Below are 56641 nucleotides of genomic sequence, written 5' to 3'. Positions count from 1 at the left end.
GGCGGTGCTGAACTTCGGCGACGACATCGAAATCGTGGCCATCAACGATCTGCTGGAGCCGGACTATCTGGCGTACATGCTCAAGTACGACTCCGTGCACGGCCGTTTCAAGGCCGACGTGGCGGTGCAGGGCAACGACCTGCTGGTCAATGGCAAGAAGATCCGCCTGACCCAGGAACGCGACCCTGCCAACCTGAAGTGGGACGAAGTCGGCGCCGACGTGGTGCTGGAAGCCACCGGCCTGTTCCTGACCAAGGAAACCGCGCAGAAGCACATCGATGCCGGCGCCAAGAAGGTCATCATGTCGGCCCCGTCGAAGGACGACACGCCGATGTTCGTGTACGGCGTGAACGACAAGACCTACGCCGGCCAGGCGATCATCTCCAACGCCTCGTGCACCACCAACTGCCTGGCCCCGCTGGCCAAGGTCATCAATGACAAGTGGGGCATCAAGCGCGGCCTGATGACCACCGTGCATGCGGCCACCGCCACCCAGAAGACCGTCGATGGCCCGTCCAACAAGGACTGGCGCGGCGGCCGTGGCATCCTGGAGAACATCATTCCGTCGTCCACCGGTGCGGCCAAGGCCGTCGGCGTGGTCATCCCGGAACTGAACAAGAAGCTGACCGGCATGAGCTTCCGCGTCCCGACCTCGGACGTGTCGGTGGTCGACCTGACCGTCGAGCTGGAAAAGGAAGCCACCTACGCCGAGATCTGCGCTGAAGTGAAGGCGCAGAGCGAAGGTCCGCTGAAGGGCATCCTGGGCTATACCGAAGACAAGGTCGTGGCCACCGATTTCCGCGGCGAGACCTGCACCTCGGTGTTCGACGCCGATGCCGGCATCGCCCTGGACGGCACCTTCGTCAAGCTGGTCACCTGGTACGACAACGAGTGGGGCTACTCGAACAAGTGCCTGGAAATGGCCAAGGTCATCGCCGCCAAGTAAGGCGGGCGCAGATCGCACACGGACCCCGGCCTGGCCGGGGTTCGTCGTTTATGGGGCCGGCCCTGTCGTAGCATGGGCCGGTCGACCGCTGCCGCTGGGGCGCGGGAACGCAATGGAAGCACGCAATGGAAGCACTGATAGCCCTGGTGGTACTGGTCCTGCTGGCCATCCCGCTGCTGCTGGTGGTGGCGCTGGTGATGATCGCCGGCCTGCGCCGCCGCGTCGCCGCGCTGGAAAGTGCGATGGCGGCAACGCCGCTTGCGCGGCCGGCCGCGACGGCGCCTGCACCGCCCGTGGCGGCGCCTGTCGCCAGCGCTGATCCGCCGTTCCTGCGCCCGGTCGTTGCAACTGCAGCGGCGCCGCAACCGCCGCCGCCGCGCGAGGAAGCCCCGGCCGAGCCGGCGGCACCGCGGCCGGTCGCGCCGCCGCCGGTCCCGCCGGCACCGCTGCAGCCACCGTTGCCCGCCGAACCGGCGCTGCCCGGTTTCATCGAACGCGGTATCGGCGCGGTCAAGCGCTGGTTCACCGAGGGCAACGTCCCGGTCAAGATCGGCATGCTGGTGCTGCTGGCCGGTGTTGCCGCATTGCTGAAGTACGTCAGCGACCAGGGCTGGCTGGTGCTGCCGATCGAACTGCGGCTGGCCGGCGTCACCGTGGCCGCACTGGGCCTGCTGGCGTTCGGCTGGTTCCAGCGCGAGCGTCGGCGGTTGTTCGCGCTGGCGTTGCAGGGGGGCGCCATCGGTGTGCTGCTGCTGACCATCTTTGCCGCATTCAAGCGCTTCGACCTGATCCCACCGGGCTTCGCCTTCGTCAGTTCGATCGTGCTGGTGGCCGGGCTGTGCGTGCTGGCGGTGGTACAGAATTCGCGCACCCTGGCCGTGCTGGGCATCCTTGCCGGGTTCATGGCACCGCTGTGGCTGTCCACCGGCAGCGGCAACCACGTGGGCTTGTTCAGCTACTACGCGGTGCTCAACGCCGGCATCTTCGCCATCGCCTGGTTCCGTCCATGGCGCGCGCTGAACCTGCTGGGCTTCGCTTTCACCTTCGGCATCGGCACCTTCTGGGGCGTGCTGCAGTACGCGCCGGACAAGTTCAGCAGCACCGAGCCGTTCCTGCTGCTGTTCTTCGCCTTCTACCTGCTGATCCCGCTGCTGTACGCCCGCCGCCAGCCGGCGGGGCGCCGTGACCTGGTCGACGGCAGCCTGGTGTTCGGCACGCCCCTGGTCGCGTTCTCGCTGCAGGCAGGCATGCTGCACGAACAGCCGATGACACTGGCGCTGTGCGCGCTGGGCCTGGCCGCGATCTACGCGGTGCTGGCGCGGGCGCTGATTGCGCGCGCGTCGTACACCGTGCTGGCGCAGTCGCATGCGGTGCTGGCGGTGGGCTTCGCCACGCTGGCGGTGCCGTTGGCGCTGTCGGCGCGGGCCACCGGTGCGGTGTTCGCGCTGGAAGGCGCCGGCCTGGCCTGGCTGGGGCTGCGCCAGAAGCGCTGGTTGCCGCAGGTGTCGGGTGCACTGCTGCAGATCGGCGCCGCGTTCGCCTTCGTGGCCGGTGGCGATCACTGGCATGAGGACTTGCGCTTCCTGCTCAATCCCACCGCCATCGGTGCGCTGCTGCTGGCCCTGGCAGGGTTCGCGTCGGCCTGGAGCTACCAGCGCCGGCCGCGCCAAGAAGTCGCCCTGGTCTACTACCTGTGGGGCCTGCTGTGGTGGCTGGGCGGCCTGGTGCATGAGATCACCCGTTTCTTCCCCTATCGCACCGAAGGGGATGCACTGCTGGTACTGGCGGCGGTCACCGCGTGGCTGGCGGCCGAGGTGCAGCGCCGGCAGCCGGCACGCGCGCTGGGGGTGACCGCGCTGGCGATGCTGGCGCTGGGCTTCCCGCTGGCCCTGCTGCAGAGCGACGCGCACCAGCAACCGTTCGCCGGCTACGGCGCACTGGCCTGGGCGGTGTTCGCGGTGCTGGGGGTGCGCACGCTGCTGTGCCTGCGCCAGGGGGGCGATGGCGTGGCGCGCATCGCGCAGTTCCTGTGGTGGCTGCTGTGGCCGTCGCTGCTTTCGCTGCTGGCCCTGTGGGGCGGCAATGAAGCCGATCTGGCACAGGGCTGGACCACCCTGCTGGTGACCCTGCCGTGGCTGCTGATGGCGGCGTTGTCGCTGTGGCGATGGAATGCGCTGCGCTGGCCGCTGGGGGCGGCGTTCGACCGCATGCGCCTGCCGCTGCAGTGCGTGCTGTTCGGCCTGTTGTCGATCGGCTGGCTGGCTGGCCAGTTGTTGCCGGGCGACGCGGCTCCGCTGCTGTGGCTGCCGGTACTGAATCCGGCCGAGATCGGCCAGTGGTTGAGCCTGCTGCTGCTTGCGCGCTGGCTGTATGCCGCGCAGGCGCCGCAGGCACTGCTGAGGATCCGCCTGCCGTTGCTGTCGTTGGCCGCCTTCATCGCGTTGACCAGCCTGGTGTTGCATGGCGTGCACCAATGGGGAGGCCTGTCGTGGAACGCGTCGATGGTGCGCTTCAGCCTGGCGCAGACCAGCCTGACCGTGCTGTGGAGCGTGCTCGGCGTGATCGCCTGGGTGTGGGGGTCGCGCCGCGGCCAGCGCGTGTTGTGGATGGTCGGCGCCGTGCTGATGGGCGTGGTGCTGGCCAAGCTGGTCCTTGTCGATCGTCAGCACCTGGGCAATCTGCTGGGTATCGCATCGTTCATCGCCTACGGCCTGCTGTGCACGGTCGTGGGTTATCTGGCACCGGCGCCGCCGAGCGTGGCACCGACCGTGGAGGAAAACCAATGAGGAAGTGGAGCAGGGCGCTGCTGCCGGCGATGTTCGGCATGCTGGCCGCCGTCGTGGCACAGGCCGCCGATTACCGGACGCAGTACGCCGAGCAGTGGCCGCTGACGCTGTCCAGTGCGCAATCCGGCGCTTACCGCGTGGTGCTGGAACCGGCGATCTACCGCCGTTCCGGCGCCGCCGACCTGGGCGATCTGCAGGTCTTCAATGCGGCCGGCCAGTCGCTTCCCTCGGCATTGCTGGCGCCGGACCAGCCGCTGGCGCAGCCACCGGTGCAGCGTGAACTGCCGTGGTTCGCACTACCGCCGTTGGCCGAAGCACAGCGCAATGACCTGCAGCTGCTGACCGAGCGCGATACCGATGGCCGCGTGCGCCGGGTCGAGGCACGCGTGAGTGGCGCGGCCGCGGCGAGCGGGCAGGGCGGCTGGCTGATCGATGCCAGCGTGCTCGGCCAGCAGCCGCTGGCAGCACTGGTGCTGGACTGGGCCGACAGCGGCCAGCCGTTGCAGGCACAGGTGCAGCTGGATGCCAGTGACGATCTGCAGCATTGGCGTCCGGTCGGGCGCGACATCCCGCTGGTGGACCTGCAGCGCGCCGGCAAGCGCCTGCTGCAGCGCCGGTTGCAGGTGGACGGCGAGGCGCGCTATCTGCGCGTGCTGGCACAGGGCGATGCACGCCTGCCAACGCTGCGCAGCGTGCTGGCCGAGCTGCCGCCGGCACCGGCGACACTGCCGTGGGAATGGTTGTCACTGGAGCCGGTGTCGAAGGGCAAGGGCGAGTACACCTTCGAGCTGGACGGCCGTTTCCCGGTGGCGCGGGCCGATGTGGCGAGCACCGACAACAGCCTGGTGCAGTGGACGCTGTACAGCCGCGATGACGAGGGCGCGGAGTGGCAACGCCGCAGTGCGCCGTGGATCGCCTATCAGCTGCAGCAGGGGGCCCAGGGCCAGCGCCAGCAGTCGGCGGCGCAGGTGTTGGGAAGCGTGCATCGTGACCGCTACTGGAAGCTGGTCGCCAACCCGGCCGAAACCGCCACCGCGCCGACCCTGCGCCTCGGCTACCAGCCGGAAGTGCTGGTGTTCCTGAGCCAGGGCGCCGCACCGTATGCACTGGCGGTGGGCAGTTCGACCGCACGCCGGATGGAAGCGCCGATCGGCGTGCTGATCGAGGAGCTGCGCCAGCGCAACGATCCCTCGTGGCAGCCGACCCTGGCACGCCTGGAAGGCCGCCCCGAGCCCCTGGCCGGCGACGCGGCCTTGAAGCCACAGCATGATTGGAAGGCCTGGCTGCTGTGGGCGCTGCTGGGCCTGGGCGTGCTGGTGGTGGGTGGTCTGGCGCTCAGCCTGCTTCGGCAGAAGCCTGCGCCTTCGGAATAGGTTCCGGCGAACGGCTGGCCGCCGTGGCGGCCGCTTGCTGTAGAGCCGAGCCCACGCTCGGCTGCTGTTGGCGATGATCCAGCCGAGCATGGGCTCGGCTCTACATTGTTCTCCGACACTGCCGGCCGCAGGCATCGGCCCTCCCACCAGCCGCACCCGATACAATGGCGGCCTGCCGTCCACCGGCATCCCGTCCCTGAGCCAAAGAGTTGCCCATGTCCATCGTCCGCATGACCGACCTCGACCTCTCCGGCAAGCGCGTGCTGATCCGCCAGGATCTGAACGTGCCGATCGAGAATGGCCGCATCACCTCCGAACAGCGCATCACCGCTTCGCTGCCGACGCTCAAGCGCGCGCTGGAGCAGGGCGCAGCGGTGATGGTCACCTCGCACCTGGGGCGCCCGAAGGAAGGCGTGTGGAGCGAGGCCGACTCGCTGGCGCCGGTGGCCCAGCGCCTGTCCGAACTGCTCGGCCGCGAGGTTCCGCTGGTGCGCGACTGGGTCGACGGCGTCGACGTGCAGCCGGGCCAGCTGGTACTGCTGGAAAACTGCCGCATGAACGTCGGCGAGGGCAAGGACGATGAAGCCCTGTCGAAGAAGTACGCGGCGCTGTGCGACGTGTTCGTGATGGATGCCTTCGGTACCGCGCATCGCGCCCAAACTTCGACCCATGGTGTCATCCGCTTCGCTCCGGTGGCTGCCGGTGGCCCGCTGCTGATGGCCGAACTGGACGCGCTGGCGCAGGCGCTGGATGCACCGGCCAAGCCGCTGCTGGCCATCGTCGCCGGCAGCAAGGTCAGCACCAAGCTGGAACTGCTGGCCAACCTGGTCGGCAAGGTCGATCAGCTGATCGTGGGCGGTGGCATCGCCAACACCTTCATTGCCGCCGCCGGCTACAACGTCGGCAAGTCGCTGTACGAGCCCGACCTGCTGGATACCGCGAAGAAGATCGTCGCCGATGCCAAGGCGCGGGGGGCCGATATTCCGCTGCCGGTCGACGTGGTCACTGCCAAGCAGTTCATGCCGGATGCTGTTGCGGAAGTGAAGGCGGTCGATGCCGTTGCCGAAGACGACCTGATCCTGGACATCGGTCCGCAGACAGCCGCGCAGTACGCGCAGCTGATCGGCAAGGCCGGCACCGTGGTCTGGAACGGTCCGGTCGGTGTGTTCGAATTCGAAGCCTTCAGCAAGGGCACCGAAGCGCTGGCGCGTGCCATCGCCAGCTCCGCGGCGTTCTCCATCGCCGGCGGCGGTGACACCCTGGCCGCGGTCGACAAGTTCGATATCGCCCGCCAGGTCAGCTACATCTCCACCGGGGGGGGTGCGTTCCTGGAGTTCCTGGAAGGCAAGACCCTGCCGGCGGTCGCCGCACTCGACGCGCGCGGCGCATGAGCGCTGACCGCAGCAGGGATGTCCTGTTCTTCGACCTCGACGGCACGCTGATCGATTCGCAGGTGGGCATCACCGCCTGCATCGCCTACGCGCTGCAGAAGATGGACCATCCGGTGCCGCCGCAGGACGTCCTGCTGGGCTGGATCGGCCCGTCGCTGCGCACCACCTTCGCGCCGCTGTTCGGTGAACCGGCGCGGGTCGAGCAGGCGGTCGGCTATTACCGCGAACGCTTCGACGCCGAAGGCTGGCGCGAGCACACGGTCTACCCGCAGGTGGAAGACACCCTGCGCACGTTGCATGGTCGTGGCCACCGCCTTGCGGTGGTCACCGCCAAGAACGAGCCGCACGCGCGCCGCATCCTCGCCCATCTGCCGTTCGGTGGCCTGTTCGAGGAGATCGTCGGTTCGACCCTGGACGGTTCGCGCAGCCACAAGCCGGAGCTGGTCGGCGAGGCGTTGCGTCGGCTGCAGGTGCAGCCCGCGCAGTGCTGGATGATCGGCGACCGCCGCATGGACATCGAAGGTGCGCGTCATCACGGCCTGCGCAGCGTGGGTGTGCTGTGGGGCTTCGGTGGCGAAGAGGAGCTGGCTGCCGCCGGTGCCGGGCAGCTCGCACATGAGCCCGCGCAGCTGGCCGTGCTGCTGGCCTAGCCGCTGCAGAGCCGGGCCCAGGCCCGGCTGATGCCTGCCTGCGATCCAGCCGGGCACGGGCCCGGTTCCACGGAACCGCCTACCTGCGCCAGCGTATGTCCGGCCGATGTCCGTTCCATGACCCGTGGAGTCAGGCGGCACAAGGCTGTAACCGTATACATGCGGCGTGAAGGATGTGCTAATTTCCGTTCTTTATCGGGAGAGGCCCCTTCACCATGTTCGAGCGTCAGCGTCGCACCAAGATCCTTGCCACCCTCGGTCCGGCCACCGATCCGCCGGGCGTGCTGGAGGATCTGTTCCGCGCCGGCGTCAACGTGGTACGCCTGAACTTCAGCCACGGCGATCCCTCCGGCCAGGCCAAGCGCGCGGCCGAAGTGCGTGCTGCTGCGGCCCGCGTCGGCGTGGAAGTGGGCATCCTGGCTGACCTGCCGGGCCCGAAGATCCGTATCGAGCGCTTTGCCGAGGGCAAGGTGCAACTGAAGGCGGGTGACCGTTTCGACCTGATCGCCAGCGAGAACGCCGGCCCGGGCAATGCCAGCCAGGTGGGCGTCAGCTACCTCGGCCTGCCGCAGGACGTCGGTCCGGGCGATGTGCTGCTGCTCGACGACGGCCTGATGCAGCTGCAGGTGGTGGAAGTGCAGGGCGACCGCATCGTCAACACCGTGCTCAACGACGGTGTGCTGTCCGACCGCAAGGGCCTGAACAAGCAGGGCGGCGGCCTGTCGCTCGGCGCGCTGACCGAGCGCGACAAGGAGCTGATCGGCATCGTCGCCAAGATCGGCGTTGATTTCATCGCCGTGTCGTTCTGCCGCAACGCGCAGGACATGAACGATGCGCGCGACATCGCCCGCTCGCACGGCTGCGATGCCGCGCTGGTGTCGAAGATCGAGCGCACCGAAGCGATCGAGAACCTGGAAGAGATCGTCGAGGCCAGCGACGTGGTGATGGTGGCCCGTGGTGACCTCGGCGTCGAAATCGGCGATGCCGAGCTGCCTGGCCTGCAGAAGAAGATCATCAAGGCCTCGCTGGCGCAGAACAAGGTGGTGATCACTGCCACGCAGATGCTGCAGTCGATGGTGGAAAGCCCGATTCCGACCCGCGCCGAGGTGCTGGACGTGGCCAACTCGGTCATCGATGGCACCGACGCGGTGATGCTGTCGGCCGAAACCGCCGCTGGCGCCTACCCGGTCAAGGCCGTGGAAGCGATGGCGCGCATCTGCCTGGGGGCCGAGCGCCAGTTCCAGACCGAGACCGACTTCAATGCATCGCCGCGCAATCTCGAGCGCGCCGACCAGGCGATCGCCATGGCCACCATGTTCCTGTCGCAGCACGTGGGCGTGCGCGCGATCGTGGCGATGACCGAATCCGGTGGCACCGCGCGCTACCTGTCGCGTTTCCGTGCCAAGGCGCCGGTGTTCGCAGTGACCCGCCATGACGGTGCACGCCGGCAGATGGCGTTGATGCGCGATGTCTACCCGATCAACTTCGACAGCCGTGGCCTGACTCCGCGCGAAGCCGCACGTGGCAGCATCCGCCTGCTGGTTGAATCGGAGCTGCTGCAGGCCGGCGACCGCGTCGTGTTCACCAGCGGCGAGCACATGGAAACCCTGGGCGCGACCAACACGCTGCGCCTGCTGGAAGTCGGCGACGACGGCCGCGCGATCGGCCTGGGCGACCTGTAAGCAGTGTTGGCCTGGGGTCGGAGCCGCGTTGCGGATCCGACCCCGGGTCAGATCCCCGCCAGGGCTCTGACCCGGCGCAACAGGACATCCGCTGTCCTGTGCGGACATTGGAATCGTTTCCAGCCTGCCCTCCACGTCGGGGCAACAGGCGGCGGGGCTATACTTACGTTTTTCCCGCACCCGCCACAGGAAGTACATGAGCATCGAACAGCTGGCTGAAACCGCCCAGGCCATGGTTGCCCCGGGCAAGGGCATCATCGCGATCGACGAATCCACCGCTACCATCGCCAAGCGTTTCGCTGGCGTCGGCATCGAGAACACCGAGGAGAACCGTCGCGCCTACCGCGAGCTGCTGCTGACCACGCCGAAGCTCAACGAGCATATTTCCGGCGCCATCCTGTACGACGAAACCATCCGCCAGTCGACCAAGGACGGCGTGCCGTTCGCCAAGTACATGGCCGACCACGGCATGATTCCGGGCATCAAGGTGGACAAGGGTGCGCACCCGCTGGCCGGTTGCCCGGGCGAGCTGGTGACCGAAGGCCTGGACGGCCTGCGCGAGCGCCTGCAGGAGTACTACAAGCTGGGTGCGCGCTTCGCCAAGTGGCGTGCGGTGATCAACATCGGCGAGAGCATCCCGTCGGGTACCTGCATCGAGTCCAACGCCCACGCGCTGGCCCGCTATGCGGCGCTGTGCCAGGAATGCGGCCTGGTGCCGATGGTCGAGCCGGAAGTGATCATGGACGGTGACCACGACATCGAGACCTGCTACGAAGTGACCGAAGCGACCCTACGTTCGCTGTTCGACGCCCTGTACCAGCAGAACGTGCTGCTGGAAGGCACCATCCTGAAGGCTTCGATGGTCATCTCCGGCAAGGGCTGCGATGAGCAGGCCGACGTCGAGGAAGTGGCCGAATCGACCGTGATGTGCCTGAAGAGCACCGTACCGGCGATCCTGCCGGGCGTGGTGTTCCTGTCCGGTGGCCAGACCGACGAGCAGTCGACCGAACACCTGAACGCGATGAACCAGCTGGGCAACCTGCCGTGGCCGCTGAGCTTCTCCTACGGTCGCGCCATGCAGCAGGCCGCGCTGAAGCTGTGGGCCAAGGACATGAAGGGCAACTACGCCGCTGCCCAGAAGACCGTGTACGAGCGTGCCAAAGACAACGGCCTGGCTGCGCTGGGCAAGTGGAACGGCTGATCCGTTCCCTCGCAGGATGAACAAGGCAGCGCCGGCATCATGCCGGCGTTTGCTTTTGCGGGTATCTTTTCCGCCCCTGCGTACCCGGCCGGTTCGCGGGAACCACATGGAAGGCCAAGGAGAAACAACATGCGTTTGGCAGCACTCACACTGGCCGTTGCCACGGCCCTGGTCGCCGGCGGTTGCAACCGCATCGGCGGCGGCGCGGATGCAGGCAAGGCCGCATCGCTCGAATTCGACAAGCCGGTGTCCGGCGAGATCACCACGCGCAGTGGCATCAACTTCAACGACGGCAGCCACCACCAGCTGTACCAGATCAAGCTGGAAGACAAGGAGCTGGTTGGCCTGAAGCTGACCGGCACGCTCAGCGGCTCGATCACCGTGTTCAACAATGGCAGCCTGGTGTCCACCAGCACCACCGGTTACGAGCGCGAGGGCGATGTCTCATTGGCATTCCGCGCCAATGGCGGCGGCACCTACCAGGTGGCGGTCAATGCCGATGGCCCGTCCGACTTCGGTCCCTACCGACTGCGCGCCGAGAAGCTGAAGCCGTACGACGGCAAGCCGCTGCTGGGCAATGGCGAGATCGTCGACATGCTGGACGGCGACTCGCAGGACTACACCCTGCAGGTGGAGAAGGAAGGGCTGTACGAGATCCGCCTGGTGTCGGATGTGTTTGATCCGGTGCTCAAGCTGTCCGGGCAGGGCGTGGAGGCGGAGAACGACGATGGTGGCGACAGCACCAACTCGCGGCTGAGCCTGACCCTGAAGCCGGGCAAGTACACGCTGACCGCACGCGGCCTCGGTGCCGGCATCAGCGGCATGTTCACCCTGTCGGCCAGCCGCATCGAACTGCCGGGCAACCTGGTCGAGCGCGACGGCACCGCGCTGCCGAAGTCGGGCAGCGTGTACACCATGCTCGACACCGAGGGCCGCCGCCGCTTCCTGCTGACCCTGGATCGTCCGGCCGATGTGCGCCTGGATGCGATCTCCAGCCAGGTGGATACCGTGCTGCGGGTGGTCGGCGCCGATGTCGAACTGTCCGACGACGACGGCGGCAACGGCACCAATGCGCGCCTGCAGGAGACGCTGCCGGCCGGCCACTACACCGTGGACGTGTCCAGCCTGAACAATGGCGAGGGCCTGGTGGAGCTGCGCGTGCAGGTGGATGGCGCCAGCGCCGAAGGTGCCGCCGCCTCGGCTGCGCGTGCTGCTGCCGACGCCGCAGCCGTGGCCGACGACGCTGCGGCGGTGGAAGCCGCCAGCCGCTGAGGCCGACGCAAAGGTACAACGGAAAAGGCCGGGCATTGCCCGGCCTTTTCTTTTCCCTGCGGCGCTGCGGCTCAATGCGCGGCAGCCAAGCCCGTATCGCCCAGCGGCGGCAGCAACGGGCTGCGCGGTTCGCTGTCCATGCTCTGGCCGGCGGCCGCCAGCGCCTGCTGGTAGGCCTTGGCCGTTGCCGTATTGAACGCGACCAGCACGATGCGCATCGGCTGTGCATGGCTGCGTTGCCAGGCCAGCGTTTCGGTCACCGCAACCTGCGCGGCCTGATACAGCGGATAGCCGTACACGCCACAGCTGATGGCCGGGAACGCGATCGACTGCACGCCGAGCGATTCGGCCAGCTGCAGCGACTTCCAGTAGCAGTTGGCCAGCAGCGCCGGCTCGTCGCGTTGGCCGTCATGCCAGACCGGTCCCACGGTATGCAGTACATGCCGCGCCGGCAATGCATACGCGGCGGTGGCGCGGACTTCGCCGGTCGGGCAACGCACGCCCGGGCGCAGTTCCGGCAACTGCTCGCATTCGGCCAGCAGCGCCGGACCCGCCGCGCGGTGGATCGCGCCGTCCACACCGCCACCACCGAGCAGTGTTTCATTGGCCGCGTTGACGATCGCATCCACCGCCAGGGTCGTGATGTCGCCCTGCCAAACTTCGATCTTCATGCGTCCGTCTCCTGCCTGTGAGGTGATCCGCGCAGTATCTGCGCCGGCTGTTCCCACGGTAGGGGACAGGGCATTGATACTGCGTCATGACCGTCTCACGCGCTGCGATCCGACGGCCTTCACGCACGATGGCGGGCGCCGCCTTCACGCAGGCTGAAGCGGAGAGGGGCCAGAGCGCTTTCCCGAACGCAGAAGGGATCCGGCCCTGCGCCTCACGGCAGGCCGGCCAGCCAGTCGTCGTCGGAACCTTCGTTCACATCGGCGAACAGCGGCGTGGAGAAGTAACGCTCGCCGGTGTCGGGCAACATCGCCAGGATCACCGCGCCCGGCTCGGCACGGGCGGCCACGTCCAGTGCGCTGGCCACGGTGGCGCCGGCCGAGATACCGACGAAGATGCCTTCTTCGGCGGCCAGGCGGCGTGCGGTGGCGATGGCGCGGTCGTCCTCGACCGACACCAGTTCGTCCACCACGTCGCGGTTGAGCACGTCCGGCACGAAGTCCGGGGTCCAGCCCTGGATCTTGTGCGGCTTCCAGTCATCGCCCTTGAGCAGTGCCGCGCCGGCCGGTTCGGTGGCGATGATGCGGGTCTGCGGGCGCGCGACCTTCAGCACTTCGCCAACGCCGGTGAGCGTTCCGCCGGTGCCCCAGCCGCTGACGAAGTAGTCCAGCCGCCTGCCGGCGAAATCGCGCAGGATCTCGGCGGCGGTGGTGTTGCGGTGGTAGGCCGGGTTGGCCGGATTGGCGAACTGGCTGGCCAGGAACCAGCCGTGCTGCTCGGCCAGCTCGCGCGCCTTGCGCACCATGCCGCTGCCACGCTCGGCGGCCGGGGTCAGGATCACCTTGGCGCCATAGGCGCGCATCAGCTTGCGGCGTTCCACCGAGAACGTCTCGACCATGGTCGCCACGAAGTTGTAGCCGCGCGCGGCGGCGACCATTGCCAGCGCCACGCCGGTGTTGCCCGAGGTGGCTTCGACGATGGTGTCGCCCGGCTTGAGCAGGCCGCGCGCTTCGGCGTCGAGGATGATCGCCAGCGCCAGGCGGTCCTTCACCGAGCCGCCCGGGTTGAACGACTCGACCTTGGCGTAGACGCTGACCTGCGGCGGCGCCAGGCGTTGCAGCTTGACGATGGGGGTGTTGCCGATGGTGTCGAGGATGGAGTCGTACAGGGCCATGGAAGCGCTCCGGAAGCGGGGCCGCGCCGGGCTGCGGCGGGCGAAGGGGGGAGGCTGGCCGTTCAGGCCAGCGGCTGCCGGCTGACCGTAGCGCCGGCATATGACGCCCGGAAATGACCAGATGCCTTTCTTAAACAACCTTTGGTTATAAGCTGGTGACGGCAATTGACCCTAGAGTGGACCTCCGCCCCATGCCGCCTGCCCGCCCATGACGCTGACCCAGCTGCGCTACCTGGTTGCCATCGCCGACGCCGAGCTGAACATCACGCTGGCCGCCTCGCGCGTGCACGCCACCCAGCCCGGCCTGTCCAAGCAGCTCAAGCAGCTGGAAGACGAGCTCGGGTTCCTGTTGTTCGTGCGCAAGGGGCGCAGCCTGGAATCGGTCACGCCGGCCGGAACCGAGGTCATCGCCCGCGCCCGCGCAGTGCTGGCCGAAGCCAACAACATCCGCACCTATGCAGCCAACCAGCGCCGTGAGAGCCAGGGCCAGCTGATCCTGACCACCACCCACACGCAGGCGCGCTTCGTGCTGCCGCCGGCGGTGGCGGCGATCAAGCAGGCCTACCCGCAGGTCAGCGTGCACCTGCAGCAGGCGGCCGAGGCCGACGCGCTTGACCGTTTGAAGCAGGGCGATGCCGACATCGCGATCATCAGCACGGCGGGCGGCGAGCCCACCGATGGCATCGCGGTGCCGCTGTTCCGCTGGCGGCGCCTGGTGGTGGTCCCGAAGGGCCATCCGCTGGACCGCGCCGGCCGCGCACCGGACCTGGCCGCGCTGGCACGCCAGCCGCTGATCAGCTACGAGTCCTCGACCCGCCCGAATTCGTCGCTGCAGCGTGCCTTCGCCGCCAGCGGGCTGGTGCCGGACCTGGCGCTGACCGCGCTCGACGCCGACCTGATCAAGACCTATGTGCGCACCGGCCTGGGTGTCGGTCTGCTGGCCGAGATGGCGGTCAGTTCCAACGATGAAGACCTGAAGGCGTGGCCGGCGCCGGCACCGATCGCCGAGTGCATCGCCTGGGCGGTGCTGCCGCGCGACCGTGTGCTGCGTGACTACGCGCTGGAGCTGGTGCATGTGCTGGCACCGCAGATCGATCCGCGCGACCTGCGGCGGGTGCTGGATGGCAACCAGACGGCGGCGTGGCCGCTGCCGCCGACCTGGGAGTCGTTGACCCAGACCATCACGGTCTGACAGATTCCGGCGGCTGTTGGTGGGTGTCGACCCTGGTCGACACGGTAGATCCACGCCATGCGTGGATGCTTTTGGATTCGATTCATCCACGCATGGCGTGGATCTACTGCAGACGGCTGTTGGTAGGTGTCGACCTTGGTCGACACGGCAGGGCGCAGCCCTGCTGATAACACCGCTCCTGCGACGGTTCGTCGCACCGGCAACCCTGGACCCGGCTCTACACTAGCGGGGTGACCCGCCTGTCCCGCCCGCAGCGCCTCCTGCTCCAGCTCGCCGTCCTGGCGACGCTGCTGATGGTGTTCGCGCCGCTGGTCAGTCGCGCGCTGCAGGCGCCGCCGATGGACCACGCGGCGATGGCCGGCATGGACCCTGCCGCAATGGGCCACGACATGCACGACATGGCCATGCCAGGGCACGATCAGCACGGCGCCGCACCGGCCGCGCCCAGTCGCCCGGCCGATCCGCATGCCATGCACGGTGAAGCCTGCGAATACTGCGTGCTGGCGATGCGCCTGCTGCCGTGGCTGGCCGTGCTGGTGCTGCTGCAGCCCCTGCTGTGGCGGCCGCGGCTGGCGTTCCCCTGGTCGCAGCAGGTGCTGCCCGCACTGCGCTGGCCGGCACATGCCGCGCGCGGACCTCCGCAGCGCTCCATCGTCCGCTGATTTCCCTATTGAATCTGCCGCACGACGCCTGCACGGGCGGCGTGCGCGCGTGCGTACCCTGGAGCTGTTCCAATGAAAATGACTTCCCGCCCCGCGGGCGCCCCGCTGCGCCTGCCGGTTGCCCTTGGCCTGGCCGTGGCTGCATCCGTGGCCCAGGCCGCGCCTGCCGAACAGGCGCGCACCCTCGACACCCTGGTGGTCACCGCCGCCGCACCGTCCTCGCCGCTGCACTGGGTGACCGATCCGCGCCTGCCGCGGCAGCCGGTGCCGGCCAGCGATGGTGCCGATTACCTGAAGACCGTTCCCGGCTTCTCCGCCATCCGCAATGGCGGCACCAACGGCGACCCGGTGCTGCGCGGCATGTTCGGTTCGCGCCTGAACATCCTCAGCAACGATGGCAACCTGATCGGCGCCTGCCCGTCACGCATGGACAATCCGCTGTCCTACATCGCGCCGGAGAGCTTCGATCGGCTGACCATCATCAAGGGCCCGCAGAGCGTGCGCTGGGGCGCCGGTGCCTCGGCCGGAACGGTGCGCTTCGAGCGTGATACGCCGCGCTTCGAGGAACCGGGCGTGCGTGCCGATGCCAGTGCGCTGGTCGGATCGCGCAACCGCAACGACCAGGTGCTGGACCTGACCCTCGGCAACCCGACCGGCTATGTGCGCGCCAGCGGCAACCGTTCCGAAGCCGATGACTACAAGGACGGCCACGGCGAGGTGGTGCCGTCGAAGTGGCGCAAGTGGAATGGCGACGTGGCCATCGGCTGGACGCCCGATGCCGACACCCTGCTGGAACTCTCCGCCGGTGCCGGCGACGCCATCGCCCGCTATGCGGGGCGCGGTATGGATGGTGCGGCGTTCGAACGCACCAGCTATGCCGCGCGCTTCGAGAAACGCAACCTGCCGGGGGCCTGGGACACGCTGCAGGCCAACGTGTATTACAACAACGCCGACCACGTGATGGACAACTACACGCTGCGTACGCCCAACCCGCACAGCATGATGCCGATGCCGATGGCCTCGAACGTGGATCGCCGCACCCAGGGCGGGCGGATCAGTTCCGAGTGGCGCTGGCAGGACGTGCAGCTGGTGGCCGGTGTGGATGCCGAGGACAGCCGTCACCGCGGCCGCCTGGGCATGGGCCGCGATACCTACCGGCAGGCGGCCTGGGAGACCGATGCCAGGTTCCGTCGCCAGGGCGTGTTCAGCGAACTGACGCTGGGCGCCGGCACCGGCCAGCGCTGGATCAGCGGCCTGCGTATTGATCGCGCCAGCGTCCGCGATGAGCGGCAGTCGATCCGCGGCATGATGGCAAGCATGCCCAATCCGACCTCCGGGCAGCGCCGCAAGGAGTGGCTCGGCAGCGGCTTCCTGCGCTACGAACAGGACCTGGCCGACGGCCTGACCTGGTACGCCGGCCTCGGCCACAGTGAGCGGATGCCCGACTACTGGGAGCTGTTCTCGCCGAACCACGGTCCGGCAGGCGCGGTGAACGCGTTCACCGGCGTACAGCCCGAGCGCACCACCCAGCTTGATGTCGGCCTGCAGTACAAGGGGCCGCGCGTGCAGGCCTGGGTCTCGGCGTATGCCGGGCAGATCCAGGACTACATCCTGTTCACCTACCACGGCAGCGGCATGATGGGCATGAGCCAGGCCAGCAACATCGATGCGCGCATCGCCGGTGCCGAAGCGGGCGTGGAGGTGAGCGTGGACGAGCAGTGGAAACTGGGAGGCACGCTGGCCTATGCCTGGGGCGAAAACCGCGACCAGCAGCGTCCGCTGCCGCAGATGCCACCGTTGGAGGCGCGCCTGAGCGCGAACTGGGAAGGCCAGCGCTGGAGCGCGGGTGCGCTGCTGCGCGCGGTGACCCGGCAGCACCGTGTCGCGGATGGACAGGGCAATGTCGTCGCCCAGGATCTCGGACCGAGCGCGGGCTTCGCCACCTTCGCACTCAATGCGGCCTACCGTTTCAGTTCGCAGCTGCAGCTCAGTGCGGGCGTCGACAACCTGTTCGACCGGGCCTACAGCGAACACCTGAACCTGGCCGGCAGCGCCGATTTCGGCTTCCCGGCCGACCCGGTGCGCATCAACGAGCCGGGCCGCAGCGTGTGGATGAAGGTGAACTACCGCTACTGACCTGCCCGCAGCAGCAAGGCCGCCACGCGGTGCGCGGCCTTGTCGGAAAAAAACGGGGCCGGATCCCCGCCAGGATCCGCCCCCGCCCGACGCCCTCCGTCGGGCAGATTCGACTCTACGATGGCCGGCGCCGCGATGGGGCGCTGGATACACCTCGACACACGCCGACATTGCCGCCAGCAGCCTTGCACGGAACGGGTTCACGGCGCTATCGCGGCGCCGGTTCCACGCCGGTAAACGCTTGGCACATACCGCTTTTGCGGGCCCTTGCCTACACTCGGCGGCCGTGGATCAATCAGGACCGTTCATGTTGGCTCGTATCGCTTCGACCCTGGCCCTTGGCCTCAGCCTGGCCGTGCTGGCCGGGTGCGCAGGCAAGCAGGAGGCCGCCGCACGTCGGCAGGGCGAAGCGGTGCCGGTCACCGCCCAGGTCGTGCAGCCCACCCAGTGGAACGACACCCTGCAGGCGCTGGGCACGGCCAAGGCGCGCGAGTCGATCAGCGTCACCGCCAAGGTCAGCGAGATCGTCGAGAAGGTGCACTTCGAAAGCGGCCAGCAGATCGCCGCTGGCGCGCCGATCGTGACCCTGCGCGGCCAGGCCCAGGAAGCGGCGCTGGTGCAGGCCCAGGCCACCTTCCACGAGGCCGACCAGCTGTACAAGCGGCAGCGTGAGCTGGCCACCCAGCGGCTGGTGTCCAGTGCCACGCTGGATACGCAGAAGTCGATCCGCGACGCCGCCGAGGCGCGCGTGGCACAGATGCAGTCGGACATCGGCGACCGCCGCGTGCGTGCACCGTTCGCCGGTGTGCTCGGCATCCGCCAGGTCAGCCCGGGCACGCTGCTGACGCCCACCACGGTGATCGCCACGCTCGACGACATCGAGCACATGCACATCGACTTCCAGGTGCCGGAAGTGGAGCTGGCGGCGCTGGGCGTCGGTGACAAGGTCAGCGCCACCAGCGTGGCCTGGCCGGGGCGTACCTTCGAGGGCGAGGTCAGCACCATCGATGCGCGCATCGACCCGGCCACCCGTGCGGTGACCGTGCGCGCCGACTTTGCCAACGCCGACCATGCGCTGCGCCCGGGCATGCTGCTCGACGTGCGCCTGTTCCGCCCCGAGCGCCCGGCGCTGGTGGTTCCGGAAATCGCCGTGGTGCAGGTCGGCCGCGATACCTTCGTGTACCGCATCGGCGCCGATGACAGCGTCGAGCGCGTGGACGTGGTCACCGGCGCACGCCGGGCCGGCGTGGTCGAGATCAAGCAGGGCCTGCAGGCCGGCCAGCGCATCGTGGTCGATGGCACCGGCAAATTGCGCCCGGGCCTGAAGGTGGCAGCCAAGGACGCCGCCCCCGCCACGGGGGCGCAGCCCGCTGATGCACCGGCGCCGGTCGCGGCCGAGGGCCACGGCGGATGAAGCTGTCCGACATCTCCATCCAGCGGCCGGTGTTTGCCGTGGTGATGAGCCTGCTGCTGCTGGTGCTGGGCGTGATGTCCTTCACCCGCCTGACCCTGCGCGAACTGCCGGCGATCGATCCGCCGATCGTCTCGGTATCGGTGGACTACACCGGTGCTTCGGCGGCGGTCATCGAAAGCCGCATCACCCAGGTGCTGGAAGACGCACTGGCGGGTATCGAAGGCATCGATACCATCAATGCGCGCAGCACCAACGGCCGTTCGCAGGTCAGCATTGAATTCACCTCCAACCGCGATATCGAAGCGGCGGCCAACGACGTGCGCGACGCGGTCAGCCGCGTTGCCGACCGCATGCCGGAGGAAGCGCGTCCGCCGGAGATCGCCAAGGTGGAAAGCGATGCGGACCCGATCATCTGGTTCAACATGGTCTCTTCGACCATGGACACGCTGGAACTGAGCGATTACGCCGACCGCTACGTGGTCGATCGCTTCTCCAGCCTCGATGGCGTGGCCCAGGTCCGCATCGGTGGCCGCCAGCGCTATGCCATGCGCATCTGGCTGGACCGTGACCAGCTGGCCGCACGCGGGCTGACCACCGGTGATGTGGAAACCGCGCTGCGCAACGAGAACGTGGAACTGCCGGCGGGCCGCATCGAGTCGACCGACCGCGATTTCACCCTGCGCGTGGAGCGCAACTACATCAAGCCTGAAGACTTCGCCACCATCCCGCTGGGCAAGGGCCGCGACGGCTATGTGGTGCGCATGGGCGACGTGGCGAAGATCGAGCTGGCCTCGGCCGAACGCCGCGCGTACTACCGCAGCAACGGCGAGCCCGGCATCGGCCTCGGCATCGTCAAGACCTCCACTGCCAACTCGCTGGACGTGGCGCGCACCGCGCGTGCCGAAGCCGAGCGGATAGCGCTGGCGCTGCCGAAGGGCACGCAGATCTTCGTTGCCTTCGACAACACCACCTTCATCGAAGCCGCGGTGGACCGCGTCTATGCCACGCTGGTGGAAGCGATGATCCTGGTGCTGGCGGTGATCTGGCTGTTCCTCGGCAGTTTCCGTGCCGCGCTGATTCCGGCGGTGACCGTGCCGGTCTGCCTGGTGGCGGCGTTCATCGCGCTGTACGCGTTCGACTTCTCGATCAACCTGCTGACCCTGCTGGCGCTGGTGCTGTGCATCGGCCTGGTGGTGGACGATGCGATCGTGGTGGTGGAGAACGTGCAGCGCCGCATCGACCTCGGTGAGCCGCCGCTGGTGGCCTCCAAGCGCGGCACCGCGCAGGTCGCCTTCGCGGTGATCGCCACCACCGCCGTGCTGGTCGCGGTGTTCCTGCCGGTCGGTTTCCTTGAAGGCAACACCGGTCGCCTGTTCCGCGAACTGGCGGTGGCACTGGCTGCGGCGGTGGCGTTGTCGGCATTCGTCGCGCTGACGCTGACGCCGATGATGGCCTCCAAGCTGCTCAAGCCGCACACCGGCCAGGCACCGCGTGGCCTGCATGGATTCGTCAACCGCAACCTGGAGCGCCTCGCCGGCGCCTATGGCCGGGTGCTGCAGCACCATGTCGACCGCACCTGGATCTACCTGCTGGTGATGGTGGCCGCGCTGGCCGCCAGCTGGGGCCTGCTCAAGCTGCTGCCGTCGGAACTTGCACCGGCCGAAGACCGCGGTTCGTTCCAGATCATGATCGATGGCCCGGAAGGCGCCGGCTACGACTACACCGTGCAGCAGGTGCAGCAGGTGGAAGCGCTGCTGGCACCGCATGTCGGTGCCGACAAGCCGATCGTGCGCGCCAACCCGCGCGTGCCGGGCGGCTTCGGTGCCAGCGAGGAAATGCACACCGGCCGCGTCAGCATCTTCCTGCAGCCGTGGCGCCAGCGCAGCGAGGCCACCCCGGCCGTAGCCAACGAACTGCAGAAGGAGCTGGACACGATCCGTGGCGTGCGCGTGCGCACGCAGGTCGGCGGTGGCCTGGTGCGCAGTGGTGGCCAGCCGTTCCAGATCGTGCTGGGGGGCCCCGAGTACGCCGAGATCGCGCAGTGGCGCGACCGCATCCTGCTGCGCATGGCCGACAACCCCGGCCTGGTCGGCCCGGATTCGGACTACAAGGAAACCCGGCCGCAGATGCGGGTCAACATCGATCGCCAGCGTGCGGCCGATCTCGGCGTGCCGGTCACCGCGATTGGTTCGGCGCTGGAAACCATGATGGGCTCGCGCCGCGTCACCACCTTCGTCGACAACGGCGAGGAGTACGACGTGCTGGTGCAGGCCGGCCGCGACGGACGTGCCAGCCCGGCCGACCTGGCCGCGATCCGGGTGCGTGCCACCTCCGGCGAGCTGGTGCCGCTGTCCAACCTGGTCACCCTGAGCGAAGTGGCCGAGGCCGGCACCCTGAACCGCTTCAACCGCCTGCGCTCGATCACCATCAGCGCCGGACTGGCGCCGGGGTACCCGCTCGGCGAGGCCATCGCCTGGGCGCAGAACGTGGCCCGCGAGGAACTGCCGCAGTACGCGCAGGTGAACTGGAAGGGGGAATCGCGCGAGTACCAGAGCGCCGGTGGCGCGGTGCTGCTGACCTTCGCGATGGCCCTGCTGGTGGTGTACCTGGTGCTGGCCGCGCAGTTCGAGAGCTTCATCCATCCGCTGACCATCATGCTGACCGTGCCATTGGGCGTGCTCGGCGCGCTGGTCGGATTGTGGGTGAGTGGCGGTACGGTGAACCTGTTCAGCCAGATCGGCATCGTGATGCTGGTCGGCCTGGCCGCGAAGAACGGCATCCTCATCGTCGAATTCGCCAACCAGCTGCGCGACGACGGCCGCAGCGTGCGCGAGGCGATCATCGAATCGGCGATGGTGCGCCTGCGCCCGATCCTGATGACCTCGATCGCTACGGTGGTCGGCGCGATCCCGCTGGTGGTGGCCGGTGGCCCCGGTTCGGCCAGCCGTGGCACGATCGGCATCGTGATCATCTTCGGCGTGACCCTTTCGACCTTCCTGTCGCTGTTCGTGGTGCCGGCGTTCTACGCGCGGCTGGCGCCCTACACCCGTTCGCCGGAAGCGGTGAAGCGCGAGCTGGAGAAGCAGGAGGCGGCGTCGCCGTCGGTAGGCGGCCATGCCTGATCCCGGCACCGGCGGGGTCGGATCCCTTTTCCCGCAGCAAAGGGCCCTGGCCCCGATGCTGCAGGGCGAAGGCTTCCGCCTGCGCCCGTGGTGCGCGGACGATCTGGCATCGCTGCTGCGCCACGCCAACGATGCCGAGGTGTCGCGCGGCCTGCGCGATCGCTTCCCGTATCCCTATACGCGCGAGGATGGCGAGGCCTTTCTCGGTGGTCGCGTGCTGAGCCCCGGCACGCTGGCGCTGGCCATCGAGATCGATGGACAGGCCTGTGGCAGCGTTGGCGCCCAGCAGGGCGTGGCCGAGCGCGGGCACAGCGCCGAACTGGGCTACTGGCTGGGCCAGGCTTACTGGGGCCAGGGCCTGATGACGCGGGTGGTCGGCCTGTTCGCACCGTGGGTGATGGATGAGCTGCGCCTGTTCAGGCTGCAGGCCACGGTGGTCGACTTCAACCTCGGCTCGGCGCGGGTACTGGAAAAGAACGGTTTCGAGCAGGAGGGCGTGGAGCGCTGCGCAGTCTACAAGCGGGGCGTGCTGCACGACCTGCGCCGCTTCGCCCGGGTGCGTACGCAGCTGCCCTGAACACGCGCGGGGTCGGATCCCTTTTCGCAGAAAAGGGCTCTGACCCCATTTCACACTCGGCTGCCGTCATCACCCCGCCGAGCATCGGCTCGGCCCCACAAAACAGCGCTACCGCAGCGACCTTCGATCAGGGAGAATCAGGCGGGTCCCTTCCAGCCGACGGGACGTCCATTCACCCCGCCGACTGGAGAGACCGCGCGTGGAAGCAACCGTACACTTCATCAACAGCATCATCTGGAGCAAGGCACTGATCTTCGTGTGCCTGGGCGCCGGCCTGTTCTTCAGCCTGCGCACGCGTTTCATGCAGATCCGTGGTTTTCTCGAGATGTGCCGCCTCACCGTCAAGGGTGAGAAATCCGATGCCGGCGTGTCCTCGTTCCAGGCCCTGGCCATGTCGATGGCCGGGCGCATGGGCATCGGCAACATCGCCGGCGTGGCCACCGCCATCGCCTTCGGCGGCCCCGGTGCGATCTTCTGGATGTGGGTGATGGGCTTCCTTGGCGCGTCCACCTCGTACGTCGAATGCACCCTGGCGCAGATCTACAAGACCAAGGATGCCGAGGGCCGCTACCGTGGTGGCCCGGCGTACTACATCGAAAAGGCCATGGGCCTGAAGTGGTACGCGCTGGCCTTCGCCATCGCCACCATCATCGCTGCCGGCTTCCTGATGCCGGGCGTGCAGGCCAATGCGATCGCCGACAGCATCATCAACGCCTGCCGCGGTACCGCGCTGTGCGGCCCGCTCGATGGCCAGGCCTTTGGCATGGAATCGGTGCAGGCGCTGAAGCTGGGTATCGGCATCGTGGTGGCGCTGCTGCTGGGCGTGGTGATCTTCGGCGGCGTCAAGCGCATCGCCAACTTCGCTGAAGTGGTGGTGCCGTTCATGGCCGCCGGTTTCATCCTGATGGCCGTCGTCATCATGATCATCAACTACGACCGCGTGCCGGAGATGTTCAGCATCATCTTCAACAGCGCCTTCGGCACCCACGCCGCGTTCGGCGCGATGATGGGCCTGGCGGTGGAGTGGGGCATCAAGCGCGGCATCTACGCCAACGAGGCCGGCCAGGGTTCGGGCCCGCACGCCGCAGCCGCATCGGAAGTCTCGCACCCGGCCAAGCAGGGCTACGTGCAGGCATTCGCCATCTATTTCGACACCATGATGGTGTGCACCGCCACCGCGTTCCTGATCCTGGCCAGCGGCACCTACAACGTGTACTCGCCGGTGCAGGGCGCCGCACCGATCTTCCAGGGTCTGGCCGGCATCCCGGAGGGCGCGGGTTATGCGCAGGCCGGCGTGGAAGCCGTGCTGCCGGGCTGGGGTTCGGCGTTCGTGTCCATCGCCATCTTCTTCTTCGCCTTCACCACCATCATGGCGTACTACTACATGGCCGAGACCAACCTCAGCTATGTGAACCACAACCGCAAACGCCCGCTGACCGTGCTGGTGCTGCGCCTGGGCATCATCGGCATGGTGGTGTTCGGTGCGTTCCATAATGCGACCCTGGCCTGGGCGCTGGGCGACATCGGCGTGGGCCTGATGGCCTGGCTGAACATCATCGCCATCCTCATCATCCAGAAGCCGGCGATGCTGGCCCTGCGTGACTACGAACGACAGAAGAAGCTGGGCCAGGATCCGGTGTTCGACCCTGATGCCCTGGGCATCAAGAACGCCGATTTCTGGCGCCAGCGCAAGCAGGAGAATGCGTAAGTGAACAACCCTTGGAACAACCGCCGTCCGTCCGCCCGTCCGCCGCGCGCAACGCCGTTGCCGCGCCCGGAGGTGCCGGCTACGGGCGGTGGCGGGCGTGGCGGCAGCGACGAGCTGCGCCTGTACGGCCTGAATGCCGTATTGGCTGCGTTCGAAGCGCGGCCGCAGGCGCTGCGCAAGCTGTACCTGCTGGAGGCGCGCATCCCGCGCCTGCAGCCGCTGCTGAAATGGTGCGTGGCCAACCGCGTGGGCTACCGGGTGGTCGAAGACGGTGATCTGAACAAGCTCGCCGGCACCACCCATCATGAGGGCGTGGTGGCCGATGTGCTGCGCGCGCACCCGCTGCCGCTGGCGCAGTGGCTGCAGCAGGTCGGTGACGGCCCGGCACTGGCATTGTGGCTGGATGGCGTGGGCAACCCGCACAACCTCGGTGCGATCCTGCGCTCGGCTGCACATTTCGGTGCCAAGGCACTGTTGCTGCCGGCTGGCAGCACGCTGGCACTGTCCGGTGCGGCCGCACGCGTGGCCGAAGGGGGCGCGGAAGCGGTGCCGCTGGTGCAGCTGCCGGAGACCGCTGAAGCGATGGCGCAGCTGCGCGCCGCCGGTTTCGGCCTGGCAGCCACCCTGGTCGACGGCGCGGACGACGTGTTCCGTGCTTCGTTGCCGGCCCGTCTGGTCTACGTGATGGGCGCTGAAGGCGAGGGCATGGATCGCAGCCTGGCCGGCCAATGTGACCTGCAGGTCTCCATTCCCGGCAGCGGTGCGGTGGAGAGCCTGAACGTGGCCTCGGCCACGGCGGTTCTGCTGGCGCAGTGGGCGAGCCGCCGCAACGGCTGATCACGTCGTTTCAAGAGCCTGTCGAGATACGGACCCGGCCCCTGTGGCCGGGTTTTTTTTCGCGCGGCCACAGGCGTTGCGCGGCGCGAATGGCTATATGCGTCTGCATACGTCGCGTCAGGCTCAAATGATCCATCGCGGCGCATTTTTAGAATTAATCTCATTGCTGGGTCGTTTCCTGCGCCGCACGGTGGAGTTCCTTCCAACGTCGTACAGGAGTGCTGCATGCACCGGATCCGCCACCGCACACCCCGCACTTGCCTGGTGCTGGCACTCGCTGCGCTTGCCGCACCCGCCGTGCAGGCCGGCGAGCACAGCCTCGAGGACGTCAACTTCACCGGTCCACTGATCACCCCGAATCCGGCCGGCCTGCCGCAGGGCCACTGGTACATCGAACCCTACCTGGTGCGGGTCGACAGCCGCGACTACTATGACGACAACGGCGATCGCCGCCGCAGCGCCGGACGCAGTGGTGCGTGGGCGACCGTGCTACCGATCATCTATGGCATCAGCGAGCGGGTGACCGGCCAGGTCAACCTGAGCGCCTCGCGCGCGGAGTCCGGCAGTGCGCGCAGCAGCGGCTTCCGCGCCGGTGATACCACCGCACGCCTGCAGTACCTGCTGCAGGCACCGAACGCCGAGGGCAGTCGCCCAGCCATCTCGATCGCGCTGGTGCAGCGCTTCAGCACCGGCAGCCACGACCGCATCACCGGCAATCCACTGGATGCGCAGGGCGACGGCGTACAGCGCACCACGGCCGCACTGGGCGTGCAGCAGGTGGTGTGGCTGGGCAACGATCGGCCGCTGCGCTGGCGTGCGCAGCTCAGCGCCGGCCCCGCGCCGGCGCGCACCGCCATTTCCGGTGCCAGCGTGTATGGCACCGATGACAGTTTCCAGGGACACATCGCGCGTGGTTCGGTGCTGGGGCTGTCGGTCGGCGCCGAGTACAGCTTCAATGCGCGCTGGGTGGGCGTGATGGAGATGGCCGCCAGCCGCGAGACCGGGCAGCGCCTGAGCGGCTTCGCACGCAACGGCAATGGCGGGGTCGAGCGCATCGATGAGCGCCGCCCGGCCAGCCGCAGCGTCAGCCTGGCACCGGCCGTCGAATACCACTTCAGCCCGTCACTGGGCCTGATCGCCGGTGTCGAGTTCAGCGTGGCCGGCCGCAACACCGGCCGCATCGTCAGCCCGCAGGTTGCCCTCGGCATGTTCTTCTGAGGAGCCGCCGATGAACATCGAATCCATCGTCAACGGGCTGCTCGGCATCGTCTGGAGCCCCTACCTGGTCGTGCTGTGCCTGCTCACCGGCCTGTACTTCAGCGTGCGCACGCGCTTCATCCAGTTGCGCGCGCTGCCGGAGATGCTGCGCCTCATGTTCCGCCATGAACGCTCCGACTCCGGCGTGTCGCCGTTCCAGGCCCTGTCGCTGTCGCTGTCGAGCCGGGTCGGGGTCGGCAACATCGCTGGCGTTGCCATGGCCATCGCCTTTGGCGGCCCGGGCGCGATCTTCTGGATGTGGATCGTCGCCTTCCTCGGTGCCTCCAGTGCCTTCATCGAATCCACCCTGGCGCAGATCTACAAGGAACGCGACGCCCGCGGCCAGTATCGAGGTGGCCCGGCGTACTACATCGAGAAGGGCGTGGGCCAACGCTGGTATGCGGTGCTGTTCGCACTGGTGACGGTGCTGGCGGGTGCGATGCTGGCCGGTACCCAGTCCAATGCCATCACCAGTGCGGTGAACGAGGCCTGGGATGTGCCGGCGCTGACCACCACCGCGGTGCTGCTGGTGGTGCTGGGCGCCATCCTGATCGGTGGCGTGCGCCGTATCGCACGGGTCGCCGAATGGGTGGTACCGCTGATGGCGGTGGCGTATCTGCTGGTGGCGGCACTGGTGATGGTACTCAACGCGGAGAAGGTGCCGGAGGTGATCATGCTGGTGCTGCGCAGTGCCTTCGGCGTGGATGCGGCATTCGGCGCGATGATCGGCACCGCCATCCAGTGGGGTGTGCGCCGTGGCGTGTTGTCGAACGAGGCCGGCATGGGCAGTGGTGCGCATCCGGCGGCCGCTGCCGAGGTCTCGCATCCGGTCAAGCAGGGCCTGGTGCAGTCGTTCTCGGTCTACATCGACACCATGGTGGTGTGCAGCGCCACGGCCTTCCTGATCCTGTCCACCGGTCTGTACAACGTCTACGATCCGGCGGTGAACGGCGTGCCGGATGAAGCGCGCCTGCTGCTGGGCAACCTGCCCGGCGTAGAGGCCGGGCCGCGGTTCGTGCAGCACGCGGTGGAATCCGCGTTGCCGGGCTTCGGCCGTTCATTCGTGGCGCTGGCGATCCTGCCGTTCGCGTTCACCACGATCCTGGCGCTGTACTACATGGCCGAGACCAACATCAGCTACCTGTGCCGTGATCGTCCGGCGCCGTGGGTGATGGGCGGGTTCCAGCTGCTGTTCCTGGCCGCGACCGGCTACTCGGCGGTCAACAGCGCAACGGTGGCCTGGTCGCTGGGTGACATCGGCGTGGGCCTGATGAGCTGGCTGAACATCATCGCCATCCTGCTGCTGCAGAAGCCGGCGCTGGCGGCACTGCGCGATTACGAACAGCATCGTCGCGCCGGCAGGGATCCGCTGTTCAATCCGAAGCGGTTGGGCGTGTACAACACCAGCGTGTGGCAGGGCTGACAGCATCGCGGCCAGATCCCTCGCGTTGCGCGGAGCCGACCGACCGTCGGCTCCGACGGAACTGTGCCGGGTCACGCCCGGCGCAGTTTCATGACGGCCCATCGCGCCGTCATTCGTTCGGCGGCGTGGTCGCCTTCGCCTCGCTGCCAAAGCTGCCGTCGGCTTCCGCGGCCAGGTAGGCGAACACGGTGTAGGCCGCCACGTTCTGGGCCAGCGCCTTCGGGTCGATCTTGTCCAGCGTGTCGTCGGCGGTGTGATGCAGGTGGAAGTAATCCGAGCCATCCTGCGCCAACCATGCCCACGCACCGCCCTTGGCGGCCAGCGGGCCGACGTCCGGGCCCGGGCCACCCTTGTCGGCCTGGTACTCGATGCCCAGCGGCTTCATCACTTCGGCGATCTGCCGGGTGGCCTCGCGCGAGCCCTCCGGATTCGGCGAACCGGTGTTGAAGGCATAGATGCGGCCGGCACCGAAGTCGCTCTCCGCGGCCAGCTGGTGCAGGGCCACGTCCTTGGCATGTGCCTCGGCGTAGGCCTTGCCGCCATACAGGCCCTGTTCCTCGTTGGCGAAAGCGATCACGCGGATGGTGCGCTTCGGTGCCTGCTTGAGCTGGCCAATCAGGTGTCCGGCCGCCATGGTGATGCCCACGCCCGCGCCGTCATCCACCGCACCGGTGCCCAGGTCCCACGAATCCAGATGACCACCGATCACCACCACTTCCTTCGGCAGGCTGCGGCCGGTGATCTCGCCGATCACGTTGTACGAGGTGGCAGTGCCATCCCAGCCGCAGTCCAGCGCCACCTTCACCGTGGTGCTGCCACGCGCCAGCAGGCGCGCCAGCTGGTCGGCATCAGGCACCGACAGGGCCGCCGACGGCACCGGGGTCAGGCCCTCATCGAAACGGGTGATGCCGGTGTGCGGCACGCGGTGCGAATCGGTACCGGCCGAGCGCATCAGGAAACCGATCGCGCCCTTGCGGATCGCTTCGGAGGGGCCCTTGCTGCGGATCGCACCGCCACGGCCATAGTCGCGGCCATCGCGGAACGGCAGCATCTGGTAGTCGACGAAGGCGATCTTGCCCTTCAGCGAACCGGCGGGCGCTGCCTGCAGTGCAGCCAGGTCGGCGAAGCGGACCACCTCCGCTTCCACCGTGCCCCCCGGGCTGCCGCCCAGTGCGGTGATCTGCAGCGGCTGCGGATTCCTGCCGGTCACGGCGGCGTGTTCACTGCGGCGCTCCCACTTCGGGAACGTCACCGGTTCCTTCCACACCTTGTCGAAGCCGAGTGCCTTGAACTTGGCTTCGGCCCAGGCCACGGCGCGGGCGTCGGCTTCGCCGCCGGCGATGCGCGGACCGATCTCGGTGGTGAGCGATTCGACCACCTTCCAGCCGGTGTCATCGGCCAGTGCCTGGTCGCGCAGCTGTGCGGCGGTTGCCAGCGAGGCCGGCGGCAGGGAGGTGGTACGTGGCGCCGCGAAGGCCGGAGCGGCCAGCAGGGCGAGGGAGGATGCGATGGCAAGCACGCGGCGACGCATGGACAACTCCGGAAGGGACCTGGCCTTGGAGCTTAACAGTCGTTCAGCCGCGCGCATGGGCGGGAGGTCATGGCGGCAGCGAACGCTGCTTTCCGCCACGAGCGGCAAAGCGAAAGCCCCGCCGGAGCGGGGCTTTCGTGCAGTCGCGGTAGTGCCGGCCGCTGGCCGGCACCACGGTTGTTCCGATGTTGCCGGCCAGCGGCCGGCACTACCGGTAGGCCGCCTTATTTCTTCAGGCTGTCGCGGATCTCGCGCAGCAGCACCACTTCCTCGGCCGGTGCGGCCGGGGCGGCGTCCTGCTTGCGCGACAGGCGGTTGATCGCCTTGACCACCAGGAAGATGGCGAAGGCCACGATCACGAACTGGATCAGCGTGTTGATGAAGTCACCGTAGCCGATCACCACCGCCGGGATTTCCTTGCCGTCCGGACCGAGGCGGGCCGGTGACAACGTCCAGGCCAGCTGCGAGAAGTCCACCTTGCCGATCAGCAGGCCCAGCGGCGGCATGATGATCTTCTCGACCAGCGCCGTCACGATCTTGCCGAAGGCCGCGCCGATCACCACGCCGACGGCGAGGTCGATGACGTTGCCGCGCATCGCGAATTCCTTGAACTCGGTGAGCATTCCCATTGTTGTTTTTCTCCGGTGGGGAAGTGGAACAGCGCGCAGGGTAGCGCAGGTGATGTCAGCCGGCGATCACGCCGTGGCGCTCGGCCACGTTTTCCAGGCGGGCACTGAAGCGGTCACCGGGCTTCAGCGCGGCCACTCCAGAAGGGGTGCCCATGAACACCAGGTCGCCGGCACGCAGCTGCCACAGCTTGGACAGTTCGTGCAGGATCTCCGGTACGTTCCAGATCATCTGGTCGAGCAGCGCCTGCTGGCGCACCTCGCCATTGACCTCCAGCGACAGGTTGAGTGCGGCCAGGTCACCCACTTCGGCGGCGTGGACGATCTCGCTGATCGGCGCGGAGGCATCGAAGCCCTTGGCGGCATCCCACGGGTGACCCTTGTCCTTGGCGGCGGCCTGCAGGTCGCGGCGGGTCAGGTCCAGGCCGACGGCGTAGCCGTAGACCAGCGCGTCGGCGTCGGCCACGGCCAGTTCGCCGGCGGGGGCATCGCGGCCGATTGCGACCACCAGTTCCACTTCGTGGTGCAGGTTGGCGGTCGCCGGCGGGTAGGGGATGGCGTCGTCGTGGCCGACCACGATCGCATCGGCCGGCTTGCTGAAGAACATCGGACGGCCGCGGTCATCGGCTTCCGGTACCGCCGCGCCCATTTCGCGGGCATGGTCGGCGAAATTGCGGCCGACGCAGTAGATGCGGTGCACGGGGAAGCTGCCACCGCCCACCACCGGAACACGCGGCAGGGCTACGGCAGGAATCACATCGGAGACATCGGGCATGCGGGCATCCAGGAAGGGCGTGCCCGCAGTCTAGAACGCATGGCGCCCGCCGTCAGCGGGCGCGGAGGTCAGGGCTCAGCGCGAGGCCGGCAGCACCGGCTTGCGCACCACGCGGTACTCGCCCTCGACCACGGTCGGGTCGACCGGACGGGCGGCGCCCGGCTTGCGCGAGGCCAGCAGCTTCCACGCCAGGCCGACCAGGATCATTGCCGCACCGACGAACACGCCGATGAACACCATCGCGGCCAGGATCGCCAGGCCAAGCAGGCCCACGGCCACGCGCACCAGCGGGTGACGCGGCTTGCGCGGCGCGAACAGGGTGCGGAACTGGGTGAAGGCGGATGCGCGATTGAACATGGCGGCTCGATAGGCTGGGATCAGCGAAACCAGAGTATCGGGACGCGCCACTGTCATTGAGTGAAAAACTCGTTAAATATAGCCTGTGCTTATTACGGATCAATGACTTGTGTTCATGTCGCAGCCAGTCACCTGAGTGGGCGTGCGACAATACGGGTTTACTGTCCGAGCCTTCGCCATGACTGCCGCCGCTGCCCTGATCGCCCTTGATGCCATTGCCGATGGCGGGTTTGCCGAGGTCGAAGCGGTGGTCGATGGCGATGCCGAATCGCTGGTGCTGTACCGCGACGGCGCGCAGGTGCGGGCGTTCCTGAACATCTGCCCGCACGCCGGTCGTCGCCTGGACTGGGCGCCGGGTCAGTTCCTGAAAAGCCGCGAAGGCCACCTGGTATGCGCCGCGCATGGTGCCTCGTTCGCGCTGGACAGTGGCGATTGCATCGCCGGCCCGTGCAAGGGCGACCGCCTGCGTGCGGTGCCGGTGGACGTGCGCGACGGCGAGGTCTACCTGGCCTGAGACCGGTTGATGTTGGATGTTGCTTGAGGTGGGTGCGGACCGTTGGTCCGCACGCTCCGTTGCAGGTGAACCTCGTGCGGACCAACGGTCCGCACCCACCTGTTGCAGCCCTGCCAACACTCCCCTCAGAAGCCCTGCCAACACCTCCCCTCAGAACATCAGGTTGATCATCAGCACCACCACCAGGGTGTAGATCAGCGACAGCGGGCCGCCGACCCGCCACATCTCGCGCGGGGTGTAGTTGGCCGGGCCGGTGATCATCGAGATCACCGGATTGGACGCCGTCATCAGGTTGTTGGAGGCCGACAGCGCCACGATCAGCGCGAACGCAGTGGGGTTGCCACCGGCCGCCAGTGCCAGGTTCACCGCAATGGGGACCATCACGATGGTCGCGCCGACATGGCTGATCACCAGCGAGAACGCCGTGGTCAGCAGTGCCAGCGCCACCTCCAGCACCCACAGCGGAATGCCGGTCGGCAGCTTGTCGATGGTGTGGCCGGCCACCCACGCGGCCGCGCCACTGGAATCCATCGCCCAGCCGAGGGGAATCAGCCCGGCCATCATGAACACCGTCTTCCAGTTGATCGAGGCGTAGGCCTCGTCCATGCGCAGCACGCCGGTCAGCAGCATGCCGGCCACGCCGGTCATCAGCGTCAGCGCCACCGGCAGCTTGCTGGTCAGCGCGATCAGGATGGTCAGGGCGAAGATCGCCATCGCGATCTTGAACTTGTGCGGGCGCTGCTCGCCGGTCGGGTAGTCGGTCACCACCACGAAGTCACGGCTCTTGGCGGCCTGTGCCAGGTCGGTCCAGATGCTGTGGAAGACCAGCATGTCGCCGGCGCGCAGCTGCACGTCGCGCACATCCTCGCGGATCACCTGCTTGTCGCGGTTGATCGCCAGCAGGCTGATGCCGCGCTCCTTGCGCAGGCGCAGGTCGGCAGCGCTCTTGCCGATCACGTTCGAGGTCGGCGGCACCACCGCCTCGGAAATGCCGGCGCGGCTGGGATTGAACAGGTCGCCGAGGTGCTTCAGGCGCGAGGACATGCGCAGGAACTGGTTCTGCGCGAAGTCGTTGATCTGCTCGCGCGGGCCCATCGCGCCGAGCACGCTGCCGACCCAGATGCGCATCTCCGCCGGCGGTGCCAGGCGGGTGTCGTTGCCGGTCTTCAGCGCCAGCAGCAGGGGGGCATCGTGCAGGTTCTCGGCTTCGCCCAGGGTCATGCCGACCAGCGGGCTTTCGGCGCTGACCACCAGCTCGAACACGTCGCCTTCAATGCCATAGGTCTTGGCGAAGTAGCTTTCGGTGCGCGCCGGGGTGACCCCATCGTTGACCAGGTTCTCTTCCTCGATCAGCTTGCGGTCGCCGTAGTAGCGGAAGTACAGCAGCGAGGCGACCAGCAGCGCCACGCCGATCGGCAGCGGCGCGAACATCCGCAGCGGCTCGATGGTGGCCAGGCCCGAGGGCAGGTTGTTGTTGGCCGAGGCCAGCAGGTCGTTCAGCAGGATCAGCGGCGAGTTGCCGACCATGGTCAGCGCGCCGCCCATCACGATCGCCGCTGAAATCGGCAGCAGCAGGCGCTGCAGGGTCAGCCCGGTACGCGCCGCCAGTCGCGAGGCGACCGGCAGGTACAGCGCCATCACCGAGGGGTTCTGCATGAAGGACGAGTTCAGCCCGGCGATGGCCGTGGTCATCATCAGCAGCCGCTGCTCGACACCATGGCCGCGTCGCAGCAGCCAGGCGGCCAGCCGGTTCAGCGCCCCGGTGCGGTCCAGGCCCGCACCGAGGATGGTGGTGGCGATGATGCTCATCACCGCGTTGCCGGAGAAACCGCCGAAGATCTCCTCCGGCGCGATCAGCCCGGTGACACCGAGCACCACCAGCACCACCAGCGCGACCACGTCGGCGCGGATGCGCTCGAACAGGAACATCGCCATCGTGAAACCGACCAGCCCGAGCACGAGCTTCATGTCGTTGGTCAGCGTCAGCGCGGTATCCATGTGGGGCGCGATGTCCTCAGGCGATCATCAGGTGCGGTCGTACAGCAGGTCCCAGACGCCATGGCCCAGCTTCTGACCGCGGGTCTCGAAGTGGGTCTGCGGGCGCCAGTCCGGGCGCGGAACGCTGCCACGCGGGCCGGCGCGGTTGACCAGGCCGGCGGTGGCGTCGAGCACGTCCCACATCTGCTCGGCGTAGTCCTCCCAGTCGGTGGCGCAGTGCAGGCGACCGCCCGGGCGCAGCTTGCGCACCAGCAGCTCGGCGAACGCCGGCTGCAGCAGGCGGCGCTTGTTGTGGCGCTTCTTGTGCCACGGGTCCGGGAAGTAGATGCGAACTTCATCGAGCGCGCCATCGGCGATCTCGTTCTGCAGCACTTCCACCGCATCGTGGTGGTAGAGGCGTACGTGGTCGGCGTTGTCGTCGGCCAGCGCGTTCAGCAGGCGGCCCACGCCGGGCGCATGCACCTCGATGCCGATGTAGTCGCGCGACGGGTCGTGCTGGGCGGCGAAGCGCAGCGCGGCGCCATTGCCGAAGCCGATTTCCAGCACCTTGTGCGCCGGACGGCCGAAGGTGGCGTCCAGGTCACGCGGCTGGCCGTTGTAGTCGATGCCGAAGCGCGGCCAGCGTTCGTCGAACGCGCGCTGCTGGGCCGGAGTGAAGCGGCCCTGGCGCAGCACGAAGCTGCGGACTTCGCGGCGGCCTTCGCTGACCGTGAAGGGCTTGGGCGGGGCCTTGGAGCCGGCGCTGTCGAAAGGATTGGTCATCAGCCGATCAGCCCATCCAGCGGCGAGGAGGCGCTGGCGTAGCGCTTGCGCGGGATGCGCCCGGCCAGGAACGCCTCGCGGCCGGCCTCGACCGCCTTGCGCATGGCACTGGCCATCAGCACCGGGCTGCGCGCGCCGGCAATGGCGGTGTTCATCAGCACGCCGTCGCAGCCCAGCTCCATGGCGATCGCCGCGTCCGAAGCGGTGCCGACGCCGGCGTCGACGATGATCGGCACCTTGGCGTCTTCGATGATCTGCAGCAGGTTGTACTTGTTCTGGATGCCCAGGCCGGAACCGATCGGCGCAGCCAGCGGCATCACCGCGGCACAGCCGATCTCTTCCAGGCGCTTGGCCAGGATCGGGTCGTCGGAGGTGTAGACCATGACCTCGAAGCCGTCCTTGACCAGCTGTTCGGCGGCCTTGAGGGTCTGCATCACGTCCGGGTACAGGTTCTTCTGGTCGCCGAGCACTTCCAGCTTGGTCAGGTTGTGGCCGTCCAGCAGTTCGCGGGCCAGGCGGCAGGTGCGCACGGCGTCTTCGGCGGTGTAGCAGCCGGCGGTGTTGGGCAGGATGGTGAAGCGCTCCGGCGGCAGCACGTCGAGCAGGTTCGGCTCACCCGGGTTCTGCCCGATGTTGCTGCGGCGGATGGCCACGGTGACGATCTGGGCGCCTGCAGCCTCGGTGGCCAGGCGGGTTTCTTCCAGATCCTTGAACTTGCCGGTGCCGGTCAGCAGCCGCGAGCCATAGGTCTTGCCGGCGATCACCAGCGAATCGGGGGAGACATGAACGTTCATGGCGCGATTATCGCTTATCCGCCTGAAGATGGGGTCACGCAGGCGCTGGAGTCAGAGCCCTTTGCCATAGGCCAAGGGATATGCCCCCTCAGCCACCGCCCAGGGCGTGCACGATCTCCACCACGTCACCTTCGGCCAGCAGGTGCTCGCCATGACGGCTGCGGCTGACGATCTCGCCGTTGACCTCCACCGCCACCCGGCGCTGCAGCAGCTGCTCGGCTTCAAGCAGGTCGTGGAGGGTGGCCCGGGCGGGCAGGGTACGGGGTTCGCCGTTGAGCTGGATGTTCATCCGGGCATTGTCGCCGATCGCCCCACGGGATCGGAATGCCCGCCCGCGGCACCGGGCGCCAGCTCCGGCACAGCGGCGCCCCGGGGGATCAGGCGACAATCCATGCGGCGGCGCAGCGTGAGCAAAACGCGGCGCAGTGAAACCATTCACCGTGCGCCGGCGTACGTGTGCCGGGTCCCTCTCTATTTTCCCCACAGGAGTTTCCAGATGCAGCTCAGCAAACACCCGATCCGCTCCCTGATGGCGGCCGCGATCGCGCTGGCCGCGCTTCCAGCCATGGCAGGCGAAAACCCGTACACGAAGGCGGTGTTCTTCGGTGACAGCCTGACCGACGCCGGCTACTTCCGTCCGCTGCTGCCGGCCGCCACCCAGGGCGCCACCGGTCAGTTCACCACCAACCCGGGCTGGGTCTGGTCGCAGCAGGTCGCCAACTACTACGGCCTCAACAACGGCGCCAACGGCAATGGCCAGAACGGCGACAACTACGCCGCCGGCGGCGCCCGGGTCAGCGTGGACGTGCCGAGCGCGCTGGGCGTCATCCCGTCGCTGAAGACGCAGGCCAACCGCTACCTGGCCGCAAACGGTGGCAAGGCTGACGCCAATGCCCTGTACACGGTCTGGGGCGGTGCCAACGATCTGTTCGCGGCAGCCGGCGCTCCGGCGCAGGCGCAGGCCATCATCGGCGCGGCCGTCACCGACCAGATCGCCCTGGTCGGCGCGCTGAAGCAGGCCGGTGCCCAGTACGTGCTGGTGCCGAACCTGCCCAACGTCGGCCTGACCCCGGCCTTCCGTGGCCCGAATGCCGCCACCGCCACCGCGCTGTCGGCCGGGTACAACAAGGCCCTGTACGGTGGCCTGAAGCAGGCCGGCATCGAGTTCATCCCGCTGGATACCTTCACCGTGCTGAGCGAAGTGGCTGCCAACCCGGCCATGTACGGTTTCAGCAACGTCACCAGCACCGCCTGCAAGATCGATCCGAACAACTCCACGGTCAGCATCCTGACCTGCAATCCGACCAGCTACGTCAGCCCGGATGCCTACCAGACCTACCTGTTCGCCGACGGCGTGCACCCGACCGTTGCCGGCCATCAGCTGCTGGGCCAGTACGCCGTTTCGGTGCTGGAAGCGCCGCGCCTGCAGCAGGTGCTGAGTCACTCGGCGCAGACCATCGGCCGCGCCCGCGCGGACCAGGTCAGCAATCACCTCGGCGCCCGCCCGGCCGACGGCCTGTCGTGGTGGGGGGGTGTGCGCGGCGACCTGCAGCGCTATGACCACGCCGATCTGTATGACGGCGTGGCACCGGCCGGCCTGTTCGGTATCGACTGGGCGCGCAACGGCGTGGTGGTCGGTGGCTTCGCCGGCTTCGGCCGCTTGAATGCCGACTTTGGCAACAGCCGCGGCGACTTCACCCAGAAGGACACCACCGCCGGCCTGTTCGCGGCATGGTACGGCGACCGCGTCTGGGTCAACGGCCAGGTCAGCTACACCTGGCTGTCGTACGACGTGAACCGCAAGCTGCAGCTGGGCCCGGCGACCCGTGAACACGGTGGCTCGCCGGATGGCAGCAACCTGACCGCCGCACTGAACGCCGGTTACGAGTTCGGCACCGAAGGCGGCTTCCGCCACGGCCCGATCGCGTCGGTGATCTGGCAGAAGGTGAAGATCGACGGCTACACCGAAAGCGCTGCTGCCGGCACCCTGGCCACCGCGCTGGGTTACGACCGCCAGAACGTCGATTCGACCGTTGGCCGCATCGGCTGGCAGGCCCGCTTCGATGGCGGCACCGTCAAGCCGTACGTGCAGGTGACCTACGACCACGAGTTCGAGGACACCAAGCAGGCCAGCGCCTGGCTGCAGACCCTGCCGGAACTGGGCAGCTACCGCGTGCCGGGCCTGGACTTCGACAAGAACTACGCCACCGCCGTGCTGGGTGCGCGCATGGACCTGTTTGGCCTGCAGGGCAACCTGGGCGTGAGCACCACGGCCGCGCAGAAGCGCGCCCGCGACGCGACGATCTTCGCCACGGTGGGCGGCAGCTTCTAAGCAGATGCCAGGCGGGGCCGGATCCCTTTCCACGAGGAAAGGGCTCTGGCCCCGTGCCGATGCGGCGCGCACCATTGCGCAACACCGTCTCCAGCGCATAGACTTTCATCCGCAATGCGGGCGTAGCTCAATGGTAGAGCTGTAGCTTCCCAAGCTACTGACGTGGGTTCGATTCCCATCGCCCGCTCCATGTCTCCCGCGGCCTGCGCCCAGTGCTGGCACTCCGCACCCGACGAGCCGCTCCGCAGCATGGCCTGCCGGAAGACTCGCACAGCCCCGATCAGACCGGACCTTCCACGCACACGTGCCCCGCGCGCGCCGTTGCAGATGCATGGGGGCGTCCGGGATTTCCGGTTGCTGCTGTACACTCATCGCTGCCAAAAATGGAGCGGGATGTGGTCAGGAAAGTGGTCTTGGTGTTGATTGTTTCTGCAGTGCTGGCGCTGACGGGTTGCTCGGGCATCCCGATATGCTGAGGCGCCGCTAGCGCATAGGCTCCCGGCCCTGCGCGCCTCGCTCAGCCTGCGGCTGCGCGAGGTTTCGGCCCCGCGGGTCGACTCGATGATGCCCCGCGAGCCATCGCCGACACTGCATGGCAGTGGCGCTGGAGCCGCTCTCATCCCACGTGTGGACTCCCGGTCGCGATGACCGGTGAACGGGCGTACCTGGCCTTGATGGAAGCCGCTTCAGGCCGACAGGTTCAGTCGGTGCTTGGCTGGCGGATGCTAAAAGATCGTTAGCCGCTGCCTCCCATCATCCGTTGCCCGGAGCGTGAATGATCGCTGCACTTGTGCCCATCAGGCGATGCCTTGATTTTTCAGGGCGCTCCGACCGCATCGAGTTCTGGTCATTTTCCCTGCTGGGCCTTCTGCTGGCGGGGCTGAGCTACAGCCTGATGAATATCGGATACTGGCTGATCGGCACCGATCTGTTCGATTGGGAGCTGTCCCGGCAGTTGGAGATGCTGGGATCAGTGCTGGCGATCATCGCGGTCCTGGTCTTCCTGCCACCGATGCTGGCCCTGGCCGTGCGCAGGCTGCACGATATCGACGAGTCCGGCTGGTACGTGGTCATCGCCTTCATTCCGTTGGGCGTGTTCGTGCTGTTCCCGATCATGCTGCTGCCAGGCAGCGAGGAACCGAATCGATTCGGCTGAGTTCCTGCGGCGTTCGCCGCTCCTGCCACCGGGCGGGAGCGTGGGTTAGACTCCAGCGGACAAACAGGGAGGTTCCCGCATGCGTCGTCTGTCTGTGGTGGCAACGGTACTTCTCGCCGGCTGTGCGTCGAGCCCGCAAGGGCTGGAACGACCGGAGTATGCCTCCACATTCACCCTTGATCAGGGCTACCAGCTGACGCTGAAGCACATTGTTGCCGCGATGGGGGAATGCCGGCCGGTGTCGCTGCTGCCGGTGGGCCAGGCGATCAACGATGTGCAGAACTACAACGATCTGAAAGAAGCCAGGATCGTCCAGGGGGCATCGGGAGTCGGCACCCAGATCTACAAGGTGATCGTGCTCAAGGAAGTTGAGGGCGTGACGACGGTTACGCTGTACACCAAGATGCATGCTGCGGAAGAACTGGGCAAGCTGAAGAAATGGGCCCTGGGCGGCACCGCGTGCAGCTGAGGGCCTCCCGCAACGGCTCAGGTGGGTGCGGTTGCCAGTGACCGCGCGTACTCCTCGGTGAACAGCCCGGCCAGCGCCTGCCGCTGTGCTGTGTCGATCGCGCGCGAGGCGTTGGCCGCATAGTCGAAATGCACCATCACGCAGCGTCCGCTGGCGACCTGCCGTTGCTGCTGGAACGCCTGCTGCACGATCGACAGCGAAGAGCGGCCGATGGCCTCGATGCGGGTCTCGATGCGCACCTCATGGCCGGGCTGGATCTGCTGCAGGAAGTCGATCTCGTAGCGGCGCAGGATCAGCGTCAGGTCACGCATGCTGGCCGCCTGGCTGAAGTGGCGGAAGATCTCCTGGCGGCCCTCCTCGAACCACACGGGCAGGGCGGTGTTGGTGACGTGGCCAAGCACGTCCACTTCGGAAAATCGTGGGAACACAGTGATCGTCATCGGCCGCTCCATGCGCGCTGAACAGGTCTGCGCAGTGTGCCGCCCGCGGCCGGCCAAGCCACGCCGCACGGCATCATCCACCCGCCACACGGCCGCGCTATGCTGCGCGCCTGCCGCCCGATCCTGCCGCGATGAAGCTCGCCATCCTGTCCCGCAACAGCTCCCTGTATTCCACCCGCCGGCTGGTCGAGGCGGCGCGCGCGCGCGGCCATACCGTGCGCATCCTCGACCCGCTGCGCTGCTACATGCGTATTGCCGCCGATGGCTTTTCGATGCACTACAAGGGCCGGCCGATGACCGGCGTGGACATGGTCATCCCGCGCATCGGGGCCTCGATCACCCGGTACGGCACCGCCGTGCTGCGCCAGTTCGAGCTGATGGGCGCGCGCACGCCGAACCCCTCCGATGCGATCCTGCGTTCGCGCGACAAGCTGCGCGCGCACCAGCTGCTGGCGGCCAAGGGCATCGACATGCCGGTCACCGTCTTCGGCGACAACCCCGATGACACCGTTGACCTGCTGTCCATGCTCGGCCCGCCGCCGCACGTGGTGAAGCTCAACGAGGGTACCCAGGGGCGTGGCGTGATCCTCACCGAGAAGGCCAGCGCGTCGCGTGGCATCGTCGAGGCGTTGCGCGGGCTGTACGCCAATTTCCTGATGCAGGAATTCATCGGCGAGGCCAAGGGGGCCGACCTGCGTTGCTTCGTGGTCGGTGACCAGGTGGTGGCCTCGATGCAGCGGCAGGCGCCGGAAGGCGACTTCCGCTCCAACCTGCATGCCGGCGGCACGGCCGTGGCGGCCAAGGCCAGCCGTGCCGAACAGCAGGTGGCGGTGCGTTCGGCCAAGGCGCTGGGCCTTTCGGTGTGCGGGGTGGACCTGATCCGCTCCGCACGCGGCCCGCTGGTGCTGGAAGTGAACTCCACGCCGGGCCTGGAGGGGATCGAAGCGGCCTGTGGGGTGGACGTGGCCACGCGCATCATCGAACACGTCGAGAAGTTGAAAAAACCCTGATTATTCAGTCGCTTGAAATTCTCATGGGTGATTGAGGCCGGACTTAACAAGCCTTTAATCGGTCCCAGCGTAGGCTTCAGCGAACCGCAGCTCTGCCTCTCAGCAGGACCGGTATCGGGATACAACTTCAGACCCAGGCGGGGGCACCGCCTGGGTCTTTTTTATGCCTGCGGGCGTCCCTTGTGGAGGCGGCGTGACGGTCGTAGAGTGCCAGCATCGTTCCTGGATGGATCGGAGGCTGGCGATGTACCGCATCACGATGATCGCGTTGTTGCTGGGATTGGCCGGGACGGCTGCGGCCAGGCCGGGAAAGGCCGTTGTGCAGATGGACCGGCAGACGCCGGTCGCCGAGCAGGTGCGCCAGGTCGAACAGGCCCTGGACGACGGCGATTACAGCGAAATCTCCGCCGACGACCGCACCGCGGTGCGCGAGGCGCTGGCCCGCATCACCGCGCGGATGGGCAGCCATCAGGACCTGCAGGAGCTGCCGCCGCAGGTGCAGGGTGAGGTCTTCAACGACCAGGAGCGCATCAATACCGTGCTGACCCGTGCCCACGACGACAGCCGGCAGATCTGCCAGTACACCCGTGGTACCGGCAGCAACATGCCCAGGAGCCGCTGCCTGAGCGTGGCCGAGCGGCGCCGCATCGCGGAAAAGGGCAAGGCGCTGTTGAACGACCAGCGTACGTTCAACAATTTCAATCCCGCAACCTCGCACTAGGCCCCGGCGCCCGGACCATTGGCACTTGCTGGCGTGAAGGCGGTGCGAATAGAGTCGGGATTCGCCACAGACAAGGATTTGTTTGCCATGAAACAGGCTTTGATATCGGTCGTCCTATTGTCAGGACTGGCCCTGGTCGGTACCGCATCGGCGTCCAAGACCAAGGAGGTGTTCCTGCCCGGGCAGCCGTTGCGGCAGCAGATCTCGCGTATCGAGGGTGAGCTCAGGGATGGCGAGACCTATTCGGAACTGAAACAGGATGAGCGTGCGCGGGTGACCGACGCGCTGGCACGCATGCGTACTGCGGTGGAGCAGTACCCGTCGCGTGACGCCATGCCTGAACCGGTACAAACCCAGGTCTTCAACGACCAGCAGGTCGTGAACACCGTTTTGACACGGGCGCGTGAAGATAGTCGTCTAATATGCCAACGTGAAAAGCCCATCGGTTCCAACCGGACCACAACGCAGTGCATGACCGTTGCCGAACGCGCTCGGCAGAAAGAACGGGCACAGCAGGACATGGGACAGGTCATGCGCGCCAGCAATACAGTCAATTAGAGGTGACAGTGAGAATCCTGGTAATCGAAGACAACAGCGACATTGCGGCCAACCTGGGCGACTACCTGGAGGACCGCGGGCACACGGTGGACTTCGCGGCTGACGGGGTTACCGGCCTGCACCTGGCCGTAGTGCATGAGTTCGACGCGATCGTGCTGGATCTCAACCTGCCAGGCATGGACGGCATCGAAGTCTGCCGCAAGCTGCGCAATGAAGCGCGCAAGCAGACCCCGGTGCTGATGCTGACCGCGCGCGATTCGCTGGACAACAAGCTGGCCGGTTTCGATTCCGGCGCCGACGATTACCTGATCAAGCCGTTCGCGCTGCAGGAAGTGGAAGTGCGTCTGAACGCCCTGTCGCGCCGCGGCAAGGGCGTACAGACCCGCGTGCTGGAGACCGGTGACCTGGAGTACAACCTGGATACGCTGGAAGTGCGTCGCCAGGGCAAGCTGCTGCAGCTCAACCCGACCGCACTGAAGATCCTGCAGGCGCTGATGGAAGCGGCCCCGGCCGTGGTGACCCGGCAGGAACTGGAAACCCGTGTGTGGGGCGAGGAACTGCCCGACTCCGACTCGTTGCGCGTGCATATCCATGGCCTGCGCGCGGTGGTCGACAAGCCGTTTGAAGTGCCGCTGATCCAGACCCGCCATGGCATCGGATACCGCATCGCCACCCCGGAAGCCTGATTCCGTGGCAACCAAGGGGGAGCGCCGGCGCACGCCGTATCGGCGGCGCTTGCGCAGCCGCATCATCGTGTCGTTCGTGTTGTTGGGCTTCTGCCTGACAACACTGTTCGCGTTCGCCACCAACTGGGCCCGCCTGCGCGTGGAAAACCAGCTGGTGGAAGAGCTGATGAACCGCAACATCGATGAGTACGCGCGGCGCTACTACGAGCACCCGGGCCACAACCCCGACGCGCCGGTGCTGCAGATCCGCGCGTATGCGTATTCCAAGGACAAGTTCGACCGGGTGCGCGAAGAGCGCGCGCAATGGGCGGGTTTCTCCGATGGCATCCACAGCGTCAGTGGCGACGAGCATGGCGAGCCGTATTCCTACAAGCTGGCCGTGCGCAAGACGCCCGATGCCTGGTTCTTCCTTGCCTATGACATGACCGACAGCGTGCGCGGTGGCAAGCAGCTCAACCGCGCGCTGGTGTTGTCGGTGCTGGTGTTCAGCGTGCTGTCGCTGGTGCTGGGCTGGTGGTCGGCGTCGAAGGTGATGAAGCCGGTCTCGGACCTGGCCGCGCGGCTGCGCGCCTACCGCGGCGGCACCAGCGAGCCCGAGCCGCTGGCACCGCGCTTCCCCGATGACGAGGTGGGGCAGCTGGCGCAGGCGCTGGACGACTATTCCTCGCGGCTGACCGAAGTGGTACAGCGCGACCGCGAGTTCAATGCCGACGTCAGCCACGAGCTGCGCACGCCGCTGGCGGTGATCCGGGGCGCGACCGAGCTGCTGCTGACCCGGCCCGGCCTGGACGAGAAGGTGCTGCAGCGCCTGCAGCGCATCCAGCGTGCCGAACAGCAGTGCAGCGACCTGATCGGTGCGCTGCTGCTGCTGTCGCGCAACGAGCGCGGGCAGGGTACCAGCAACGTGGCCCGCGTGGCCGAGCAGTTGCTGGACGCACACCGCGCGCAGCTGGGTGGCAAGCCGCTGGAACTGGCGCTGGAAGGCGAGCGCGACCTGGTGATCGACGCGCCGGAGGCGGCACTGTCGGTGGCGCTGGGCAACCTGATCGGCAATGCGGTCAAGTACTCGCAGGATGGCGAGGTGCGCGTGCACGTGGGCGCCAACGCAGTCTCGGTGACCGACAGCGGCCCGGGCCTGAGCGAAGAAGATGCGGCCAAGCTGTTCCAGCGTGGCTATCGCGGTACCCATGCCGGGCATTCGCAGGGCGGTGGCATCGGCCTGTCGATCGTCAGCCGCCTGTGCGATCTGTATGGCTGGCAGGTGAGCGTGCGTCCTGGTGGCCAGCGTGGCGTGATCGCCACCCTGACGTTCTCGCCGAAGCCGTTGTAGCGCCGGGCACGCGCTCGCGGCCGGGCCATTCGCGACATGCGTGGGGGGCTCAGCCCCCTGCCATCACCCGATACCGCGCATGCAGCGCTTCCACCTGTGCCTGCAGGTCGTCGGCCGGGCCATCGTTGACCACCACATCATCGGCCAGCGCCCGCCGTTGCGCACGGCTGGCCTGGGCGGCAATCATCCGGTCGGCCAGCGCGGCGTCGATGCCGTCGCGCTGCATCAGCCGGGCATGCTGCACGGCCTCGGGCGCGTCCACCAGCAGCACCCGGTCCAGCCACGGGTAGGCCTGGCGCCCGCCCACTTCGGTCAGCAGGGGGATGGCGGCGATCGCGTAGGGACTGCCGGCCTGCTCGCACTGTTGCTGCATCAGCAGGCGGATCGCCGGGTGGGTGATGGCTTCCAGCGCGCTGCGCTCGGCCGGGTCGGCGAAGACGTGGGCGCGCAGGCGGGCGCGGTCCAGGTTGCCATCGGCCTGCAGCATGCCGGCGCCGAAACGCGCGGCAATCTGCTCCAGCGCCGGGCTGCCGGCCGCAACCACGGCACGGGCGGCCAGGTCGGCGTCGGCCACCACGATGCCCAGCGCCTCGAAGCGCCGGGTCACCTCGCTCTTGCCGGCGGCAATACCGCCGGTCAGGCCAACCACATACCGGCTCATGGGGTGTCCCCTCAGCGCAGGCCGCTCATGACCAGATACTGCTCCACCAGGGGCGCGCCCCACATGAAGTACAACCAGCCGGCGATCGCCAGGTAGGGGCCGAACGGGATCGGGGTGGCGCGGTCACGGCCGCGGCTGTACAGCCAGATCGAGCCGATGATGGCGCCCAGCACCGAGGACAGCAGGATGATCGGCAGGATGCCCTTCAGTCCGCACCAGGCACCCAGTGCGGCCAGCAGCTTGAAGTCGCCGTGGCCCATGCCTTCCTTGCCGGTCAGCTGCTTGAACAGCCACCACACCGTCCACAGCGACAGGTAGCCTACCGCCGCGCCCACCAGCGCCGGCTTGGCCGGCATGTAGAGGTTGTCGATGCTGCCTATCAGGCCCAGCCACATCAGGGGCAGGGTCAACTGGTCGGGCAGCAGCTGGGTACGCAGGTCGATGCCGGACAGCGCGATCAGGAAGCAGGTCAGCACGATGGCGCCGAAGCCCTGCCAGCCGAAGCCGAACTGCCAGACGCAGGCCAGTACCAGTACCGAGGTCAGGGCTTCCACCAGCGGGTACTGCAGCGAGATCGGGGCCTTGCAGTGACGGCACTTGCCGCCCTGGATGATCCAGCTGAACAGGGGGATGTTCTCGTACCAGCTCAGCTTGTGCTTGCAGTGCGGGCAATGCGAAGGCTCGACCACGATGCCCGGTGGGGGCGGCTCGTAGAAGTCCGGTTCTTCCAGGACCTCGCGCGCATCGCGCTTCCATTGCCATTCCAGGCGCTTGGGCAAGCGCAGGATGACGACGTTCAGGAAACTGCCCAGCAGCAGTCCCAGGGCGGCCGCGGCGGGGTAGCCGAGGCCGGGATGCTGGTCGAGAAAAGCCATGTATGTGTTATCCGACGACGGAAGCGAGCTTGAAGATCGGCAGGTACATGCCGACGACCATGCCGCCGACCACCACCCCGATGAACACCATGATCATCGGTTCGAGCAGGCTGCTCAAGGCGTCCACGGCATTGTTGACTTCCTGCTCATAATACTCGGCAACCTTGAACAGCATGCTGTCCAGTGCACCGGCCTCCTCGCCGATGCCGGTCATCTGTACCACCATGTGCGGGAACAGGTTGGTCTGCTTCATGGCCATGTTGACCGGGTAGCCGACCGAAACGTCGTCGCGCATGCGCAGCACGGCCTCTTCATAGACCTTGTTGCCGGTGGCGCCGGCGACGATGCCCAGCGCTTCCACCAGCGGCACACCGGCCTTGAAGGTCACCGCGGTGGTGCGGGCGAAGCGGGCGATCGAGCTGTTGTGCATGATCTGGCCGATCACCGGCACCTTCAGGATCAGCCGGTCCATCCGGTGCTGCATCGCCGGCGAGCGCTTGTAGGCCATCACGAAGCCGGCGATGCTGCCGACCACGATGATGGCGATCAGCCACCACCACGAGACCATGAAGCGCGAGCAGGCCACGATGATCTGGGTGAAGGCCGGCAGGTCGGCGCCGAAGCTCTTGAACACGTCCTCGAACTGCGGCACCACGAAGATCAGCAGGATGGCGCTGACCAGCAGCGCCACCGCGACCACCATCGCCGGGTAGAACAGCGCCTTCTTGATCTTGCCCTTCAGCGATTCGATGTTCTCTTTGTAGGTGGCCACCGTGTCCAGCACGGTTTCCAGCACACCGGCGCCTTCACCAGCGCGCACCAGGTTGCGGTAGAGCTCGTCGAACTGCACCGGGTGCTTGCTGACCGCCTCGTACAGCGACGAGCCGCCCTCGATGTCGGTGCGCACGCCATCGACCATCTTCTTCATGCGCGGGTTCTTGTGCCCGTTGCCGATGATGTCCAGCGCCGAGACGATCGGCACGCCGGACTTCATCATGGTGGCCATCTGCCGGCTGAAGAAGGCGATGTCCTTGGTGCCGATCGCCTTGCCGGCGGCACCGAACATGCGCTTGGGCTTGGGTTTCACCTGGCCCGGGTTGATGCCCTGGCGGCGCAGTTCGGCACGCAGCAGGTTGGCGTTCTTGGCCAGCTGCTCGCCCTTCATCTTCACGCCCCGCTTGTCGGTCCCCTCCCAGACAAACGGCTGCAGCTCCATCGTGGCGCGGGCCACGGGCTCTTTCTTGATCGCACTGCGACTGACAGACATGTTGGCTCCCCAAGACCCGCCATCCCCAGGCGGGCAACTAGCCGTTGATGGTAGCGGGTTCATGGCCGTATGGGCAGTTGGCGGGCGGCCCGGTGCGCGATTTCGTGCCGGGTGCCGACCAAAGGTGACGCACTGCGTCACATTGCCGCGTCCATCGCAGATTCGCATGCCGGGGGTTCCCATCCGAGAAATTGCTGCCATCATGGGCGCGGGGAAATCCAGGGGGAGGCGTGCCGGGGTTGGCACGCAACCTGCGTTGATCCACCCGCAGGGTGCAGGACCCGCTCAACCGGCAGCCGCCGGCCAGATCCTGTGCACTGACTCAACCACCACTTATCTTGGGGATGTAATCATGAAGAACCAGAAGGGCTTCACCCTGATCGAACTGATGATCGTCGTTGCGATCATCGCGATCCTGGCCGCCATCGCGCTGCCGCAGTACAAGAACTACACCGCCCGCGCCAAGATCACCCAGGCCGTCGCCACTGTCGCCGGCGAGAAGATCAAGGTTGCCGAGAACTATGCTTCGGAAGCCACCGACCTGTGCGCAAGCGTTTCCGGCTGCACCGGCGGCACCGGCCTGGCCGACCTGAAGCTGACCGGCAAGTCGAAGGACAACACCGCCACCATCGAACTGACCACCGGCGTCCCGGCCAACGACAAGGATCCGCTGCAGTGGACCTGCACCGTGACGGCTTCTTCGGTCACCACCTACAAGAACAAGCCGTGCGATGACCTGAACAAGTCGTCCTAATCGCGGCTTGAAGGCTGGCACCGAGTGTCGGCCCTGCAGTACCGGATGCCCGCGAGAAATCGCGGGCATCTGCATTTGTAATGGGCGCTCCAGGCGCCTATAACCTGCTTACCCCTTCCAGAACCACCGCCATGAACGCAGTCACCACCGCCAACCTGGTTGGCATCACCGGGCTGGCCCGCCGCCTGGTCCAGGATGGAGCGCTGGACGAAGCCAGCGCCCGCGACGCGATGGCCAAGGCCGCTGCGGCCCGCCAGCCGCTGCCGACCTGGTTCGCGCAGAACAAGCTGGTCAGCGCATCGCAGCTGGCCGCGGCCAATGCGGTCGAGTTCGGCATGCCGCTGTTTGACGTCTCCACCTTCGACGCCGGCCAGAACGCGATGAACCTGGTCAGCGAGGAACTGCTGCGCAAGCACAACGTGCTGCCGCTGTTCAAGCGGGGCGGCAAGCTGTTCGTGGGGACCAGCAACCCGACCCATTCGCTGGATGAGATCAAGTTCCACACCAACCTGGTGGTGGAGCCGATCCTGGTCGATGAGGACCAGATCCGGCGCACCCTGGAGCAGTGGCATACCAGTCATGACAGCCTGGGCGACTCGCTGGGCGGGGACGATGATGGACTCGCCAACCTGGATGTCTCCGGCGGCGATGAAGACAGCATGGCCGGTGACTCCGGCATCGATGCCAAGGGCGATGACACCCCGGTGGTGAAGTTCGTCAACAAGGTGCTGGTCGATGCGATCCGCAAGGGCGCCTCGGACATCCACTTCGAACCGTATGAAGACGATTACCGCGTGCGCCTGCGCATCGACGGCCTGCTGAAGATGGTGGCGCGCGCGCCGGTGAAGTTGAACCAGCGCATCGCCGCCCGCCTGAAGGTGATGGCACAGCTGGACATCGCCGAGAAGCGCGTGCCGCAGGACGGTCGCATCAAGCTCAACCTGTCCAAGGCCAAGCAGATCGACTTCCGCGTCAGCACGCTGCCGACCCTGTTCGGCGAGAAGGTGGTGCTGCGTATCCTTGATGGCAGCGCCGCCAAGCTGGGCATCGACAAGCTGGGTTACGAGCCGGACCAGCAGAAGCTGTTCCTGGAGGCGATCCACAAGCCGTACGGCATGGTGCTGGTGACCGGCCCGACCGGTTCCGGCAAGACGGTGTCGCTGTACACCGCGCTGGGCATCCTCAACGACGAGACCCGCAACATCTCCACCGCCGAAGACCCGGTGGAAATCCGCCTGCCGGGCGTCAACCAGGTGCAGCAGAACAACAAGCGCGGCATGACCTTCGCCGCCGCGCTGCGCTCGTTCCTGCGCCAGGACCCGGACATCATCATGGTCGGCGAAATCCGCGACCTGGAAACCGCCGAGATCGCCATCAAGGCGGCGCAGACCGGCCACATGGTGCTGTCGACCCTGCATACCAATGACGCGCCGCAGACCATCGCGCGCCTGATGAACATGGGTATTGCGCCGTACAACATCACCAGCTCGGTGACGCTGGTGATTGCCCAGCGCCTGGCGCGCCGGCTGTGCAGCAACTGCAAGAAGCCCTCGGACCTTCCGGCCCACGCCCTGCTGGCCGAAGGCTTCAGCCAGGAGCAGCTGGATGCCGGCGTGCAGTTGTACGAGGCGGTGGGCTGCGACGAGTGCACCGAGGGCTACAAGGGCCGTACCGGCATCTACCAGGTGATGCCGATGACCGACGAGATCGCCTCCATCGTGCTGGCCGGTGGCAATGCGCTGCAGATCGAAGAAGCGGCGCGGGCGCTGGGCGTGAACGACCTGCGCAGGTCGGCGCTGAAGAAGGTGGCCGCCGGCATCACCAGCCTGGCCGAGATCAACCGCGTCACCAAGGATTGACCCGGCACCGCGTCATGTAGAGCCGAGCCATGCTCGGCTCCGGTAGATCCACGCCACGCGTGGATGGGCCCCAGTAGATCCACGCCACGCGTGGATGGCGCGATGCCCCCGTCACGCCGCCGGGCCTGCGCCCGGCGCTACTCCATGCCCAGCTTCTTCAGCTTGTAGCGCAGCGCACGGAAGGTGATGCCCAGCTGCGCGGCGGTGCGCGTCTTGTTCCAGCGGTTTTCCTCCAGCGCCCGCTGGATGGCGCTGCGCTCGAGCTGCTCGATGTAGGAGGGCAGGGCGGCGCTGCCGGGCTGCAGGTCCGCCACCGCTTCGGGCGGGGCGGCGCTGCCGGGGGTGCGCGGCGCGTGCTGCGGCAGGCGCAGGTCATCGGCGCCGATGCAGTCTTCCTCGGCCAGCGCCAGCGCACGCTCCAGGATGTTCTCCAGTTCGCGCACATTGCCGGGGAACGCGTACTGGGCCAGCGCCTCCAGTGCCGACGGTGCCAGCAGCGGGGTGGCGCGGCCGTGGCTGCGGGCCAGGCGGGCCAGCACCGCGGCGGCCAGTTCCGGCAGGTCCTGGCGGCGCTCGCGCAGCGGCGGCACCTTCAGCTCGATCACGTTGATGCGGTAATAGAGGTCGTGGCGGAAGCGCCCGTCCTCGACCAGCTCGGCCAGGTCCTTGTTGGTGGCCGAGAGGATGCGCACGTCCACCGGTTCCTCGTTGGCCGCACCGACCGCGCGCACCGACTTCTCCTGGATGGCGCGCAGCAGCTTGACCTGCATCTGCAGCGGCAGCTCGGCCACCTCGTCCAGGAACAGGGTGCCGCCGTGGGCGGCCTGGAACAGGCCGGGCTTGTCGGCGTGCGCACCGCTGAAGCTGCCCTTGCGATGGCCGAAGAATTCGCTCTCCATCAGCTCGCCGGGGATGGCGCCGCAGTTGACCGGTACGAACGGGCCGGCCGCGCGCGCGCCCTGGGTGTGGATGGTGCGGGCGACCAGTTCCTTGCCGACCCCGGACTCGCCCAGGATGTAGACCGGTGCCTGGCTGCGCGCGACCTTGCCGATGGTGGTGCGCAGCACGTCCATCGCCGGCGAGTCGCCGAGCAGCCGCCCGCCCTGTTCGGCACTGGGGCCGGGGGCTGGGCGTTCGGCGTTGTTGAGTTCCAGCGCGTGCTTGACCAGGCCGCGCAGCACCGAGATGTCCACCGGCTTGCTGACGAAGTCGAAGGCACCGGCCTTCAGTGCTTCCACCGCCAGGTCCATGCTGCCGAAGGCGGTGATCATCGCCACCGGCGTGCGCGGATAGTGCTGGGCGATCTCGCTGACCAGCTCGATGCCGTTGCCGTCCGGCAAGCGCATGTCGGTGATGCACAGGTCGTACGGATTGCTGGCCAGCAGCTCACGTGCCTCGGCCAGGTTGGCGGCGGTGCTGATGCGCAGCCCCATGCGGCCGAGGGTCAGCACCAGCAGTTCGCGGATGTCGCGTTCGTCGTCGACGACGAGGGCGCTGCGGGTTTCATTCATGGGCGTGAAAGATAAACGAGGGGGCCGGAAGCGACAAATGTTTGACGCACAGAAGTGGGATCAACCGGGCAGCAGCGTATGCGGGCCGGGCAGGACCAGGCGGAAGCAGGAGCCTCCCGCCGGCACCGGAATGTAGTCCAGTCGGGCCTGGTTGGCCCGGCACAGTTCGCGCGCGATATACAGGCCGAGGCCGGTGCCGTGCTCGGAGGTGGTGAAGAACGGCCGGAACAGCTGCGCCGCCACGCTCTCCGGAATGCCGGGGCCACGATCCATCACGTCGATCACCGCGCTGCGCTCGTGCTGGGCCACGCGCAGGCGCACCCGCGCCGGCTGCTGGCCGATCCGCCCGTACTTCAGGGCGTTGTGCACCAGCACGGTCAGTACCTGGTACAGGTGGCGGGTATCGACCTGGGCCATCACCGAGCTGTCGTTGATGATCGGCTCGATGCTGTCCGTTTCCAGCGTCTGCCCCTGCTTGTACTCCAGCACGAAGCGGCGCACGAACGCGGCCAGGTCCACGTTCTCGGGCGTGGCACGTTCGCGCCGGGCCAGGCCCAGCACGCTCTCGACGATGCCGTTGGTGCGCTGGCACTGCTGGCGGATGATCTGCAGCAGGCGGCGGTCGCTCTCGTTGAAGCCGGTGCCTTCCTCGAGCAGCTGCACGGCATAGTTGATCGCCGCCAGTGGATTGCGGATCTCGTGGGCCAGGCTGGCCGAGAAGCGGCCCATCGCCGACAGGGTGAGCGATTCGGCGCGGCGGGAGACCACGCTGGAATCGTCCAGGAACACCAGCGCCAGGTCACTGCCGGCCAGCAGGCGGGCGAAACGCGGCTGCACTTCGGGCTGGTCGGGATTGAGCTGCAGCGGCAGCTCGTCCTGGGCCCAGCCGTTGCGCCAGCGCTGCAGGCGGCGCGCCAGTTCCGGTGCGGCGCTGGCCAGGTCCAGGCGTCCACTTTCGCCGTTGCCGTCATTGTCTCCGAGCAGCAGCGAGGCGGCTTCATTGGCCAGGGTGATGCGGTTGTCGGCATCCACCACCAGTACGCCGGTGCGCATGCGGCGGATGATCAGCTCGTTGATCTGGAACAGGTTGGCCACTTCGTCGCCACGCTGGTTGGCCAGCTGCTGGTTGCGGCGCGCGCGGCTGCCCACCTGGTAGCTGATGAATGCCAGCGCCAGGTAGCTGGTGGCGAACATCGCCAGCTCGGCCAGGGTGCGGGTCGGGTCGCCGCCTTCCAGCAGCTTCCAGCTGTATTCCACGCCGGTGGCCAGGCTGGCGGCGAGGGCCAGGCCGAGGCCGAGGCTGAGGGGCAGCAGGGTGGCGGCGGCGGCGAGGTTGAACAGCAGCGACATCGAGATGCCGGCACTGGCACCGGGCAGCGCGTGCGACAGCAAGGTGGCGGCGACGATGTCGACCAGCACGCCGCTGACCACGATCGGGCGCAGCCAGCGTTCGTTGCGGCCGATCACCAGGGCCAGCAGCGACAACAGCAGGTAGATGGCGGCCACCGTGTCGGCCAGGCGCGGGTGGTGGGCCTCGCCCACCATCGCCGACAACGGGCTGTAGAGCAGGGCGGCGATGACCGCGGCGATCAGTACCCGGTACAGCGCGAAGAAATACAGCTCACGCCGCGGGATCGATTCGATGCGGTCGATCAATGAAGCACTGGGTGACACGCCGGAACTCCCCTTCTGGCTGCCTGGGTCTGGAATCTGCGGCGGGCCTGTCCGGCGTCCCCTGAAGCCGGGCCGGCCCGTCGCGCTTGCGTGGGTTCGAGCCTGCTCGACTCTACACGCCTTGGTCGACCAGTATAGGGCCCCCGGGAGGGCACCGCCGGAGGCCGGTGGTCGCGCAGTTGGCCTGGTGCGGACACCGGTGGCCAGCACTGTCCCGGGCGCAACTGCCTGAATGACGGTGGAAATCTGGCCGGGTCTGGCGTTTTGTACAGACTTCTTTGCGCCCCGGCGCCGGCTCGGCCACAATAGTGGGCCCGCCGCGGTCCATGCCGGCGCCCCGCCGGGGCCCTGAGGAATTGCGTGCGGTCGTTCCTATTCCCACGGTGACGCATGAATTTCCACGAATACCAGTCAAAACAACTGCTTGCCGAGTACGGCATCCCGGTCCCGGCCGGCAAGGTCGCTGCGACCCCGGACGAAGCTGTTGCCGCTGCCAACTCCCTGGGCCAGGGCCCCTGGATGGTCAAGGCGCAGATCCACGCTGGCGGCCGCGGCAAGGCTGGCGGCGTCAAGTTCTGCAAGACCACCGACGACGTGAAGGCCGCTGCGGCCAAGATGCTCGGCACCAAGATGGCCACCTACCAGACCGCAGGCGTTGAACTGCCGGTCAACCTGGTGCTGGTGACCACCGCCGGCGAGATCGTCAAGGAACTGTACCTGTCGGTGCTGGTTGACCGTGGCACCAAGACCATCACCTACATCGCTTCTTCGGAAGGCGGCGTGGAAATCGAGCAGGTCGCCGCTGAAACCCCGGAGCTGATCCACTCGCTGAACGTCGACTTCGTCGAAGGCGTGCAGGGTTACCACGGCCGTGATTTCGGCTTCAAGCTGGGCCTGACCGCCAAGCAGGCTGGCCAGTTCGCCAGCATCATGGTGAACCTGTACCGCCTGTTCAACGAAAAGGACCTGGCCCTGGTTGAAATCAACCCGCTGGCCATCCTCGACGACGGCAACCTGTACGCGCTGGACGGCAAGTTCGACAGCGACGACAACGCCGCGTTCCGCCAGAAGGCGCTGGTCGCCATGCGCGACAAGACCCAGGAAGATCCGACCGAAGTGATCGCTTCGGAGCTGGACATCAACTACGTCACCATGGACGGCAACATCGGCTGCATGGTCAACGGCGCCGGCCTGGCCATGGCCACCATGGACGTCATCAAGCTCAACGGCGGCGAGCCGGCGAACTTCCTGGACGTGGGCGGCGGTGCCAACAAGCAGCGCGTCATCGAAGCGTTCAAGCTGATCCTGTCCTCGGACAAGGTTGAAGGCATCTTCGTCAACATCTTCGGCGGCATCGTCCGCTGCGACATGATTGCCGAAGGCATCATCGCCGCCGTGAAGGAAGTGGGCGTCAAGGTTCCGGTCGTGGTGCGCCTGGAAGGCACCAACGTGGAAGAAGGCAAGCAGCTGCTGCGTGACAGCGGCATGGCCATCATCCCGGCTGACAACATCAACGATGGCGCCAAGAAGATCGTTGAAGCTGTCAAGAACGCCGCCTGATCCCGACACCAAGGAATTCCCATGTCTGTTTTGATTAACAAGAACACCAAGGTGATCGTGCAGGGCTTCACCGGCCAGCAGGGCACCTTCCACGCCACTCAGATGATCGAGTACGGCACCCAGGTTGTTGGCGGCGTGACCCCGGGCAAGGGTGGCACCACCCACATCGACCTGCCGGTCTTCAACACCGTTGCCGACGCCGTGCAGAGCACCGGCGCCAACGCTTCGGTCATCTACGTGCCGCCGCCGTACGCCGCCGACGCGATCCTGGAAGCCGCTGCTGCCGGCATCAAGGTCATCGTCTGCATCACTGAAGGCATCCCGGTGCTGGACATGCTGCGCGTCAAGAACGTGCTGACCCGTTCGCATCCGGACACCGTGCTGATCGGGCCGAACTGCCCGGGCGTCATCACCCCGGGTGAGTGCAAGATCGGCATCATGCCGGGCCACATCCACCAGCCGGGCAAGATCGGCATCGTGTCGCGTTCGGGCACCCTGACCTATGAAGCGGTCAAGCAGACCACCGAAGTCGGCCTGGGCCAGTCCACCTGCATCGGCATCGGTGGTGACCCGATCAATGGCCTGAACTTCGTCGACTGCCTGAAGCTGTTCAACGAAGACCCGCAGACCGAAGGCATCATCATGGTGGGCGAAATCGGCGGTGACGCCGAGGAAGCCGGTGCCGAGTACATCAAGAACCACGTGAAGAAGCCGGTCGTCGGTTTCATCGCCGGTGCGTCGGCTCCGGCCGGCAAGCGCATGGGCCACGCGGGTGCGATCGCTTCGGGCGGCAAGGGCACTGCGGAAGGCAAGTTCGCCGCAATGGAAGCCGCTGGCGTCGTCACCGTGCGTTCGCCGGGCGACCTGGGTGCAGCCATCGCCAAGCTGGTCAAGTAAGGGTGTTGCCGGCCCCGGCCGGCACGATCCTGTAGAGCCGGGCCCGCGCTCGGCTGTATCAAACAGAAAGGCCGCCTCCGGGCGGCCTTTCTGCGTCTGCAATTGGGTCGGATCCCATCCGCATGGCGAGCGATCTGCCCCCAGCTGACCGTGCCGCCTGCCGTCCTGCCGTCCTGCCGTCCTGCCATCCACGCAGGGCGTGGATCTACAATGGATGCATTGCAACCAAAGGCTGGATTCCCATGGCTTCGATCCGCATCGCGATGGCGCAGTTCGATTTCCCGGTCGGCGATGTCGCCGGCAACACCGAGCGCATCATCGAGATGATCGGCCAGGCGCGCGACGAGTACGGTGCCGAGCTGGTGATGTTCCCCGAGCTGGCGGTGAGTGGCTACCCGCCGGAAGACCTTCTGCTGCGCCCGGGCTTCCTGTACGAGTGCGAGCAGGCGATGGGCCGTATCGCCGCTGCCTGTCGCGGCATCACCGCCGTGGTCGGCTGGCCGCAGGCCGCCGGTGCGGTGGTCTACAACGCTGCCAGCGTGCTGCGTGATGGCCTGCTCGAACAGACCTACCGCAAGCGCGAACTGCCCAACTACGCGGTGTTCGACGAGCGCCGCTACTTCGACGTCGACCCGGATGGCGGCAGCTGCGTGTTCGAGGTCAATGGCGTGCCGGTCGGCCTGCTGATCTGCGAAGACCTGTGGTTTGCCGAGCCGCTGGCCGACACCGTGCGTGCCGGCGCGCAGCTGGTGGTGGTCCCCAATGCCTCGCCCTACGAGCGTGGCAAGCATGCCCAGCGCGACGCGGTGCTGGCCGCGCGTACCCGCGAGAGCGGCGCAGCGATCGCCTATCTCAACGTGGTGGGCGGCCAGGACGCACTGGTGTTCGATGGCGCTTCGGTGGTGGCCGATGGTGATGGCACCGTGCATCCGGCCGCGGCCGCCTTCGTCGACCAGTGGCTGGTGGTGGAGTATGACGGCGCCAGCCGCCGCTTCATGCCGCACGTATGGATGGACGATGGCGACGAGAGCATGGACGCGCTGGCCTGGCGCGCGGTGACCCGTGGCATCCAGGACTACTGCCGCAAGAATGGCTTCCGCAAGGTATGGCTGGGCCTGTCCGGCGGCATCGATTCGGCGCTGGTGCTGGCAATGGCGGTGGATGCCATGGGCGCCGATAACGTCACCGCCGTACGCCTGCCGTCGCGCTATACCGCCGGCCTTTCCAACGACCTGGCGGCCGAGCAGTGCCAGGCGCTGGGCGTGAAGCTGGAAGCGGTGTCGATCGAACCGGCCTTCAAGGGCCTGATGGAATCGCTGGCGCCGATGTTCGAGGGCACCGACCCGGACGTGACCGAGGAAAACCTGCAGTCGCGCAGCCGTGGCGTGATCCTGATGGCGCTGGCCAACAAGTTCGGCGGCCTGTTGCTGACCACCGGCAACAAGAGCGAGTACGCGGTCGGCTACGCCACCATCTACGGTGACATGTGCGGTGGCTACGCACCGCTGAAGGACCTGTACAAGACCGAGGTGTTCGGCCTGTCGAAGTGGCGCAATACGGTGGGGGGCGCGCCGGTGATCCCGCCGGCGGTGATCAGCCGCCCGCCATCGGCCGAACTGCGCGAGAACCAGCTGGACCAGGATTCGCTGCCGGCCTATGACGTGCTGGACGGCATCCTGTACCGCTACATCGACCAGGAGCAGTCGCGTACGGAGATCGTCGCCGCCGGCTATGACGCGGCCGTGGTCGATCGCGTGCTGCGCCTGGTGCGCATCAGCGAGTGGAAGCGGCACCAGGCCGCGCCGGGCCCGAAGGTCTCGCGCCGCGCCTTCGGCCGCGAGCGCCGTTACCCGATCAGCAACGGCTACAAGGGCTGAGGCATCGGCTGCGGGCATGGCAGGTAGCGCCGGCCGCTGGCCGGCCGTGTTTCATGCCCCGGATAGACGAAACCACCACAAACCGGTAGAGCCGGCCGCTGGCCGGCTGTGTGATAGCCCCCGGATGGGCGACCGCCACAAACCGGTAGAGCCGGCCGCTGGCCGGCTGTGTGAT

48 protein-coding genes and 1 tRNA gene (1 of these 49 cut by a window edge) are annotated in these 56641 nt (G+C 67.3%); 33 read left to right on the top strand and 16 right to left on the bottom strand.

Annotated features, from left to right (window positions below; all coding sequences use genetic code 11):
- From gap to Q0P60_RS11870, 8 genes are all read left to right on the top strand, one after another.
- A protein-coding gene (gene gap / locus Q0P60_RS11905) for a type I glyceraldehyde-3-phosphate dehydrogenase (RefSeq protein WP_005414333.1) crosses the window boundary here: on the top strand, positions 1–946 show its 3' portion. It extends 59 nt beyond the left edge of the window; only the last 946 of its 1005 coding nucleotides appear in the window; its start codon lies beyond the left edge, outside the window; its stop codon occupies positions 944–946.
- A gap of 125 nt (positions 947–1071) precedes the next feature.
- Complete coding sequence (locus Q0P60_RS11900; protein ID WP_294993300.1) at positions 1072–3732, top strand: DUF2339 domain-containing protein; 2661 nt, start codon at positions 1072–1074, stop codon at positions 3730–3732.
- Positions 3729–5105: a DUF3999 domain-containing protein gene (locus Q0P60_RS11895; RefSeq protein ID WP_294993298.1), complete on the top strand. Its 1377-nt coding sequence runs from the start codon at positions 3729–3731 to the stop codon at positions 5103–5105. The genes Q0P60_RS11900 and Q0P60_RS11895 overlap by 4 nt, the downstream gene beginning before the upstream one ends.
- A gap of 215 nt (positions 5106–5320) precedes the next feature.
- On the top strand, positions 5321–6496 hold the full coding sequence (locus Q0P60_RS11890; protein WP_294993296.1) for a phosphoglycerate kinase: 1176 nt from the start codon (positions 5321–5323) through the stop codon (positions 6494–6496).
- Positions 6493–7146: an HAD hydrolase-like protein gene (locus tag Q0P60_RS11885; RefSeq protein WP_294993293.1), complete on the top strand. Its 654-nt coding sequence runs from the start codon at positions 6493–6495 to the stop codon at positions 7144–7146. The genes Q0P60_RS11890 and Q0P60_RS11885 overlap by 4 nt, the downstream gene beginning before the upstream one ends.
- Before the next feature lie 215 nt (positions 7147–7361).
- On the top strand, positions 7362–8828 hold the full coding sequence (pyk, locus tag Q0P60_RS11880; RefSeq protein ID WP_294993291.1) for a pyruvate kinase: 1467 nt from the start codon (positions 7362–7364) through the stop codon (positions 8826–8828).
- A gap of 196 nt (positions 8829–9024) precedes the next feature.
- Entirely contained in the window at positions 9025–10029 is a 1005-nt protein-coding gene (locus Q0P60_RS11875; RefSeq protein ID WP_271261146.1) for a class I fructose-bisphosphate aldolase, read from the top strand.
- Positions 10030–10158: 129 nt separating this feature from the next.
- Entirely contained in the window at positions 10159–11301 is a 1143-nt protein-coding gene (locus tag Q0P60_RS11870) for an ABC transporter substrate-binding protein (RefSeq protein ID WP_294993288.1), read from the top strand.
- Between the two features lie 71 nt (positions 11302–11372).
- Here Q0P60_RS11870 and Q0P60_RS11865 read toward each other — a convergent pair whose 3' ends face one another.
- Positions 11373–11972, bottom strand: coding sequence for an O-acetyl-ADP-ribose deacetylase (locus tag Q0P60_RS11865; RefSeq protein ID WP_294993286.1), 600 nt, complete (start codon positions 11970–11972; stop codon positions 11373–11375).
- A gap of 212 nt (positions 11973–12184) precedes the next feature.
- Positions 12185–13144, bottom strand: a complete 960-nt coding sequence (cysK, locus tag Q0P60_RS11860) for a cysteine synthase A (protein ID WP_294993284.1) — start codon at positions 13142–13144, stop codon at positions 12185–12187.
- Positions 13145–13352: 208 nt separating this feature from the next.
- Here cysK and Q0P60_RS11855 point away from each other — a divergent pair, with 208 nt between their 5' ends.
- The 10 genes from Q0P60_RS11855 (at position 13353) to Q0P60_RS11810 (ending at position 27472) form a co-directional block, all read left to right on the top strand.
- The gene (locus tag Q0P60_RS11855) at positions 13353–14336 is read left to right on the top strand and encodes a LysR family transcriptional regulator (protein ID WP_294993282.1); all 984 of its coding nucleotides are present in this window, start codon (positions 13353–13355) and stop codon (positions 14334–14336) included.
- Between the two features lie 230 nt (positions 14337–14566).
- Positions 14567–14998, top strand: a complete 432-nt coding sequence (locus Q0P60_RS11850) for a DUF2946 domain-containing protein (protein ID WP_294993280.1) — start codon at positions 14567–14569, stop codon at positions 14996–14998.
- A 72-nt stretch (positions 14999–15070) separates the two neighbouring features.
- Positions 15071–17134, top strand: coding sequence for a TonB-dependent copper receptor (locus tag Q0P60_RS11845; RefSeq protein ID WP_294993278.1), 2064 nt, complete (start codon positions 15071–15073; stop codon positions 17132–17134).
- 307 nt (positions 17135–17441) lie between these two features.
- Entirely contained in the window at positions 17442–18548 is a 1107-nt protein-coding gene (locus Q0P60_RS11840) for an efflux RND transporter periplasmic adaptor subunit (protein ID WP_294993276.1), read from the top strand.
- Complete coding sequence (locus Q0P60_RS11835; protein WP_294993274.1) at positions 18545–21670, top strand: efflux RND transporter permease subunit; 3126 nt, start codon at positions 18545–18547, stop codon at positions 21668–21670. Before Q0P60_RS11840 ends, Q0P60_RS11835 begins: the two co-directional genes overlap by 4 nt.
- Positions 21671–21725: 55 nt before the next feature.
- Positions 21726–22247, top strand: a complete 522-nt coding sequence (locus Q0P60_RS11830) for a GNAT family protein (RefSeq protein ID WP_294993598.1) — start codon at positions 21726–21728, stop codon at positions 22245–22247.
- Between the two features lie 199 nt (positions 22248–22446).
- Positions 22447–23955, top strand: coding sequence for an alanine/glycine:cation symporter family protein (locus Q0P60_RS11825; protein WP_294993272.1), 1509 nt, complete (start codon positions 22447–22449; stop codon positions 23953–23955).
- Entirely contained in the window at positions 23956–24792 is an 837-nt protein-coding gene (locus Q0P60_RS11820; RefSeq protein ID WP_294993269.1) for a TrmH family RNA methyltransferase, read from the top strand.
- A 225-nt stretch (positions 24793–25017) separates the two neighbouring features.
- Positions 25018–26010 (top strand): hypothetical protein, encoded by a 993-nt coding sequence (locus Q0P60_RS11815; protein ID WP_294993266.1) that lies wholly within the window; start codon positions 25018–25020, stop codon positions 26008–26010.
- A 10-nt stretch (positions 26011–26020) separates the two neighbouring features.
- On the top strand, positions 26021–27472 hold the full coding sequence (locus Q0P60_RS11810) for an alanine/glycine:cation symporter family protein (RefSeq protein ID WP_294993263.1): 1452 nt from the start codon (positions 26021–26023) through the stop codon (positions 27470–27472).
- Between the two features lie 109 nt (positions 27473–27581).
- Here the strand turns inward: Q0P60_RS11810 and Q0P60_RS11805 are convergent, their stop codons facing one another.
- The 4 genes from Q0P60_RS11805 to Q0P60_RS11790 form a co-directional block, all read right to left on the bottom strand.
- Entirely contained in the window at positions 27582–29003 is a 1422-nt protein-coding gene (locus Q0P60_RS11805) for a M28 family peptidase (protein ID WP_294993260.1), read from the bottom strand.
- A 224-nt stretch (positions 29004–29227) separates the two neighbouring features.
- Positions 29228–29632 carry a large-conductance mechanosensitive channel protein MscL gene (mscL, locus tag Q0P60_RS11800; protein WP_294993257.1) on the bottom strand — a complete coding sequence of 135 codons (405 nt, stop codon included), beginning with the start codon at positions 29630–29632 and terminating at the stop codon, positions 29228–29230.
- A gap of 55 nt (positions 29633–29687) precedes the next feature.
- Entirely contained in the window at positions 29688–30404 is a 717-nt protein-coding gene (locus Q0P60_RS11795) for a fumarylacetoacetate hydrolase family protein (RefSeq protein ID WP_294993254.1), read from the bottom strand.
- 75 nt (positions 30405–30479) lie between these two features.
- Positions 30480–30761, bottom strand: a complete 282-nt coding sequence (locus Q0P60_RS11790) for a hypothetical protein (protein ID WP_286069641.1) — start codon at positions 30759–30761, stop codon at positions 30480–30482.
- A gap of 178 nt (positions 30762–30939) precedes the next feature.
- Here Q0P60_RS11790 and Q0P60_RS11785 point away from each other — a divergent pair, with 178 nt between their 5' ends.
- Positions 30940–31275 carry a Rieske (2Fe-2S) protein gene (locus Q0P60_RS11785; protein WP_294993248.1) on the top strand — a complete coding sequence of 112 codons (336 nt, stop codon included), beginning with the start codon at positions 30940–30942 and terminating at the stop codon, positions 31273–31275.
- Between the two features lie 150 nt (positions 31276–31425).
- Here Q0P60_RS11785 and Q0P60_RS11780 read toward each other — a convergent pair whose 3' ends face one another.
- From Q0P60_RS11780 to thiS, 4 genes are all read right to left on the bottom strand, one after another.
- Positions 31426–33273, bottom strand: coding sequence for an SLC13 family permease (locus Q0P60_RS11780; protein WP_294993246.1), 1848 nt, complete (start codon positions 33271–33273; stop codon positions 31426–31428).
- A gap of 27 nt (positions 33274–33300) precedes the next feature.
- A complete protein-coding gene (gene trmB / locus Q0P60_RS11775) occupies positions 33301–34035 on the bottom strand; it encodes a tRNA (guanosine(46)-N7)-methyltransferase TrmB (RefSeq protein WP_010481468.1) in 735 nt (244 codons plus the stop codon).
- On the bottom strand, positions 34035–34829 hold the full coding sequence (locus tag Q0P60_RS11770) for a thiazole synthase (protein WP_294993241.1): 795 nt from the start codon (positions 34827–34829) through the stop codon (positions 34035–34037). Before Q0P60_RS11770 ends, trmB begins: the two co-directional genes overlap by 1 nt.
- A gap of 88 nt (positions 34830–34917) precedes the next feature.
- Positions 34918–35118, bottom strand: a complete 201-nt coding sequence (gene thiS / locus Q0P60_RS11765; protein WP_294993238.1) for a sulfur carrier protein ThiS — start codon at positions 35116–35118, stop codon at positions 34918–34920.
- Between the two features lie 207 nt (positions 35119–35325).
- Between thiS and Q0P60_RS11760 the strand changes: the two genes are divergently transcribed.
- The 4 genes from Q0P60_RS11760 (at position 35326) to Q0P60_RS11745 (ending at position 38786) form a co-directional block, all read left to right on the top strand.
- The gene (locus Q0P60_RS11760) at positions 35326–37161 is read left to right on the top strand and encodes an autotransporter domain-containing protein (RefSeq protein WP_294993235.1); all 1836 of its coding nucleotides are present in this window, start codon (positions 35326–35328) and stop codon (positions 37159–37161) included.
- Positions 37162–37277: 116 nt separating this feature from the next.
- Positions 37278–37351: transfer RNA gene (locus Q0P60_RS11755), tRNA-Gly, on the top strand.
- A gap of 585 nt (positions 37352–37936) precedes the next feature.
- The gene (locus tag Q0P60_RS11750; RefSeq protein ID WP_294993232.1) at positions 37937–38317 is read left to right on the top strand and encodes a DUF805 domain-containing protein; all 381 of its coding nucleotides are present in this window, start codon (positions 37937–37939) and stop codon (positions 38315–38317) included.
- A gap of 79 nt (positions 38318–38396) precedes the next feature.
- A complete protein-coding gene (locus tag Q0P60_RS11745) occupies positions 38397–38786 on the top strand; it encodes a hypothetical protein (RefSeq protein ID WP_294993229.1) in 390 nt (129 codons plus the stop codon).
- A gap of 17 nt (positions 38787–38803) precedes the next feature.
- Here the strand turns inward: Q0P60_RS11745 and Q0P60_RS11740 are convergent, their stop codons facing one another.
- Positions 38804–39226 (bottom strand): thioesterase family protein, encoded by a 423-nt coding sequence (locus Q0P60_RS11740; protein ID WP_294993226.1) that lies wholly within the window; start codon positions 39224–39226, stop codon positions 38804–38806.
- A gap of 131 nt (positions 39227–39357) precedes the next feature.
- On the opposite strand from Q0P60_RS11740, the gene rimK reads away from it, so the two are divergent.
- The 5 genes from rimK (at position 39358) to Q0P60_RS11715 (ending at position 43531) form a co-directional block, all read left to right on the top strand.
- On the top strand, positions 39358–40236 hold the full coding sequence (rimK, locus tag Q0P60_RS11735; protein WP_005410807.1) for a 30S ribosomal protein S6--L-glutamate ligase: 879 nt from the start codon (positions 39358–39360) through the stop codon (positions 40234–40236).
- A 244-nt stretch (positions 40237–40480) separates the two neighbouring features.
- On the top strand, positions 40481–40957 hold the full coding sequence (locus Q0P60_RS11730; RefSeq protein ID WP_294993221.1) for a hypothetical protein: 477 nt from the start codon (positions 40481–40483) through the stop codon (positions 40955–40957).
- An 87-nt stretch (positions 40958–41044) separates the two neighbouring features.
- Positions 41045–41515 carry a hypothetical protein gene (locus Q0P60_RS11725; protein WP_294993218.1) on the top strand — a complete coding sequence of 157 codons (471 nt, stop codon included), beginning with the start codon at positions 41045–41047 and terminating at the stop codon, positions 41513–41515.
- Positions 41516–41523: 8 nt separating this feature from the next.
- Complete coding sequence (locus tag Q0P60_RS11720) at positions 41524–42201, top strand: response regulator transcription factor (RefSeq protein WP_005410804.1); 678 nt, start codon at positions 41524–41526, stop codon at positions 42199–42201.
- The gene (locus tag Q0P60_RS11715) at positions 42164–43531 is read left to right on the top strand and encodes a HAMP domain-containing sensor histidine kinase (protein ID WP_294993213.1); all 1368 of its coding nucleotides are present in this window, start codon (positions 42164–42166) and stop codon (positions 43529–43531) included. The genes Q0P60_RS11720 and Q0P60_RS11715 overlap by 38 nt, the downstream gene beginning before the upstream one ends.
- A gap of 49 nt (positions 43532–43580) precedes the next feature.
- Here Q0P60_RS11715 and coaE read toward each other — a convergent pair whose 3' ends face one another.
- Genes coaE through Q0P60_RS11700 form a run of 3 tightly spaced genes read right to left on the bottom strand, consistent with a single transcriptional unit; the run spans position 43581 to position 46334 of the window.
- Positions 43581–44192, bottom strand: coding sequence for a dephospho-CoA kinase (gene coaE / locus Q0P60_RS11710; RefSeq protein WP_294993209.1), 612 nt, complete (start codon positions 44190–44192; stop codon positions 43581–43583).
- An 11-nt stretch (positions 44193–44203) separates the two neighbouring features.
- Positions 44204–45067: an A24 family peptidase gene (locus Q0P60_RS11705; protein ID WP_032128827.1), complete on the bottom strand. Its 864-nt coding sequence runs from the start codon at positions 45065–45067 to the stop codon at positions 44204–44206.
- Between the two features lie 7 nt (positions 45068–45074).
- Entirely contained in the window at positions 45075–46334 is a 1260-nt protein-coding gene (locus tag Q0P60_RS11700) for a type II secretion system F family protein (protein WP_294993204.1), read from the bottom strand.
- A 352-nt stretch (positions 46335–46686) separates the two neighbouring features.
- Here Q0P60_RS11700 and Q0P60_RS11695 point away from each other — a divergent pair, with 352 nt between their 5' ends.
- The gene (locus Q0P60_RS11695) at positions 46687–47088 is read left to right on the top strand and encodes a prepilin-type N-terminal cleavage/methylation domain-containing protein (RefSeq protein WP_294993201.1); all 402 of its coding nucleotides are present in this window, start codon (positions 46687–46689) and stop codon (positions 47086–47088) included.
- A gap of 131 nt (positions 47089–47219) precedes the next feature.
- Positions 47220–48947, top strand: a complete 1728-nt coding sequence (pilB, locus tag Q0P60_RS11690; protein ID WP_294993198.1) for a type IV-A pilus assembly ATPase PilB — start codon at positions 47220–47222, stop codon at positions 48945–48947.
- Positions 48948–49084: 137 nt separating this feature from the next.
- Here the strand turns inward: pilB and Q0P60_RS11685 are convergent, their stop codons facing one another.
- Both Q0P60_RS11685 and Q0P60_RS11680 read right to left on the bottom strand, forming a co-directional pair.
- Complete coding sequence (locus Q0P60_RS11685) at positions 49085–50458, bottom strand: sigma-54 dependent transcriptional regulator (protein WP_294993195.1); 1374 nt, start codon at positions 50456–50458, stop codon at positions 49085–49087.
- Between the two features lie 60 nt (positions 50459–50518).
- Positions 50519–52132: an ATP-binding protein gene (locus Q0P60_RS11680; RefSeq protein ID WP_294993192.1), complete on the bottom strand. Its 1614-nt coding sequence runs from the start codon at positions 52130–52132 to the stop codon at positions 50519–50521.
- A gap of 390 nt (positions 52133–52522) precedes the next feature.
- Here Q0P60_RS11680 and sucC point away from each other — a divergent pair, with 390 nt between their 5' ends.
- The 3 genes from sucC to Q0P60_RS11665 all read left to right on the top strand — a co-directional run bounded on the left by sucC (position 52523) and on the right by Q0P60_RS11665 (position 56466).
- Positions 52523–53692, top strand: a complete 1170-nt coding sequence (sucC, locus tag Q0P60_RS11675; protein WP_004154430.1) for an ADP-forming succinate--CoA ligase subunit beta — start codon at positions 52523–52525, stop codon at positions 53690–53692.
- Positions 53693–53713: 21 nt separating this feature from the next.
- Positions 53714–54589 (top strand): succinate--CoA ligase subunit alpha, encoded by an 876-nt coding sequence (gene sucD, locus Q0P60_RS11670; RefSeq protein ID WP_005410793.1) that lies wholly within the window; start codon positions 53714–53716, stop codon positions 54587–54589.
- Between the two features lie 242 nt (positions 54590–54831).
- Entirely contained in the window at positions 54832–56466 is a 1635-nt protein-coding gene (locus Q0P60_RS11665; protein ID WP_294993185.1) for an NAD+ synthase, read from the top strand.
- The last annotated feature ends 175 nt before the right edge of the window (positions 56467–56641 follow it).

The sequence above is a fragment of the uncultured Stenotrophomonas sp. genome, from assembly GCF_945952405.1.
Taxonomy (GTDB): domain Bacteria; phylum Pseudomonadota; class Gammaproteobacteria; order Xanthomonadales; family Xanthomonadaceae; genus Stenotrophomonas.
Note: the sequence above shows the minus strand (reverse complement) of the source record. Positions and strands in the feature narration are given on the sequence as shown.

What these genes read in the sequence shown, in the direction of transcription:
- Q0P60_RS11900 (WP_294993300.1), top strand. Translation starts at nt 1,072, where the DNA reads ATGGAAGCACTGATAGCCCTGGTGGTACTGGTCCTGCTGGCCATCCCG.
- Q0P60_RS11895 (WP_294993298.1), top strand. Translation starts at nt 3,729, where the DNA reads ATGAGGAAGTGGAGCAGGGCGCTGCTGCCGGCGATGTTCGGCATGCTG.
- Q0P60_RS11890 (WP_294993296.1), top strand. Translation starts at nt 5,321, where the DNA reads ATGTCCATCGTCCGCATGACCGACCTCGACCTCTCCGGCAAGCGCGTG.
- Q0P60_RS11885 (WP_294993293.1), top strand. Translation starts at nt 6,493, where the DNA reads ATGAGCGCTGACCGCAGCAGGGATGTCCTGTTCTTCGACCTCGACGGC.
- pyk (WP_294993291.1), top strand. Translation starts at nt 7,362, where the DNA reads ATGTTCGAGCGTCAGCGTCGCACCAAGATCCTTGCCACCCTCGGTCCG.
- Q0P60_RS11875 (WP_271261146.1), top strand. Translation starts at nt 9,025, where the DNA reads ATGAGCATCGAACAGCTGGCTGAAACCGCCCAGGCCATGGTTGCCCCG.
- Q0P60_RS11870 (WP_294993288.1), top strand. Translation starts at nt 10,159, where the DNA reads ATGCGTTTGGCAGCACTCACACTGGCCGTTGCCACGGCCCTGGTCGCC.
- Q0P60_RS11865 (WP_294993286.1), bottom strand. Translation starts at nt 11,972, where the DNA reads ATGAAGATCGAAGTTTGGCAGGGCGACATCACGACCCTGGCGGTGGAT.
- cysK (WP_294993284.1), bottom strand. Translation starts at nt 13,144, where the DNA reads ATGGCCCTGTACGACTCCATCCTCGACACCATCGGCAACACCCCCATC.
- Q0P60_RS11855 (WP_294993282.1), top strand. Translation starts at nt 13,353, where the DNA reads ATGACGCTGACCCAGCTGCGCTACCTGGTTGCCATCGCCGACGCCGAG.
- Q0P60_RS11845 (WP_294993278.1), top strand. Translation starts at nt 15,071, where the DNA reads ATGAAAATGACTTCCCGCCCCGCGGGCGCCCCGCTGCGCCTGCCGGTT.
- Q0P60_RS11840 (WP_294993276.1), top strand. Translation starts at nt 17,442, where the DNA reads ATGTTGGCTCGTATCGCTTCGACCCTGGCCCTTGGCCTCAGCCTGGCC.
- Q0P60_RS11835 (WP_294993274.1), top strand. Translation starts at nt 18,545, where the DNA reads ATGAAGCTGTCCGACATCTCCATCCAGCGGCCGGTGTTTGCCGTGGTG.
- Q0P60_RS11830 (WP_294993598.1), top strand. Translation starts at nt 21,726, where the DNA reads ATGCTGCAGGGCGAAGGCTTCCGCCTGCGCCCGTGGTGCGCGGACGAT.
- Q0P60_RS11815 (WP_294993266.1), top strand. Translation starts at nt 25,018, where the DNA reads ATGCACCGGATCCGCCACCGCACACCCCGCACTTGCCTGGTGCTGGCA.
- Q0P60_RS11810 (WP_294993263.1), top strand. Translation starts at nt 26,021, where the DNA reads ATGAACATCGAATCCATCGTCAACGGGCTGCTCGGCATCGTCTGGAGC.
- Q0P60_RS11805 (WP_294993260.1), bottom strand. Translation starts at nt 29,003, where the DNA reads ATGCGTCGCCGCGTGCTTGCCATCGCATCCTCCCTCGCCCTGCTGGCC.
- mscL (WP_294993257.1), bottom strand. Translation starts at nt 29,632, where the DNA reads ATGGGAATGCTCACCGAGTTCAAGGAATTCGCGATGCGCGGCAACGTC.
- Q0P60_RS11795 (WP_294993254.1), bottom strand. Translation starts at nt 30,404, where the DNA reads ATGCCCGATGTCTCCGATGTGATTCCTGCCGTAGCCCTGCCGCGTGTT.
- Q0P60_RS11790 (WP_286069641.1), bottom strand. Translation starts at nt 30,761, where the DNA reads ATGTTCAATCGCGCATCCGCCTTCACCCAGTTCCGCACCCTGTTCGCG.
- Q0P60_RS11785 (WP_294993248.1), top strand. Translation starts at nt 30,940, where the DNA reads ATGACTGCCGCCGCTGCCCTGATCGCCCTTGATGCCATTGCCGATGGC.
- Q0P60_RS11780 (WP_294993246.1), bottom strand. Translation starts at nt 33,273, where the DNA reads ATGGATACCGCGCTGACGCTGACCAACGACATGAAGCTCGTGCTCGGG.
- trmB (WP_010481468.1), bottom strand. Translation starts at nt 34,035, where the DNA reads ATGACCAATCCTTTCGACAGCGCCGGCTCCAAGGCCCCGCCCAAGCCC.
- Q0P60_RS11770 (WP_294993241.1), bottom strand. Translation starts at nt 34,829, where the DNA reads ATGAACGTTCATGTCTCCCCCGATTCGCTGGTGATCGCCGGCAAGACC.
- thiS (WP_294993238.1), bottom strand. Translation starts at nt 35,118, where the DNA reads ATGAACATCCAGCTCAACGGCGAACCCCGTACCCTGCCCGCCCGGGCC.
- Q0P60_RS11760 (WP_294993235.1), top strand. Translation starts at nt 35,326, where the DNA reads ATGCAGCTCAGCAAACACCCGATCCGCTCCCTGATGGCGGCCGCGATC.
- Q0P60_RS11750 (WP_294993232.1), top strand. Translation starts at nt 37,937, where the DNA reads ATGATCGCTGCACTTGTGCCCATCAGGCGATGCCTTGATTTTTCAGGG.
- Q0P60_RS11745 (WP_294993229.1), top strand. Translation starts at nt 38,397, where the DNA reads ATGCGTCGTCTGTCTGTGGTGGCAACGGTACTTCTCGCCGGCTGTGCG.
- Q0P60_RS11740 (WP_294993226.1), bottom strand. Translation starts at nt 39,226, where the DNA reads ATGACGATCACTGTGTTCCCACGATTTTCCGAAGTGGACGTGCTTGGC.
- rimK (WP_005410807.1), top strand. Translation starts at nt 39,358, where the DNA reads ATGAAGCTCGCCATCCTGTCCCGCAACAGCTCCCTGTATTCCACCCGC.
- Q0P60_RS11730 (WP_294993221.1), top strand. Translation starts at nt 40,481, where the DNA reads ATGTACCGCATCACGATGATCGCGTTGTTGCTGGGATTGGCCGGGACG.
- Q0P60_RS11725 (WP_294993218.1), top strand. Translation starts at nt 41,045, where the DNA reads ATGAAACAGGCTTTGATATCGGTCGTCCTATTGTCAGGACTGGCCCTG.
- Q0P60_RS11715 (WP_294993213.1), top strand. Translation starts at nt 42,164, where the DNA reads ATGGCATCGGATACCGCATCGCCACCCCGGAAGCCTGATTCCGTGGCA.
- coaE (WP_294993209.1), bottom strand. Translation starts at nt 44,192, where the DNA reads ATGAGCCGGTATGTGGTTGGCCTGACCGGCGGTATTGCCGCCGGCAAG.
- Q0P60_RS11705 (WP_032128827.1), bottom strand. Translation starts at nt 45,067, where the DNA reads ATGGCTTTTCTCGACCAGCATCCCGGCCTCGGCTACCCCGCCGCGGCC.
- Q0P60_RS11700 (WP_294993204.1), bottom strand. Translation starts at nt 46,334, where the DNA reads ATGTCTGTCAGTCGCAGTGCGATCAAGAAAGAGCCCGTGGCCCGCGCC.
- Q0P60_RS11695 (WP_294993201.1), top strand. Translation starts at nt 46,687, where the DNA reads ATGAAGAACCAGAAGGGCTTCACCCTGATCGAACTGATGATCGTCGTT.
- pilB (WP_294993198.1), top strand. Translation starts at nt 47,220, where the DNA reads ATGAACGCAGTCACCACCGCCAACCTGGTTGGCATCACCGGGCTGGCC.
- Q0P60_RS11685 (WP_294993195.1), bottom strand. Translation starts at nt 50,458, where the DNA reads ATGAATGAAACCCGCAGCGCCCTCGTCGTCGACGACGAACGCGACATC.
- sucC (WP_004154430.1), top strand. Translation starts at nt 52,523, where the DNA reads ATGAATTTCCACGAATACCAGTCAAAACAACTGCTTGCCGAGTACGGC.
- sucD (WP_005410793.1), top strand. Translation starts at nt 53,714, where the DNA reads ATGTCTGTTTTGATTAACAAGAACACCAAGGTGATCGTGCAGGGCTTC.
- Q0P60_RS11665 (WP_294993185.1), top strand. Translation starts at nt 54,832, where the DNA reads ATGGCTTCGATCCGCATCGCGATGGCGCAGTTCGATTTCCCGGTCGGC.